A 57,671-nucleotide genomic window follows, 5' to 3' on the forward strand; every position below is an offset into this window, starting at 1 on the left:
GCCAGCTTCCTCAAGGCAGCGGCTGATGAGCGCAGGGTCAAGAACATCCGCGAGCGTATTCAGAGGATTACGAAGAGAATCGTAACGAGAGACGATATCAAGGGCCTGACTGAGCTGCATAAAAAAATCCGGAAACGAAGCGTTTCCGGATTCTTACACAGCCACTGGATCGTTCAACTGATCCTTAACTGACTGGCATTACGCCAATCGGCAGCCCTTTGTATCGCTTATCGACCTTATTGCTGGCCGATATCGCGCAGTTTTTTGCCTTGCATCAGGTTGCGCTCGATGTGTTCCAGCGAGACGTTTTTGGTCTCTGGAATCAGCGCCACGGTCAGCAGGATAAAGAACACATTCAGACCTGCGTATACCCAGAAGGTCGGCGCGTTGCCCAGCGTGTTCAGCATGGTCAGGAAGGTGGCACCGACGATCATGTTGGCAATCCAGTTGGTTGCGGTCGACACGGTGATACCAAAATCGCGGCCTTTCAGCGGCTGAATTTCTGAACACAGTACCCAGATCAACGGACCGGCAGACATCGCAAAACCAACGATGAACATCAGCAGCATGGCGACAGCAAAGTATTGTGCGGAAGCGGAGTTAATGCCGATGTGCAGCATGGTACCGAGGATACCCATACCGGCAGCCATCACGATGAAGCCCAGCACCAGCGTCGGTTTACGGCCCCAGCGATCCACCAGGCCAATCGCAATAAAGGTCGCCAGTACGTTGACCAGACCGACAATGACCGTGCCCCACATCTGCTGAGTGGTATTGGCGAAGCCCGCAATCTCAAAGATTTTTGGCGCGTAATACATGATGACGTTCATACCGGTGAACTGCTGCATCACCTGCAACAGCACACCCAGGAACACCGCACGGCGGAAGTTGCTGTTGCTCTGGAACAGCTGCCAGCCAGACTGTTTGATCTTCAGGCTTTCACGAATCTCATCCAGTTCACGTTTAGCTTGTTCGCTGGTATCACGCAGACGAGCCAGCACGCGTTCTGCACTGCGGAAATCGCCTTTCGCCGCCAGCCAGCGTGGACTGTTTGGCAGGAAGAATACGCCTACCAGCAGCAGCACGGCCGGAATGGTGATGATACCCAGCATCCAGCGCCATGCGCCTGCGTCACTAAACGCAGTGTCAGACAGATACGCGCCCAGGATACCGATGGTGATCATCAGCTGATACAGAGAAATCATGCTGCCACGAATCTTTTCCGGTGCGATTTCAGAAAGATACAGAGGAGCAGTGTAAGACGCGACACCTACTGCCAGGCCGAGTACTACACGTGCAGCAATCAGCATATCCGGGCTAACCGCCATGGCTGACCACAGTGAACCGATCACGAACAGAATTGCACCCGCCATCAGGCTCTTTTTACGGCCGAGATGTGAAGACATCCAGCCGCTACCAATCGCACCGACAGCCGCACCGAACATCATTGAGCTGACAATCCACTCTTGCTCATGTGCAGTCACGTTGAAATCTTTGGCGATGAAGGGCAGGGCACCAGCGATAACGCCGATATCCAGACCAAACAGCAGGCCGGCCAGAGCCGCTAAGAAGCAGACAAACAAGGTCATCATCTTGTTCGACGTTCTGCTCTTATGAGTATTACCAGGCATAATGCCTCCGAAGTTTATCTATCATTGTTTTTATCAATGTTATGAAACCTGCCGACGGAAAAAAGTGAGGATGATCACATCAGTGTAATCGGTTACACACGCTGAAACCCTGCAATCCAGCATTTTCCGCCTGAAATAGTTACGTAACCAGTAAGGTATAGCACCCTTTAAGTTTCTGACATCTCTCTAAATATCGGCTATCAGACGACGCTGAAAATAACGCATTTTCATATGAATAACTACGCTGAAAATTCTCTAAATGACAGATTGCAAAAGGTTTTCAAAATGTAATCGTTAACACTTTGTTGTAAACATCGAAAATGAAGTGTAGACGGCGGGGAAAAGTGTGCTGGCTGGTTAGCGGGCATAAAAAAGCCCGCAATAAGCGGGCTCGTTTTTGCAGGACGGTAAGATTACAGGCCCGCAGCCTCGCGCAGTTGAGCAGCTTTATCAGTCTGCTCCCACGGGAAGTGTTCGCGACCAAAGTGACCGTAAGCAGCGGTCTCTTTGTAGATAGGTTTCAGCAGATCCATCATCTGAATCAGGCCGTATGGACGCAGGTCGAAGAACTCGCGCACCAGCAGGGTCAACTGCTCGGTAGGGACTTTCTCAGTACCGAAAGTTTCCACCATGATGGAGGTTGGCTCAGCCACGCCAATCGCGTAAGAAACCTGGATTTCGCAACGGTCAGCCAGACCAGCCGCGACGATGTTTTTCGCGACATAGCGTGCAGCGTAAGCAGCAGAACGGTCAACTTTAGACGGGTCTTTACCAGAGAACGCACCGCCACCGTGACGCGCCATACCGCCGTAAGTATCAACGATGATTTTACGACCAGTCAGACCGCAGTCGCCCATTGGGCCGCCGATCACGAAGCGACCGGTTGGGTTGATATGGTATTTGGTGCTGGCATTCACCCACTCAGCAGGCAGAACCGGCTTGATGATCTCTTCCATCACCGCTTCACGCAGGTCGGCTGTCGAGATTTCTTCAGCGTGCTGAGTCGACAGGACAACCGCATCGATACCGACAATTTTGCCGCCATCGTACTGGAAGGTGATCTGGCTTTTCGCATCCGGACGCAACCACGGCAGTGAGCCGCTTTTACGCACTTCAGCCTGACGCTGCACCAGACGGTGGGCGTAGGTTACCGGAGCAGGCATCAGCACGTCGGTTTCGTTGGTGGCGTAGCCGAACATCAGGCCCTGGTCGCCCGCGCCCTGTTCCAGCGGATCGGTACGGTCAACACCCTGGTTGATGTCAGGAGACTGCTTGCCAATCGCGCTCAGTACAGCGCAAGAGTTCGCATCAAAGCCCATATCGGAATGGACATAGCCGATTTCACGTACGGTATTACGGGTGATCTCTTCGATATCAACCCATGCGCTGGTGGTGATTTCACCGCCAACCAGCACCATACCGGTCTTAACGTAAGTTTCGCAGGCCACGCGTGCTTTAGGATCCTGTTCAAGGATCGCATCTAACACGGCATCGGAAATTTGGTCAGCGATTTTATCAGGATGTCCTTCTGATACGGACTCAGATGTAAATAGGTGTTTAGCCATTCTGTTCTTTACCTTACAAATGGTTTGAATTCGACTGCATAGCGTAAGTGGACCAGGCCGACTCGACGCCCCTTCAGGCAAAGCCGCGAGCAGTAGGGAGTGTAGGTGCGTATCACCGACACCGCCTGGATGTTAACCAGTTTAGATGGAAAACCATCTGGACGGCTATTCTAGGTTACACAGTGAGCACTTTTCCAGTGCTTTTTCTGATTCCGCACGTTTACGCAAGTGAGCAGATGGAAGAAATTCCTGACACCTTCCACAGATCCCAGACAAAGATTTTGCTTTTTTACCCTGCAGACTGTATAAAACGCCGCTGCTGTCGACCACAGTACAAAAGGATGACGCCACCGTGCGTCGCGCCGTCAGAGCTATTCTCTGATTTTCACCCAGGCCGTTTCTCGTTTGCTGTTTGCAGGCGTTGGAGGTGATAAAAGTAATGAACCACACTTCTCTTCTTTTCGGTTCACTGCGCTCAACGGGCGCGCTGGCAATCCTTTCCCAATCCAGTCTTATTCTTTTCTCTCGTCGAAGTTTTGCGCGTTGCGGTAATTATCCCGACACGAGCGCCGGCTAAGCTATTCCCTCATTTCTGTCACTGTGTTTCACTCGTCTTTGGCGGTGAAAAGCGTTGGCTTCTGGCCCGTTTTTTACTGACTACGGCGTGGTGTTTTACACTTAGAGTCAGCAACGTGCACGGCAACCCGATAATCGGAGCTCAGCAGGATGGGGAAATGTTTACCCGGACTCACAACAGCAAGACCCGGCAACTGTTTCATATTTCAACGGAAAATTGAGGTTCGCGATGTCTGACGACATGAAGAATATCAAGGGTTCGTCAGCTGGCGAACAGGGTGTACTCCGCTCCATGCAGGAGGTGGCGATGAACGATCAGGAAGCGAGCAGAATGCTGCGTACCTACAATATTGCCTGGTGGGGTAATAACTATTATGACGTCAACGAGCTGGGGCACATCAGCGTGTGTCCGGATCCGGATCAGCCGGAAGTGCGCGTTGACCTGGCGAAACTGGTCAAAGAGCGTGAAGCCGATGGCCAGCGTCTGCCTGCGCTGTTCTGCTTCCCGCAGATTTTACAGCATCGCCTGCGTTCAATTAACGCCGCCTTTAAACGTGCGCGCGAATCCTACGGCTACAAGGGTGACTACTTTCTGGTTTACCCCATTAAGGTTAACCAGCACAAGCGCGTGATTGAATCACTGGTGAACTCCGGTGAGCCGCTGGGCCTGGAAGCCGGTTCGAAAGCCGAGCTGATGGCAGTGATCGCGCACGCGGGTAAAACCCGTTCGGTGATCGTCTGTAATGGCTATAAAGACCGCGAATACATTCGTCTGGCGCTGATTGGCGAGAAACTCGGTCACAAGGTTTACCTGGTGATCGAGAAAATGACCGAAGTGCGCCTGGTGCTGGAAGAGGCGGAGCGCCTGAACGTGATCCCACGTTTGGGGATTCGCGCGCGTCTGGCTTCGCAAGGCTCCGGTAAATGGCAGTCGAGCGGTGGTGAGAAATCTAAGTTCGGTCTGGCGGCGTCACAAGTGTTGCAGCTGGTGGATATCATGCGCAAAGCCGGCCGTCTCGACAGCCTGCAACTGCTGCATTTCCATCTTGGCTCGCAGATGTCCAACATTCGCGACATCGCCACCGGTGTGCGTGAGTCGGCGCGTTTCTACGTTGAGCTGGCGAAGCTCGGCGTGAACATCAAATGCTTTGATGTCGGCGGCGGTTTGGGCGTGGATTATGAAGGTACGCGTTCGCAATCTGACTGCTCGGTGAACTACGGCCTGAACGAATATGCCAACAACGTGATTTGGGCAATTGGTGATGCTTGTGAAGAGCACGGTCTGGAGCATCCAACCGTCATCACCGAATCCGGTCGTGCGGTTACCGCGCACCATACCGTGCTGGTCTCCAACATCATCGGTGTAGAGCGCAACGAATTCAGTACGCCAGTGGCGCCAGATGTCGATTCACCACGTCCGATTCAGAGCCTGTGGGATACCTGGCAGGAGATGCACGAGCCGAACGTCCGTCGTTCGCTGCGTGAATGGCTGCACGATAGCCAGATGGATCTGTTCGACATCCATACCGGCTACTCTTCCGGTACTTACGATCTTGGCCAGCGCGCTTGGGCAGAGCAGCTTTATTTAAGCATCTGTCACTATATCCAGCAGCATCTGGATCCAAGCAACCGTGCGCACCGTCCTATCATTGATGAACTGCAGGAACGTATGGCGGATAAGATTTACGTCAACTTCTCGCTGTTCCAGTCAATGCCGGATGCGTGGGGTATCGATCAGCTGTTCCCGGTGCTGCCGCTGGAAGGATTGAACAAGATCCCTCAGCGTCGTGCGGTATTGCTCGACATTACCTGTGACTCCGATGGCACCATCGATCACTACGTGGATGGCGACGGTATTGCCACCACCATGCCGATGCCGGAGTACGACATTGATAATCCGCCAATGCTGGGCTTCTTTATGGTTGGCGCGTATCAGGAAATCCTCGGCAATATGCACAACCTGTTTGGCGATACCGAAGCGGTTGACGTATTCGCTTTCCCGGATGGCAGCGTTGAAGTGCAATTGTCAGATGAAGGCGATACCGTGGCAGACATGCTGGAGTATGTGCAGCTGAACCCTAACGATTTGATGACGCTGTTCCGCGATCAGGTGACACAGCAGAAAGACATCGACGAAGGGCTGCGTGCACAGTTCCTTGAAGAGTTTGAAAGTGGCTTATATGGTTACACCTATCTTGAAGATGAGTAACTGTTAATACGCATAGCGGGCCCTGTACAGGGCCCGTTTTTATTTACCTGCCATTCTATTTTCTTATTCCTCTATTCTTTTATTCGAAGTGTGATGAAGATCACTCTCAATAAATGTTAATCATCCATTTATAACTCGCGCCTAAAATACGTGTTTTCTATCCCCTTCATTTTTATTCACAAAGCTAAAGAATCGCTTCGCTTCAATCCCGAATATCCCTGCATTAGTTACTGATTTTGTAAGGATTGGATAGGTAATCTGTTATGTTTTCTTATCGATGTATAATAAAAATTTAAACATTAAGGATTGAATAGTCCCATCAAGAAACTACATTTTTTGACGTCTTTTGGAACTATGTATTCCAGAACGAAAAAAATGAATTTTGCGATGTAATTATCTTTATCAGACAAATTAAGAATAATTTATACAGTAAATTCAATGTGTTCGTTGTTTCGATATCTGTCAAGGATGGTATTAACTTAAATTTTTCCAGGAATTATCCGATAATTTTGTGAAAGTAAATTAAGTTTACTACGTAAATTGATAGATTTAAACGATTGAAGTGTGGTTGAGTCTTTACTGAAATCTATTTTGCAAACTGTAAGTCCTACGTTAGGCTTCAGTTAACGTGTTAAGATTTATCGATGTTTCCCTTACATCTCACATGAGTAATCCTGACAGTTCTGGAGTATCAGTAAGTTGCGGAAGGGACTGTGAAATGAGCAATCAGCCTGAATACATTTTCTTGCTGGAACCCGTTCATGGTAAAGCCGGCGAGTTGATTGCATGGGAATTGTTAACCCGATTCTCAGATGATGCAGATATTAATAATAAACGTAACCCTTGCAGGGATGAGGGGTTCTTCAGTCGGCTTCCTGCTGACGAGAAATGGCAGTTATTCCTCCACCAGATCGGAAAACTTATTCAGCTATACCAGAAAGGGTTTGATCAGGTAGTCAGTGTAAATGTGGATAGAGATATCGTCGCCGGTATTTTTGAAGATGCTGAAATACAACAAAAACTGGCGAGTTTAACGTTGTTGCGTTTAGAGATATCCGCCTTCTTTACCGCGCGTTTTAACAGCGCAGACCTGCTGATATTAAAAGGTGTCGCGAAAGTGACACACGCCCCTTTATGGCTTGATGACTTTGGTCCGGGTTATTCCAACCTGACCATGCTCAATAGCGGAATATTTGAAATCGTCAAGATTGACAAAGATTTTTTTTGGCAATTTGGCGACGGTCACATTTTTGACACGCTGCTTAGCCACCTCAACCAATTATGCAAAGGCGTGATTGTTGAAGGCGTTGAAAACCCATCACACCTCGATTTGCTGGCGCATAAAGCGATCTACGGTATGCAGGGCTATCACTGGCAGAGTGTCTATCTAAATGATTTTCTTAAGAAATCCTGAGTTTGTGCGGGTTCGGCCACTACAATCGGGGTAGAAAAAATGTCTAAAAATGGGTTCATTGCATTCAATTTGATTTGTGCTCGCCCAATGGAAAATAAAGGTATTTCCCCCTTTGTTCCGCTGAAAAATAAACCCAGCCCATTCCCAGGATGGAGGCTTAACTCGGCTCAGCGCGATTTCATCATGAGTTTGTATGAAATCGACCAAGAGAAGAAGTGAATAGTCATCTGGATTATTCGCCATTGAAGCCGGTATCTGCGGATACCGGGCGTTTTTATGGAATTTAATAACTGCGCGGGATTTCGATAAAATGAATAATATCTCTATCACTCCTAAAGGTGGGACAGTAGCCTCTGAAGTTAGCGGCTCTCAAGTCAACTTAACTGCGCCAAGCGTAGTTAAACTTCACCTTAATCAATCAGATATTAAGTCTTTCACACGCAATGGTAATGATTTAGTCGTCACCACAAAATCTGGTGAAGTGGTTGTTATTCATAACTTTTATACAGCAGCAGGCGACAGTGACCTGGTGCTGCAGGACGACAAAGGTGCACTGTGGTGGGTTGAAGATCCGGGCACCGATGGGTTCCAGTACGTCAACATTGACAGCACCGAAGGGCTGTTAGCTGAGAACACCACCAATGATGGCACCATCGCGGCCTTCGGTATCGGTGGCGCAGCGCTGGCGGGCCTGGGTGCGATGTTTGCTGGCTCGGCAGGCGGTGGCGGCGGTAATGCTGCGGTGGGTGACGGTAATACCGGCGGTGGGGATAACGGCGGGGGCAACAACGGCGGGGGCAACAACGGTGGGGGCAACAATGGTGGGGGGGATACCACACCTCCTGCCGTCGTCACCAACCTGGTCGTCAGTGATAACGTCGGACCCTATCAGGGCGCGATCACCACGGGTGCAGTCACCGATGACAACACACCCACCTTAAGTGGCAACGGCGAAGTCGGGGCCATTATTCGTGTTTATGACGGCACAACGCTACTGGGCTCCACAGTGGTGGGTGCAAATGGTACATGGTCCTTCACCTCACCAGCGCTGGCAGATGGTTCACACAGCCTGACCGTCACCGCGACCGATGCGGCCGGTAATACCAGCGCCGCCAGCGATCCGATTACCTTTACCGTGGATACCACTGCGCCAGAAGCGGTGAGTGATCTCAATGTCGGGAACAACGCAGGCTCGGTGGTATTGCCGATCGCCAATGGTGGATCCACCAATGACACCACGCCTTTGCTGAGCGGCAGAGGCGAGGTAGGAAGCATCATCACCATTCGCGATGGCGATACTGTACTTGGTAGCGTAACCGTTGGCAGTAACGGCAGTTGGAGTTTCACTAGCCCAGAATTAGCTCAGGGTAGTCATACCCTCAGCATCACTTCGACAGATGCGGCGGGCAACACCAGCGTAGCGACCACCATTACCTTCACGGTCGATACCGAAGCACCGGCCAGCGCCACGGGTCTGGCATTAAGTGGGGATGCTGACGGAACTGCAACACCGGTGACCAGCGGCGGAACGACCGATGACAGCACACCAACCCTGAGCGGAAATGGTGAAGTGGGTGCGGTGATCAGCGTTTATGACAACAACACCCTGATTGGCACGGCGGTGGTCGGCAGCAACGGCACCTGGAGCTTCACTACGCCAGCGCTGAGCAACGGTGCGCACAGTCTGACCGTGACGCAGACCGATGCAGCCGGCAATGTCAGCTCGGTTTCTGATGCGTTTGATTTTAATGTGCAGGCTGGGCTGCCTCCAGCCACCACCTCACTGGAAATCACCGACGACTCCGGCAGCACTCTGGTGCAGCTGACTAACGGCTCCAGCACCCATGACACTACGCCAACCCTGAGTGGCCTTGCTTTTGCCGGTGCAGTCATCACCTTGTACAACGGCACGACAGAAATTGGCAGTGTGGTGGCGGGTGCGGATGGACAGTGGAGCTTCACGCCAACTGCGCTGGCGGATGGCACTTATAGCTTCCATGCTTCCGTCACGGATACTGATGGCACCGTGACACAAACGCCAACTATCGTCATCACCGTTGACACTGTCGTGCCAGATCCAGCATCCGGTCTGCAGCTAAGCGACAACGATAACGGCACGGTTCAACCCATTGCCTCTGGCGGTGCGACCAACACTACTCATCCGGTGCTCACCGGAACAGCGGAACCAGGCAGTACGGTGACCGTTCGTGATGGTGATAGCGTGCTGGGTACAGCGACGGTGGGCAGTAACGGCAGCTGGAGTTTCACCTCTCCAACGCTGTCCGAAGGAAGTCATAGCCTGACCACTACCGTTACTGATCCTGCCGGAAATACCAGTGCGGCTTCTGAACCTATCACCTTCACCGTGGACACACAGGCCCCTGCAGGTGCCAGCGATCTGGTGGTCAGCGATAACGTTGGCACCGTCACCGGCCCATTGACAGCCGGATCCACCACTGACGACAGTACGCCAACCCTGAGCGGCAAAGCTGAAGCTAATGGCATCGTTAAGGTTTATGACGGCACCACGCTGCTGGGCAGTGTGGCCGCTGACAGTGCAGGTAACTGGAGCTTTACCACGCCTGCGCTGAGTAATGGCGCACATACGCTGAGCGTGACGGTAACGGATGCCGCAGGCAATGTCAGTCCGGCAACTACCGGTTTTGGTTTGACGGTGAATGCGGGTGTGCCGCCAACCACCAGCACGTTGCAGGTCACTGACGATAGCGGCAGTACGCTGAAAGTGTTGCCTGATGGCTCAAGCACGCATGATAAAACACCTGTTCTGAGTGGCCTGGCGGCAGCCGGGGACATTATTACGCTGTACAACGGCACCACTTTGCTGGGCAGCACCACGGCAGGTTCCGACGGTCAGTGGAGCTTCACTCCCACTACGTTGGCGGATGGTTCTTACTCCTTCCATGCGGTTGCCACCGACAGTACCGGTAATCCTACCAACTCTGTCACCATCAACATCACGATTGATAGCGTTGCGCCAGCGGCGGCAGGCGATCTGCAGCTGAGCAACAACAACGGCAGTACCGTTACGCCAATCGCGGCAGGCGGCACCACCAGTGATAACACCCCGGTACTGAGCGGCACGGCTGAACCTGGCAGCACCGTTACTGTGCGTGATGGCGACAATGTGTTGGGCACGGCAACCGTTGGCAGCGATGGCAACTGGAGCTTTACCGCACCGGCACTCGGTGAAGGAAGTCATAGCCTGACGACTACCGTTACCGATGCTGCGGGCAATACCAGTCCAGCGTCCTCTCCGATTGCTGTCACTGTGGACACCTCGCCACCTGCCGCAGTCAGTGACCTCATGGTCACCGATAATGTGGGTGATTCACAAGGTGAACTGACTTCAGGCGCGGTGACTGACGATAACACGCCAACGCTGAGCGGCACGGGTGAACCTAATGCGCTGTTGAGCATCTATGACGGCACCACACTGCTGGGTAATACCACCGTGGGCGTTGATGGAACCTGGACCTTCACCACGCCGGCTCTGAGCAACGGTTCTCATAGTTTCACCATCACCGCCACAGATACCGCAGGCAATGTTGGCCCTGCCAGCCCACCATTTATTGTGGATATTGAAGCCGATCTGCCAACGGCCAGTGATTCTCTGGAAGTGATCGATGATAACGGCAACACGGTTGAGCAGTTGGTTGATGGAGCCAGCACCAACGATCCTACGCCAGTGCTGATTGGTTCGGCGAGTCCCGGCAATATCATCACCCTGTATGACGGTAGCCAGCTTCTTGGCAGCACCACCGCAGGCGCGAACGGACAATGGCTGTTCAGAATGGGCATCCTGAGTGATGGCCCGCATGCAATTCATGGCACTATCACCGATGCCGCGGGCAACATCACCGATACCCTCACCATCAATATCACCGTGGATACGGTGGCGCCTGATGCAGTGACCGGCTTGCAGATTAATAACGATGCAGGCAGCACGTCCGTGCCTATTACCAACGGCAGCCTCACCAATGATGCAACGCCAGTCCTTAGCGGCAGCGCCGAAGCGGGTAGCGTGGTCACCATTCGTGATGGCAACACTGTGCTGGGTAGTGTGACTGTAGGTAGCAATGGTAACTGGAGCTTCACCACTCCTGCACTGGGTGATGGTAGCCACAGCCTGACGACTACCGCAACAGATGCGGCAGGTAACAGCAGCCCAGCCACCACCCCGATTACCTTTACCGTTGATACCACTGCGCCAGCGGCGGTTAGTGGACTGGTCGTGACTGATGATGCAGGCACCAGCAACGGGGCGCTGACTTCCGGTGCGACCACCGATGACAGCACACCAACCCTGAGCGGCACGGCAGAAGCGGGCAGCATCGTTAAGGTTTACGATGGCACCACGCTGTTGGGCTCCGCATCAGTGGGCACGGATGGCAACTGGAGCTTCACGCCAGCTTCACCACTGACCAATGGCCAGCATAACCTCACCACTACAGTGACCGACGCCGCAGGTAACGTGAGTCCGGCATCACCGGCCTTTACCGTGAATATTGATGCAGGTGTACCAACCACCAATGAACTCATTGTGGTAGCGGACGACAGCGGCAGCACTATCGTGCAGTTGACGGATAACTCCAGTACTCATGACAGCACACCTGTGCTGAGTGGTCAGGCAGGTGCGGGTGATCTGATCACCATATACAACGGCACCACCGTACTCGGTAGTGTCACGGCGGGCAGTAACGGACAGTGGAACTTTACGCCAGCCGCACTAACGGATGGCACCTATGCTTTCCATGCCACCGCGACAAACCCAACCACTGGCGCGATCAGCGATACGCCGACGATCAATGTCACCATTGATACCGTGGCGCCTGCGGCACCAACGGGCGTTGGCCTGACCAATGGTGATGGCGATCCGATTCCATCGGGCAGCAGCACTAACACCACAACGCCGACTCTGGAGGGTAACGGTGAGCCTGGCGGTACTGTCACCATTACAGATGGCACCACCGTCATTGGTACAACAACAGTCGGCGGCGATGGCACCTGGACTTACACCACACCACCGCTGAGTGATGGCAACCACAGCCTGACGACCACCGTGACGGATCCGGCGGGTAACACCGGCCCGGCATCGACGCCTGTGACCGTGACGGTTGATACGCAACCTCCAGCAGCGGCGGGCAACGTCCAGCTTAGCAATGATGGCGGTACACCAATTACTTCTGGCGGCAGCACCAATGACAACACGCCAACCCTGAGCGGCACCGCAGAACCGGGCAGTACGGTAACCGTTTCTGATGGCGGCGCGGTATTGGGCACTGCCACTACCGGAAGCGATGGCACCTGGAGCTATACCCCCACCACGCCGCTGGGCGATGGCAGCCATAGCCTGACCACAACCGTGACCGATCCGGCGGGTAACACCGGACCGGCTAGTACGCCCGTTATTGTGACAGTCGACACCACCGCACCAGCAGCAGCAACAGGTGTGCAGCTGAGCAATGATTCCAGCGGCACAGCAGTACCGATCACTGGCGGCACCACCAATGACACCACGCCGGTGCTGAGTGGCCGAGCCGAACCTGGCAGCACCGTCAATGTTTCTGACAACGGTACGGTTATTGGCTCCACTACGGTGGGTAATGACGGCAACTGGAGCTTTACGCCAACTTCACCGTTGGGCGATGGCAGCCACAGCCTCACCACCACGGTAACTGACCCTGCGGGCAATACCGGTGCGGCAACCACGCCAATTACCGTCACCGTTGATACCACCATCCCTGCTGCACCGGGTAATGTGGCGTTGAGTAATGATGAGAGCGGCACTCCTGTTCCGATTACCTCCGGCACGGCAACGAATGATGCCACTCCAGTTCTGAGTGGATCCGCTGCGGCAGGTAGCACTATCACCGTCTCAGATGGCGGCACAGTGCTGGGCACAGTAGTTGTCGGCGCGGGCGGCACCTGGAGCTTCACCCCAACCGATCCGTTGGGTGAGGGCAACCACAGCATTACCGCAACCACCACCAGTCCTGCCGGTAATACCAGCGGTCCATCTACGCCTATCGTGATCACCGTAGACACCACCGCACCTGCAGAAGCGAGTGGTCTGCAGCTCAACAATGACACCAGCGGCACGCCGGTCCCTATTACCGCCGGTGGCACCACTAATGACACCACTCCAGTCCTGAGTGGTACCGCTGAACCGGGCAGCACGGTGAAAGTTTCTGACAACGGCACGGAGATTGGTTCGGTCACAGTTGGCAGCAATGGTAGCTGGAGTTTCACCCCAACTACGCCGCTGGAGTCGGGTTCGCATAGCCTGACGACCACCGTGACTGATCCGGCCGGCAACACCGGTCCGGAAACCACACCGATTACCTTTAACGTGGACACCACGCGACCGGATCCTGCAAGTGGGCTGGTGCTGAACAATGACACCAGCGGTACGGCGGTACCGATTACCAATGGTGCGACAAATGACACAACACCGGTGTTAACCGGTTCAGCCGCCGTTGGCAGCACCGTTACCGTGCTGGATGGCACAACGGTTCTGGGCACCGTGGTGGTAGGCGCCGGGGGGACCTGGAGCTTCACTACGCCAGCGCTGAGCCAGGGCGATCACAGTCTGACCACGACGGTGACCAGCCCGGCAGGTAACGTTAGCGAGGCTTCACCAGCCATCACCGTCACCGTGGATACACAAGCACCTGCAGCGGCAGGAGGGCTGCAGTTCTCTACAGACGATGGCACCCCAATCGCCACTGGCGGTTCAACCAGCGATACCACACCAACCCTGAGCGGAACGGCTGAGCCAGGCAGCACCGTCACAATTTCTGAAGGCAACACCGTGCTCGGCACGGTGGTGGTCGGCACAGGAGGGACCTGGAGCTTTACGCCAACCACCGCATTGGATGAGGGTAGCCATAGCATTACCACCGTGGTCACTGACCCTGCGGGTAATAGCAGCGCACCAACCTCCGAAGTTGTGGTGATTGTTGACAGCACCTCTCCGGGTGAAGTCGGCAACCTGCAGCTCAGTGATGACTCAACGGGTGTGGCGGTGCCTATTACCGCAGGCAGTGCTACTAACGACCCAACGCCAGTGCTCAGTGGCACCGCAGAAGCGGGCAGTATCGTCACAGTGAAAGATAACGGTACCACGATTGGTACCGCGATTGTTGGTAGCGATGGCAACTGGAGCTTTACGCCAGCGACCGCGTTGATTGATGGCCCACACAGCCTGACTACTATTGTCACTGATTCAACCGGTAACGCCGGCCCTGAATCACCAGCATTTGGCTTCAGCGTGGATACCGTTGCACCTGATTCGGCTAACGCTGTGGTGCTGAACAACGACAACGGCACCCCCACACCGATCACTTCCGGTGGTGCCACCAATGACACCACGCCGGTACTGAGCGGCACTGCCGAGGTGGGCACCATTGTCACGGTACGTGATGGTGATACCGTGCTCGGCAGTGTTCAGGTCACTAACGGTGGCGCCTGGAGTTTCACTTCCCCGGTGCTCAGCCAAGGATCGCACAGCCTCACCGCCACCGTGACGGATGCGGCAGGCAACAGCAGTGCACCTTCTACGGCGATCACCTTTACCGTCGATACTCAGGCACCAAATACCGCAGGTGCCGTGCAGTTGAGTAATGACAGCAGCGGCACGGCTGTACCGATCATCGCGGGCAGTGTCACCAATGACAATACGCCAGTACTGAGCGGAACCGCTGAAGTGGGCACGACGGTCACCATCCTGGATGGCAGTAATGTGCTGGGCACCGTGGTGGTGGGCACTGGCGGCACCTGGACCTTCACGCCTACCCTGGTATTGGGCGAGGGTCCGCACAGCATCACCACGACCGTTACCGATGCCGCTGGCAACGTCAGTGCGCCATCGGCGGCAATTGATTTCACCGTGGACAGCACACCACCAGCGACTCCGGTGGTGACCAGCCTCAGCAATAACAACGCCGGTACTGCCGTGGTGATCACTGCGGGCAGCACCACCAATGACTCCACACCTGTTATTCGCGGAACCGGCGAAGTGGGCGCTACCGTGACCATTCGTGATGGCAGCACGGTTCTGGGGACGGCGATTGTCGGTACTAACGGCATCTGGCGCTTCGAGCCGACTACAGCACTGGGCCAGGGCAGCCATACACTGACGGTTACCGCAACAGACACCGCAGGCAACAGCAGTGCACCTTCTGCAGGCATCACTTTCAACGTAGATACCATCGCACCTGACGCTATCAGTGATTTGGTGGCGAAAGATGACAGTGGCAATACACTAACCGGAGTGACCAACGACAATACACCATCCCTGAGCGGCACGGCGGAAGCGGGCAGTATCATCAAAGTTTACGATGGCACCACTCTGATCGGTTCGACTCAGGCTGGCACCGGCGGTACCTGGAACTTCACGACGCAGACCCTGACCGACGGCGCTCACACACTGACTGCCACCGCCACCGATACGGCAGGCAACGTCAGTGCTGCGGGTAATGCGGTGACGATAACGGTGGATACTTCTGTTCCGTCTACGCCAGACTTTGTGGTCACCAATAACGATGCCTTGCCAACGGAACCAGTGGCGAACAACGGCTATACCAACGACAACACGCCAGTGTTGAGTGGTACCGCTACGGCTAACAGCCTGGTGACCATTTATGATGGCAATACGGCGATTGGTAGCGTCACCACCAATGCGCAGGGCGTGTGGAGTTTCACCACTGCCACTCTGCCAGACGGTTCGCATCCACTGACCATTACGGTCACGGATACCGCGGGTAACGTCAGCCCGGCTTCTGCTGTAGTCACGATCAATATTGACACTGAAGCGCCGGATGTGGCGCAAGGCGTGACCGTCAACAACAACGAAGGCAGCACGTTGGTGCCGATTGCAGCAGACGGCTATACCAACGACACCACGCCACAACTAACCGGCAGTGCCGAAGCGGGCAGTATCGTCAGGATTTATGACGGTGCTGGCGAAATCGGCTCGGTGCTGGTAGGCAGCAGTGGTAACTGGAGTTTCACCACCGACACCCTGGATCAGGGCGTGCACAATCTGAGTGTTACGGTGACGGATGCGGCAGGTAATACCAGTGCCAATTCACCAACCCTGACCTTTACGGTGGACAGTGAAGCACCGGATGCAGCGCAAGGTCTGACGCTCGCCAATAACAACAGCGGCACAGAAGTGCCTGTTACGAGCGGCAGCACGACCAATGACAGTACACCGGTTCTGCGCGGTACAGCGGAAGCCAACAGCACCATTATTATCTCTGATGGCAATACCGTTCTCGGTACGGTTATCGCGAATGGTAGTGGTGACTGGAGTTACTCTCCAACATTGACCGATGGTACCCATAATCTGAGCGTGGTGGTGCAGGATGCGGCCGGCAATACCAGCCCGATCAGCGACATTGTGACCGTCACCATTGATACCGTAGCACCGCCATCGGTAACCAACCTGGTGCTGACCAACAACATTGATGGTGCGGTTAACATTCCAAACGGCGGACTAACCAACGACAGCACGCCAGTGCTGAGCGGTAACGGTGAGGTGGGTAGCATTATCACTATCTCTGATGCCAGTGGGGTGTTGGGATCTACAACCGTTATTGCCGGTGGCACATGGAGCTTTACGCCACCTACGGCGCTGGCGGACGGTTCTCATACCTTCAGTGTCAGTGCGTCCGATGCGGCAGGTAATGTGAGCGGTACGACCACCATTAGTGCGGTGATTGATGCCACACCACCTGCGGCACCGAGTGCGATTACGGCCAGCAATGACGACGGTACTACGCCAGTAGCGATTACGAGTGGAAGCATTACCAACGACAGCACGCCGTTCCTCAGTGGCAGCGGAGAGGCGGGTAGCATTATCCGGATCTATGATGGCACCACGGTGTTGGGCAGTACGGCGGTGGGTAGTAATGGTCAATGGAGCTTCAGCGTGCCAGCGCTGGATGACGGCGCCTATACGCTGCGTGTGACGGCAACGGATGCCGCAGGTAACACCAGCGAGGCCGCGAACACCGTTGACTTCACCGTAGACGCCACTCCGCCAGCTGTACCAACGCTGGTGGTGACCAACGACATCACTTCCGTTGTCGTCGCCAACAATGGGCTGACCAACGACAACACGCCAACACTGAGTGGTAGCGCCGAGGCGAACAGTCTGGTGACCATTTATGATGGCACCACGGTGATTGGATCAACCACCGCGACCGGTGGCGGTACCTGGACCTTTACTTCGCCAACCTTAACCGATGGGTCGCATACCCTGACAGTGACGGTGACAGATGAAGTGGGTAACGTCAGTACGTCTGCAGCGACAGTTGTGCGCATTGATGGCACACCACCGCAGCCAGCGGGCGACCTGCTGTTGCAGAACAACACTGGGGCGCCAGAAACCATTCCAAATGGCGGTACTACCAGCGACAACACCCCGGCAATCAGCGGCACGGCAGAGGCGAACGCTATCGTCCGTGTTTATGACGGCACAACGCTGGTTGGTTCCACTACGGCAGGTTCAGACGGCAGCTGGAGCATCACAACCAGTGCGCTGTCGAACGCGACTCACACGCTCAATGTGACGGTAACGGATGCAGCCGGTAACGTGAGTGCGGAATCGTCGGTATCGTTGACCGTGGATAACACCACGCCGGCGGAAGTCCTGACGTTCGCGATTTACAACAACGCCAATACCACGCCGGTACTGGTGGCGAATGATGGCTTCTCCAACGACAACACGCCGGTGTTGCGCGGAACCGGTGTGGCGGGAACCACTATCAATATCATCATCGATGGAGTGCAGGTTGCGACCACCACGGTGGCAAGTAACGGTGTCTGGCGTTATGAAACCGCCGTTGAGGCAGATGGCCCGCACACTTACTCGGTGTCAGTGACCAACGCAGCAGGCACCACCGGGCCAGCAACCACTCCTGTTGAAATCACCATTGATACCTCTACACCGGCAACGGTGAATACCAGTACGTTGGTGGTGACTGACGATGTGGGTGTTACCGGCACGCTAAATACCGGTGATACCACAGATGACAATACGCCAACCTTTAGCGGTACCGCTGAAGCTAACAGCACGGTATCAATCTACGATGGTACGACGCTGCTTGGCACTGCAACGGCAGCGGCATCAGGCGGAGCATGGACCTTCACGCCGCCTGAGGGACTGTCTAACGGTAACCATAGCTTCACCTTCACAGTGACGGATCAGGCGGGCAACGTCAGCGCAGCCAGCTCTCCGGCCTTCACGTTGAACATCGAAGCGGGCTTGCCAACGGCCAGCGGTACGCTGGTTATCACTGATGACAGCGGCAGTATGCCTGTGACGCTGGCAGATGGTGCGAATACCAAAGACAACACGCTGGTATTGACCGGTTCAGCGACAGCCAATGATGTGATTACCATTCATGACGGCAGCGGTACCGAGTTGGGTACCGCAATCGTGGATGCGAATGGACAGTGGAGCTTTATTACACCAGCGCTGACGGATGGTGTTCATGCTATTTACATCACCAATCTTGCGGGTACCGAATCCGACACGTTCAACATCAACGTCGATACACTAGCACCAGCTGCCGTAACCGACCTGGCGGCCGCCAATAACATTGGCAGCACTCCGGTTGCGATTGCTAATAACAGTATTACCAATGACAGCACACCGCTGCTCACCGGTAACGCGGAAGCTAACGGTATTGTCACCATCTATGACGGCAACACCGTAGTGGGTTCGACGACAGCCAGTGCAACGGGTGCATGGAGCTTTATTTCGCCTACCCTGAGCCAGGGCGCGCATACTTTAAGCGTCACAGTCACCGATGCGGCGGGTAACGTTGGACCGCGTTCTTCTACCGTGAGCTTCACCATTGATAGCATTGCGCCTAATGCGAGTACGCTGGTGGTCACTAATGACGTCAGCAACACCACGGTAGCCAATGGCGGTTATACCAATGACACCACACCAACGCTGAGTGGTGTGGCGGAAGCGGGAAGCCGCGTGTCCGTCTATGATGGTGCGAATCTGTTGGGCACTGTCATTGCGGGCAGTAATGGTGCATGGACCTACACCACGGCGGTATTGACGCAGGGTAGCCACTCGCTCAGTGTCACTGTCACGGATGCCGCGGGCAACGTCAGCGGCACCACATCCGCCACTGTGATTGTCGATAACGTCGCGCCAGCAGCCGTCACCAGCCTGGCTGCCGCCAACAACAACGGCAGCACGCCAGTGGCGATTGCCGCAGGCAGCAGTACCAACGACAACACCCCAGCGCTAAGTGGTACAGCAGAAGCAGGCAGCGTCGTCAAAATTTATGACGGCACAATTCTGCTGGGTTCAGTGACGGCGAATGCCACCACCGGTGCGTGGAGCTACACCTCAACGCAGCTGTCTGACGGTAGCCACACCATCAACGTGACGGCGACCGATGCGGCGGGCAACACCAGCTCGAATGCCTCGATTACCTTTACCGTGGTGACAGGCGCGCCGAATCCGGTTACAGGCCTGGTGGTGAACGACAACGTGGGCACTTCACAGGGGCCGTTGACGAGTGGTGCATCTACCGATGACAACACGCCGACCCTGAGCGGTTCCGCGACGGCGGGCAACATTGTGGTGATTTCTGAAGGCACCACCGTTCTCGGCTCGGTCGTCGTCGGAAGCGGTGGCACCTGGACCTTCACCACTGCAGCACTGAGTGAAGGATCGCATCCACTCAGTGTCACCGTTCGTGATGCGGCGGGCAACACCAGTACGGCCACTAACTTCACTGTAGTGGTGGATACCGTGGCGCCGGCAACGACATCACTGGTGGTCACCAACGATAACACCACGGCCGTCGTACCCAACGGTGGCTCGACCAACGACACCACGCCAACACTGAGCGGTGTGGCGGAAGCCAACGGTCGCGTCTCGATTTACGATGGTACGAACTTGCTGGGCACGGCAATTGCCAGCGGCACCGGCGCATGGACCTTCACCTCAACGGCACTGACGCAGGGCTCTCATACGCTGAACGTCACGGTGACCGATGCGGCAGGTAACGTCAGTGGTACCACCTCTTCTGTGGTGGTGATCGATACCACGCCTCCGGCGGCGGTAGCGAGCCTGGCAGCGGCGAACAACAACGGCAGTACGCCGGTGGCGATTGCCGCAGGCAGCAGCACCAACGACAACACGCCAGCCATCAGCGGTACGGCGGAAGCGGGCAGCGTGGTAAAAGTCTACGATGGCGGAGTCCTGCTTGGATCTGTTATCGCGGGCAGCAACGGTGCCTGGAGTCTGACATCCACTACGCTGGCTGACGGTAGCCACACCATCAACGTGACGGCGACCGATGCGGCGGGCAACATCAGTCCGAATGCGTCCATCACCTTCACGGTCGATACCGCCGTGCCCGCCACGGTCACTAACCTGGTGGTCACCAACGATGTCACCAGCACCACGGTGCCAAACGGCGGTTCAACCAATGACAATACGCCAACCCTTACCGGTACGGCTGAGGCGAACGCGATTGTCACGGTGTATGACGGCACTACGGTATTGGGTTCCACTACGGCCAGCGGTACCGGCGCATGGAGCTTCGTCAGCCCGGCATTGAGCAACGGGACACATCCGCTGAGTGTCACAGTGAAAGACGCAGCGGGTAACGTCAGTCCGGCATCGACTCCGGTTTCCGTGATTGTCGATACCGTGGCGCCGAATGCTTCGACGCTGGTCATCACTAACGATGTCACTAACACCACGGTCGCCAGCGGCGGTTCCACCAATGACACCACGCCAACGCTGAGTGGTACGGCGGAAGTGGGGAGTCTCGTTAAGATTTACGATGGTGGCACGCAAATCGGTTCGGTCACGGTTGGCACCAATGGCACCTGGACCTTTACCACCGCAGTACTGGCCCAGGGCTCGCACACCATTAGCGTGACCTCAACAGATGCGGCCGGTAACGTCAGTGGTAGCACCAATGCCACTGTCAACATCGACTCCGTGGCACCAACGCTGACCCTGGCGGCAGCCAATAACAACGGCAGTACGCCGGTGACGATTAACGCAGGCACCAGTACCAATGACAACACGCCTGCGCTGAGCGGCACCACGGAAGCGAACAGCGTCGTGAGAATTTTCGATGGCGGGGTGCAGATCGGTTCTGTGACGGCCAGCAGCACGGGCGCATGGACCTGGACTTCAACCACGTTAAGTGAAGGTTCGCATACCATCACGGCGACGGCGACAGATGCAGCGGGCAACGTCAGTAACACGCCATCTATTACCTTCACCGTGGATACTGTCGTCCCTAACACTGTCACTAACCTGGTGGTGACCAACGATGTCACCAGCACCACGGTACCAACCGGCGGTTCCACCAACGACAACACGCCAACCCTCACCGGTACGGCTGAGGCGAACGCGATTGTCACGGTGTATGACGGCACGACTGTGCTGGGGTCTACTACCGCCAGCGGCACCGGCGCGTGGAGCTTCGTCAGCCCGGTATTGACGAATGGTACTCACCCACTGAGTGTGACGGTGAAAGATGCGGCGGGTAACGTCAGCCCATCCTCAACACCGGTCACTATCACCGTGGATACCGTGGCGCCAAATACCGCAACGCTGGTGATCACCAACGATGTCACCAACACCACGGTCGCCAGCGGGGGTTCCACCAACGACACGACGCCAACGCTGAGTGGTACGGCGGAAGCCGGTGGTCGAGTGACTATCTATGACGGTACAACGACGCTGGGTACGGCTATCGCCAACAGTTCGGGAGTGTGGACCTTCACAACCTCGACCTTGACGCAAGGCTCGCACACCATCAGCGTGTCGGTCACGGATGCAGCCGGTAACGTCAGTGGCAGAACCAACGCCACAGTGGTTATCGACACCACGCCTCCGGCAGCGGTGACTCTGGTGGCTGCCAATAACAATGGCAGCACGGCGGTGACAATCCCGAACAATGGCGTCACTAACGACAGCACGCCACTGTTGAGTGGTACGGGTGAGGTCGGGGCTAAGGTCAGTATCTATGACGGTTCAATCTTACTAGGCACCACCACCGTCGCCAGCAACGGTACCTGGAGCTTCATCTCCACCACGTTGAGCAACGGTAGCCATACGTTGAATGTCACCCAGACAGATGCAGCGGGCAACGTTAGCCCGAATGCCTCAACTGTGATGACCATCGACACTGTGGCACCGAATGCGGTCACCAACCTGGTGATTACCGATGATGTTGGCGCGAGTCAGGGGCCGTTGGCCAATGGCGCAGTGACCGACGATGCGACGCCGACCCTGAGTGGTACCGCAGAAGCGAATGCCATTGTCACCATCTATGACGGCACAACGGTGCTGGGTTCTGTGACTGCCGGGACCAACGGTGCATGGACCTTCACCACGGCCACGTTGAGTAACGGTACCCATCCGTTGAGCGTCACGGTGACCGATGCAGCGGGTAACACCAGTGCGGCTTCCGCAACGGTCTCCATTACCGTGGATACCGTAGCGCCAGCGGCATCAACCCTGGTGATTACCAACGACATCACCAACACCACGGTGGCGAACGGCGGTTACACCAATGACACGACGCCAACCCTGAGTGGTACGGCGGAAGTGGGCAGCAAAGTGTCGATCTACGATGGCACGACGCTGCTGGGCACTGTGACAGTGGGCAGCAGTGGCGCATGGACCTATACCACGACGGTATTGACGCAGGGTAGTCACCCGATCAATGTCACCGTGACGGATCCAGCGGGCAACGTCAGCGGCACCACGTCAGCCACGGTGATTGTCGATAGCGTTGCTCCAGCGGCAGTGACCAGTCTGGTTGCGGCTAACAACAACGGCAGTACAGCGGTGACCATCCCGAACAATGGTTCCACCAACGACAATACGCCGCTGTTGAGTGGTAACGGCGAAGTTGGTGCGAAAGTCAGCATCTATGACGGCAGCACGCTGCTGGGCACAACAACGGTGGGCAGCAATGGTACGTGGAGCTTTATCTCCACGACCTTGAGCAATGGTACGCATACCATTAACGTGACGCAGACCGATGCGGCAGGAAACATCAGCCCAACGGCTTCTACCGTCATGACCATCGATACCGTGGCACCAACGGCGAGTACGCTGACCATTACCGACGATACCGGCACCACGCCGGTGACGCTGGCCAATGGTGCGTACACCAAAGACACCACGCCAACCTTGAGTGGTACGGCGGAAGTGGGTGCGATTGTCACCATCTATGATGGCGCGACCGTTCTCGGCTCCCTCACCGTAGGCAGTACCGGTGCCTGGACCTATACCACTGCGGTTCTGGCGAACGGTGCGCATCCGTTGACGACCACCGTTACGGATGCGGCGGGCAACGTCAGTACCGGCAACACCACGGCCACGGTGAACATCGATACCGTGGCTCCAGTGGCGGTAACGAACCTGGCGATTAACTCGGCGGGTACCACCGTAACCGGTAATGGTGAAGTGGGCGATACAGTGACGGTGCGTGATGCCAACGGTAACTCGCTGGGTACCGCGACAGTCGGCGCGGCGGGCACCTGGTCGGTGACCTTGAGCACTGCACAGACCACAGGTGCTTCACTGTCGGTCATCCAGACCGACCGTGCGGGCAACGTTTCACCATCCACAGCCTTGACCGGGGTGATTCGTATTGTGGCCACCAACGATACCAATGAGGTGGACTACAGCACGACCACGCAAACGGTGAATAACGGTACCACCAGCGTCTCGCATGCGGCTCTGGCCACGGTGAACCTTGGCACGCTGCTGGGCGTCGGCGTTCTGTCGAACGGTAATGCTTACACCTTCAGTGTGGGCACCGGTGATACCCGTACTGTGACCTTGCATGGTTCGGTCGGTGGTATATCTCTGATATCAACCTACTCGCTGTATCTCTATCAACAGAACTCGGATGGTTCCTGGACGCTGAAGAGCGTGACCTCGAACTATCTGTCGACTGGAATACTGTCGCTGGGTACACAGACCGGTGCGAACGTCACTTATAGCGGACTCGGCTCGGGTACCTATGCAGTAGTAATTGGTTCGAGTGGCGGTATTGCCGTGCTGCCAAGCACCACCATCACTACGGTGACGGATACCACGCTGGATGCTGTGACGGTTTCCTCAACGGTGACCGGTAACCTGCTGACCAACGACACCAGTTCAGTCGCGGGTACGGTTCCAACCGGTACGGCGGTGACGACGGTATCGGGCAGTGCCGTCGCGGCGAGTGGTAACACGGTGATCAATACCACTTACGGTACGCTGACCATCGATTCACACGGTAACTACACCTATGTGCTGAAGGCGGGACTGGATGTCAGTACCTTGCCAACCACCGACACCTTCACTTACTCGGTGAGGGATTCGAGTGGTGCGGTGACTTCTGCATCCCTGACGGTCACGTTGCATAACGGTGCAGCGACGTCGCTCACCGTGAACAGCCTGCTGGCGGAAACCACCTCAACCGGTGATCACGATGCCAGCGGCAGTATCTACGGTGACTCGACGACGCATACCGGAACCTTGAGTATCACTAATGAACATGGTGATGTCACAACGGTTCACAGCGTGGGTACCACGTCGATTGCCGGGGACTATGGTGTGCTGAGTATTGCAGCCAACGGTAGCTACACCTATACGCTTAATGCCGGGGTTGATGGACAAAGCCTGCTGCATAAAGAGGTGTTCAGCTACACGCTGGCAGCAACCGATGGCACCATCACCACGCACTCCTTCACTATCGACCTGCATCCAACTATCACAGGAACGGCAGGGGCTGACACCATTACCGGCGGTGCCTACAACGATACCATCACGACCGGTGCAGGTGCCGATACCTTGGTGTATCACCTGTTAGCGAGTGCAGACTCAACGGGAGGGAACGGTCACGATACCTGGACCGACTTCAATGTTGCGCAAGGCGACAAAATTGACATCAGTAACTTGCTAATCGGCTGGAATGATTCCACAAGTAATATTAATGATTTCGTGAAAGTGGATCATACTTCAGATGGCAATACCGTGCTCTCAATTGACCGTGACGGTACCGGTACGGGTTACAGCAGTACCCAGTTGATTACGCTGGAAGGTGTCAACGTTTCACTGGAGGAATTGCTGCAGCAACCGCACCAGACTCACACGGCATAAGGGGCCGCGCGTAGCAAGGATGCAGTAAGGGCTCATGGATGAGCCCCTTTCCTTTTACTGACTGGTGGATTATCGATGGATTTGATGCAATCAGGCGCTCCAACTCGCCGTTACTCTAAGCTCAGCGTCTTCTGTGCGGGCATCGCTTTATTTCATTGTTCACAACTTATGGCTGCCAGTGATGCGCTCACCTCGGCCAGCCGAATCACCTCCGCAGGCCTGGCGCAACAGCAGCAGGATCTGCCGTCATTAACCGGTGAAGTGGCCGAACCCGCATTGGCCCACGTCCCCGATTCACTCACGATTAACCAGGCTGTACAGCGAGCCATTCAGTGGCATCCGGACATCGCACAAGCGGTCGGTAAAATGCTGGAACAGGCCAATCAGGTTGATGTGGCGAAAGCCAAATATTATCCGCAGATCAGTGGCGGGATGAACAACGGCTATAGCAATGCCTATACCGAGAAGGGGTTCAGCCCATCGTTTGTATTATCGGTTTCACAGATGCTGTATGACTTTGGCAAAGTTAGCAGCTCGGTGCGATCCGCTGAAGCTGGCGTGGCGATGGAACAAGCCAACGTGCTGGTGAGTATTGATACGGTGGCACATGACACGGCTTCCGCGCTGGTGGAAGTGCAGGGCTATCAGCAACTGGTGAAAATTGCCCAGCAGCAGCTCGATGCACTGAGCAAAATTGGCGATCTGGCCCGTCAGCGAAATGATGAAGGCGCGGCTTCGCTCTCCGATGCCACGCAAACTGATGCGCGTATTGAAGGGGCGCGCACCACGCTGATTCAGTATCAGGCCAACCTCGATCGCTGGCGTGCCACGTTGGCGACCTATCTCGGTTGGCCGCTGGTGAAGAAAGTGAATGAGGATTTTCCGGTGAACCTGACGCGCTCCTGCGCGGTGGGTAAAGCGGATGACAAACTCAACCCGGCAGTGCTGTCGGCATGGGCACAGGCCAATCAGGCACAGGCAAAACTGGATAATGCTAACGCGCAGAACCTGCCAACGATTTCGCTGGAACCCCAGGTGACGCACTACCTCAACAATCATTACTCCGGCAGTGAAACGCTCGATCGCACTCAGTATCAGGCCTTCGTCAAAGTGGAGATGCCGATCTATCAGGGAGGCGGGATCACTGCCGCGCGTGACGCCGCTGCCAACGCCTTGCAAGCGGCCAACGCGGCCGTCAACTCCGCGCGCCTGAAAGCACGGCAGCAACTCAGTGAATCGCAAAGTGCAGCCCTTAGCTTGTCGCAGAGTCTGGCGATTATGGGGCGGCAACAGACGCTGGGTGAGAAAACCCAGCAGCTCTATCAGGATCAGTATCTGCAACTCGGCACCCGTCCGCTGCTGGACGTGCTGAACGCCGAGCAGGAAGTATTCCAGACCCGTTTCACCCTGCAGCAAACCATCAGTCAATTACGATCGTTGCAACTCGACTGCTTATACAGCACCGGGCATATCCGATCGGCGTTCGCTTTGAATAATCAGCGGATCCAGAATGTGGAGATCCAGCCATGACCCAATTACAAATTCCCGATGCCCCGAATGGTGATACCAGCAGTGGTGCCGACGGTCACGTTCCGTTAAATGGATGGGCGACGGCGATCATTCAGATCGCCACCCATTATCGGTTGCCCTGTTCACCGGGCATGATCATGGCCGCCGCCGAGTGGCAGGGTAAACAGACGCGTGACAAAGCGTTGCGCCATTTAGCACGACAGGCGGGATTATCGCTCCAGCTGTACGAGGAGAATAAGTGGGAAATCACCAGCTGGCGTTTGCCGCTGGCGGTCGAGTTGGCAGACGGGCAGGTGGGTGTCATCACCAGCTTCGATGGTGAAGATGAAGTGCGTGTGCATTTCTCGGGAGATGAGCAACCTTCACCCGTTGCGCTGGAAACGCTACTGCCTGAAATTCGTTTTGCCGCTGCACTCCGTCCGGTGACCGCCGCCAAAGACAGCCGCGTCGATCGCTATCTGGCCACGGTAAAACCTGACTGGCTGCGCCGTTTGGTGCTACACGACCTGCGGCCTTACAGCCATGTGATGCTGGCGTCGTTCCTGATCAACCTGATGGCGATGGTTGGCATCATCTTCTCGATGCAGGTTTATGACCGGGTAATCCCGTCACAATCCTATCCGACGTTGTATGTGCTCTACATTGGGGTGATTATCTCGGTGGTGTTCACCTACATCCTGCGTGTCGGGCGCGATCACGTTACCGATCTGCTGGGGAAACGTGCGGATATGCGCGTCTCGGATCGCGTGTTTGGCCATGCGCTGCGGCTGCGTAACAGTGCGGTGCCGCGTTCCACCGGCACCTTTATTTCGCAGCTGCGCGAGCTGGAATCGATCCGTGAGATGGTGACCTCCACGACAGTTTCCGCCATCGTCGATATGCCGTTCTTCCTGCTGTTTATGCTGGTGATGGCGATCATCGCGCCGCAGCTGGCGTGGATCGCACCCATTTCGGTGCTCCTGATGGTGCTGCCTGGCATTCTCAGCCAGAAGAAGCTGGCAAAGCTGGCACAGCAAAACCTGAAAGAATCGACGCTGCGCAATGCGGTGTTGGTTGAGAGCGTGCAAGGGCTGGAAGATATCAAGCTGATGCAGGCGGAAGACCGCTTCCTGCAGCAGTGGAATAGCTACATTCGCATTACCGCGCAATCTGGTGTGGAGATGCGCAAAGTGATGCATTCGCTTATCAGCTGGGGTGTGACCGTTCAGGGGCTGGTGTATGCCAGCGTGATCGTGGTCGGTGCGCCGATGGTGATCAACGGTGATATCACCACCGGTGCGATTGTTGCGGCTTCGCTGCTCTCTTCGCGCATGATTGCCCCCATGGCGACGCTGTGTGGTGTGCTGGCACGCTGGCAACAGGTGAAAGCCGCCAAAGGCAGTCTCGATGCGTTGATGAACCTGCCGGTGGAGAACAGCAAAGACGAGACGCGTATCCACTGTCCGGTACTGTTCGGTCATTATCAGTTCAATGATGCGATGTTCCGCTACTACACCGATTCACTCACCGTTGCACTGCGCATCAAAAGCCTGACCATCAAACCGGGTGAGCGTATTGCCGTGCTGGGTCGTAACGGATCCGGTAAATCGACGCTGCTGCAGGCGATGATCGGCGGCATGGATCTGGTGGGCGGCGAACTTCGTTTGGATAACCTCAGCCTGCCGCATATTGATGTGTCGGATGTGCGCCGCAACGTGGGTTTAATGACGCAAAACGCACGCCTGTTCCACGGCACGCTGCGTGAAAACCTCACCATGGGCGCGGCCCACGCGACTGACGATGCCATCTTCGGTGCATTAACGGTCAGCGGCGGGGCGGATTTCATTCGTCGTTTGCCACTCGGTCTCGATCATCCGGTAATGGAAGGCGGGGTAGGCTTATCAGGCGGCCAGCGCCAGTCAGTACTATTGGCTCGCATGCTGTTGCGCGATCCCAACATTATCCTGCTGGATGAACCCACGGCGGCGCTGGATGATCATACCGAGAAGGAGTTCATCGAACGTCTGGGCGCGTGGCTGAATGGCCGCACGCTGATCGTGGCGACGCACCGTGCGGCGATCCTTGCGCTGGTGGATCGCGTGCTGGTGCTGAAAGATGGGCAACTGGTGATGGACAGCCCGAAAGAGAATGCGTTGCCGCCACCACGTGCCGGCGGTAACCCACCGGAGGTGCGTCCATGATGAAGCAACTTCCCGGCAAACTGCGACTGGTCACCGCGGCAGAAGTCGATTCCTCTGACGATCTGTTGGGGGAGCTGAAATCTGAGACCCACTACACCGGTGCGGTCAGGCTGATCACCATCAGCGCCGCGTTGATCCTGATATCGCTGGTGTGGGCCTGGTTTGGCGTACTGGATGAAGTCTCAACCGGCACTGGCAAAGTGATCCCGAGCTCACGTGATCAGGTGCTGCAATCCTTAGAAGGCGGCATCCTTACCGAGCTTTATGTGCACGAAGGCGATCGGGTGAAAGCGGGGCAGGTGGTGGCGCGTCTGGATGCCACACGTTCTCAATCCAGCGTCGGCGAGAGTGCGGCGCGCTATCGGGCGGCACTGGCGGCGGCATCGCGCCTGAGAGCCGAGGTCAACGACGATCCCCTCACGTTCCCCAATGAACTCAAAGCTTATCCCGATTTGATTGCCTCCGAGACGCGGTTGTACAAAACCAAACGCGCTCAGCTTACTGACTCAACCAGGCAGTTCAACGAGTCGCTGGCGTTGGCCAACAAGGAATTGGCGATCACGCAAAAGCTGGCCAAAACCGGCGCCGCCAGTAGCGTTGAAGTGCTGCGTTTGCAGCGCGATAAATCGGATCTGGAGCTGAAACTCACTGACATGCGCTCGCAATACTATGTGCAGGCGCGTGAGGAGCTGGCGAAAGCCAGTGCTGAAGCGGACAGCCTGGCTGAAGTGATCAAAGGGCGTGAAGATACGGTGACGCGCCTGACCATCCGTGCGCCGATGAACGGCATTGTGAAAAACATCAAAGTCTCCACGGTCGGCGGGGTGATTCCTCCCAACGGCGAACTGATGAATATCGTGCCACTCAACGACCGTTTGCTGATTGAAGCGCGCCTGTCACCGCGTGATATCGCCTTTATCCACCCCGGTCAACGCGCGGTGGTGAAGATCTCAGCTTATGACTACGCGATTTATGGTGGGATGAACGGTGTGGTGGAAAGCATTTCACCGGATACCATTCAGGATGAGGTGAAGCCAGAGATTTACTACTACCGCGTGTTCATTCGCACTGACAACGACTACGTGCAGAACAAGGCCGGTAAACGCTACTCGATCAGTCCGGGGATGGTTTCCACGGTAGATATCAAGACCGGCGAGAAGACCATCATGGATTATCTGGTGAAACCGTTTAACAAAGCCAAAGAGGCGATGCGCGAGCGCTAATCGCAAAATCTCGATGTTTAAGAGCCGCCGTTGAGGAGTCAACGGCGGCTTTTTTGTGTCTGTGGGTTGGGTGACTTAAAGGAAATTGATGTTTTGAGCGGTGGCAGACAGGTGCCTTTTTGTGAGGAGGTGACATTTTTTATCCAGTATCAGCGCTAACCTGTTCGCCAAATTTAATACTGACAGGATACAGCTAACCAAGGCTATTCTCAGGGAGTTTTCTCGGTTTTCTTTGACCTGAAGGGTTGCAATGGTAATTACTGGAAGCTTTTTGACATTTTTAGAAAATTTTAGTGCGAATTAGTGAGGCGTGTTGGTAATTTGACTTAAACCTTCGTTAACCAGATGAATTAAAGCGTTTTATGCCAGTAATACCTTTTCAGTGGTTAAGGATTGACCGTTAAAATGATAAGGGTTCAATAAGAATATGCTTAAAATTCTTGTGCCGCCTGTTGCTGTATGTTACATAGAGTGTCGAATTTCTATCCCTTGCTCACCTCAGATTTTGCTGTGAGCGTCGCAGTGAAAAATAATAAAAAGAGCTTACCTCACTACCCGTTAAGCGGATGCTTATGCGCACGCCTTAACTTGTCACGCAGCGAGATAAACCGCCTGGGTTTCAGGTGGGATAGAACAGAAACGTTAACAAAATTAGCCGTTATGCATCCACGAGTTTGGGAGCGTGGCGAGAGCATTTGCTAAAACCACATGCAAAGGAACTGACATGAAGCAGGTTGTTTTTCAGGAGCAGCAAAGCGGATTCATTGAGCCGCTGTTAATCGACTCAGTGCGTAAAACTCTGGCCGAACAAGGTGCCGCGCTGAGCAACCTTTCGCAGCAACTTGATAGCCAGCAATATCAAAATGCGCTGCACCTGATCATGAACTGCAAAGGCCACGTGATTCTGTCCGGTATGGGTAAGTCAGGCCATGTGGGCCGCAAGATGTCCGCCACGTTAGCCTCTACCGGAACACCCAGCTTCTTTATTCATCCTGCCGAAGCCTTCCATGGCGACCTCGGGATGATAACTCCGTATGACCTGTTGATTTTGATCTCCGCCAGTGGCGAAACCGATGAAATCCTCAAGTTAGTGCCCTCGCTGAAAAACTTCGGCAACCGCATTGTGGCGATTACCAATAACGGTGACTCCACTCTGGCTAAGAACGCTGATGCGGTGCTGGAACTCAACATGGAAAGCGAAAGCTGCCCCAATAATCTCGCGCCGACGACCTCCACCACCCTGACTATGGCAATAGGCGATGCGTTGGCGGTGGCGATGATTCACCAACGTAAATTCATGCCTGATGACTTTGCCCGTTACCACCCAGGCGGTTCGCTGGGGCGTCGTTTACTGACGCGCGTAGTGGATGTGATGCAGCGTGATGTGCCGACAGTAAATATCGACGCACCTTTCAAAACGGTCATTCAGAAAATCACCAGTGGCTGTCAGGGCATGGTGGTGGTCGAGGACGCAGCGGGAAATCTGGCAGGCATTATCACTGACGGTGACCTGCGCCGCTTTATGGAAAAAGAGGATGCGCTGGCATCTGCCACGGCTGAACAGATGATGACGCGTCAGCCGCTGACTCTGCCAGAAGAAACCATGATTTTTGAAGCAGAGGAAAAGATGCAAAAGCATCGCGTTTCTGCGCTTTTAGTTACTAATAAACTCAATAAGATCACCGGATTGGTACGAATTTTCGACTAGCCGGACATGAATGGGTGTGTCGCGCGGTGAGCCGCAAGTCGTACCTCAACACGTGCCTGAGCACCCCAATAAAATTTGATGATAGTTCCATGTTGATGAAAGTGAAGTCCGCCGCATCCACGATGCGTTCGCGTTTTCCTGCCATTTCACTGGCGGAAATCCAGAAGCACCAGGCGAAAATTATCATTCTGCTGCCGATGGCGCTGCTACTGATCTATCTCGTGATCTTCAGCCAGCCGCGCTATATGAGCGAATCCAAAGTCGCGATAAAACGTTCGGACGATCTCAGCAGCAGTAGTCTTAATTTTGGCTTGTTGCTGGGTGCCTCTAATCCCAGTTCCGCCGAAGATGCGCTCTACCTCAAGGAGTACATCAATTCACCGGACATGCTCCGGGTGCTGGATAAGCAACTCGACTTCCATGAAGCCTTTAGCCATAGCGGGTTGGATTTCCTCAACCATCTGGCGAAGGAAGAGACCGCCGAGCGCTTCCTGCAGTATTACCGTGACCGCATCAGCATCGCTTACGACGACAAAACCGGCCTGCTGGATATCCAGACGCAAGGCTTCAGCCCAGAATTTGCGCTGAAGTTTAATCAGGCCGTGTTGAAAGAATCCGAGCGCTTTATCAACGAACTGTCGCACCGCATCGCGCGCGATCAGCTTTCGTTTGCTGAAGCGGAGATGGAGAAAGCACGCGTTCGACTGGATGCCAGCAAAAGTGAATTGCTCGCTTACCAGAACAGCAACAACGTGCTGGACCCGGAAGCGCAGGCTCTTGCCGCCAGCACCCTGGTCAATACCCTGATGGGTCAAAAGATCCAGATGGAAGCCGATCTGCGTAACCTGCTGACCTATCTGCGTGATGACGCGCCGCAGGTGGTGAGTGCGCAAAACGCGATCTCCTCCTTACAAGCGCAGATTGACGCTGAAAAAAGCAAAATCACCGCGCCTCAGGGCCACAAGCTGAACCGTATGGCGGTGGATTTTGAAGAGATTAAATCGAAGGTGGCGTTTGATACTGAGCTGTACAAGCTGGCACTGACTTCGATTGAGAAAACCCGCGTGGAAGCGGCGCGCAAGCTGAAAGTCTTGTCGGTGATTAGCTCACCGCAGCAGCCGCAGGAATCCACATTCCCCAATACCCCTTATTTGATCGCCTGCTGGTTGCTGGTGTGCTGCTTACTGTTCGGCACCCTGAAACTGCTGTTAGCCGTTATTGAAGATCACCGGGATTAATTGAGTTCGTCATGAAATTATTGAAGTCACTGTTACTGCTTGCCGTGTGGCAAGCCACCTCCGCCAGTGCGGCCGTCGATATTAATGCCGACCCGAATCTGACCGGTGCGGCACCGTTGCCTTCGTTCCTCACCGGTCAGCAGAGTCAGGTGCAGAGCAGCGATGGGTTTGATAACACCCCGCGCCCGCTAGCACCGGCGATGATGAGCCGCATGTTTGGCGCACAGCTGTTTAACGTCACCAGCGCCGATAGCGGCGCAACCGTCGGCTTCAACCCCGGCTATGTGCTTAATCCCGGCGACAGCATTCAGGTACGCTTGTGGGGCGCGTTCACTTTTGATGGCGCGTTACAGGTTGATCCGAAGGGCAATATCTTCCTTCCGAATGTGGGACCGGTTCAGGTCGCAGGTGTCAGCAACAGCCAGCTGAATGCGCTGATCACCACCAAGGTCAAACAGGTTTATCAGGCTAACGTCAGTGTGTACGCCTCGCTGCTGCAGGCGCAGCCGGTGAAGGTTTACGTGACCGGTTTTGTGCGCAGCCCTGGACTATATGGCGGTGTGACCTCTGATTCCCTGCTCAACTACCTGATTAAAGCGGGCGGCGTCGATCCCGATCGCGGCAGCTATGTCGATATCGTGGTGAAGCGTGGCAACCGCGTGCGTTCCAGCATCAACCTGTATGACTTCTTGCTCAACGGCAAGCTGGGTCTGTCACAGTTTGCCGATGGTGACACCATCGTGGTGGGGCCGCGTCAGCACACCTTTAGCGTGCAGGGCGATGTGTTCAACAGCTATGACTTTGAATTCCGCGACAGCAGCATTCCGGTGACGGAAGCGCTGAGCTGGGCGCGTGCTAAGCCAGGCGCCACTAACATCACTATTATCCGCCAGCAGGGCTTGCAGAAACGTAGCGAGTATTACCCGATCAGCTCTGCGCCGGGCCGCATGTTGCAAGATGGCGATACGCTGATTGTCAGCACCGATCGCTATGCCGGCACCATTCAGGTTCGCGTCGAAGGTGCGCACTCTGGCGAACACGCGATGGTGCTGCCATACGGTTCAAGCATGCGTGCGGTGTTAGCGAAGATTCGCACCAACAGCATGTCTGAAATGAGTGCTATCCAGCTTTACCGTCCTTCTGTGGCGCAGCGTCAGAAAGAGATGCTGGATCTGTCCCTGCAGAAACTGGAAGAAGCCTCGCTCTCTGCCCAATCCTCCACCAAAGAAGAAGCCAGCCTGCGCATGCAGGAAGCTCAGCTGATCAGCCGCTTCGTCAACAAAGCGCGCAACGTGGTGCCGAAGGGTGAAGTGATCCTCAACGAGAAGAACCTCGATTCGATTCTGCTGGAAGATGGCGACGTGATTAACATCCCGCAGAAAACCTCGCTGGTTATGGTGCATGGCGAAGTGCTGTTCCCGAACGCAGTGAGCTGGGAAAAAGGCATGAGCCCGAAAGATTACATCGAGAAATGTGGTGGTCTGACGCAGAAATCGGGTAACGCCAAGATTGTGGTGATTCGTCAGAACGGTGCAGCCGAGAACGGTGAAGATGTTGACACGCTGAACCCAGGCGACGAGCTGATGGTGCTGCCGAAGTACGAATCGAAGAACATCGAAGTCACACGCGGTATCTCCACCATCCTCTACCAGCTGGCGGTGGGTGCGAAAGTGATTCTGTCGATCTAAGGAATGGATATGAACAAAGCAGTGATTGTGATCCCCGCTCGTTTTGGCTCCTCGCGTCTGCCGGGCAAACCCTTGCTGGATATCGTCGGCAAGCCGATGATCCAGCACGTCTATGAGCGTGCGCTGCAAGTGGCGGGCGTGGACGAAGTGTGGGTAGCGACCGATGATGAACGTGTGATGCAGGCCGTCGCCGATTTTGGCGGTAAGGCGATCATGACGCGCGATGACCATGAATCGGGCACTGACCGTCTGGTAGAAGTGATGCAGAATGTTGACGCGGATATCTATATCAATCTGCAGGGCGATGAACCAATGATTCGTCCGCAGGATGTGGCGCATCTGGTACAGGGCATGCGTGATGACGCAGCCTTGCCAGTGGCAACCTTATGCCACCCGATCTCTGCAGAAGAAGCGCTGGAAGCCAGCACAGTAAAAGTGGTGGTGAATACGCGCCGCGATGCACTCTACTTTAGCCGTTCACCGATTCCCTATCCGCGTAATGCCGATAAAGCCCGTTATCTAAAACATGTCGGGATTTACGCCTATCGCCGTGATGTGCTGCAAAACTACAGCCAACTACCAGAAGCCATGCCGGAACAGGCGGAGTCACTGGAGCAGCTGCGTTTAATGAATGCGGGCATCGCGATTCGCGCTTTTGAAGTCGCGGCAACCGGGCCGGGCGTTGATACGCCAGCCTGCCTCGACAAAGTTCGTAAGCTGATGGCACAGGAGCTTGCGGAAACCGCATGATTGGCATCTTCTCTTCCGGTATCTGGCGCATTCCGCAGCTGGAAAATTTTTTGGCACAACCGTGTCAGAAACTTTCTGCACTGCGCCCGATCCCGCAGGAGATAGATACGGTAGCTGTATGGGGACATCGCCCCAGCGCCGCCAAACCGGTTGCGCTGGCTCAGGCTGCCGGTAAACCCGTTCTCCGTCTGGAAGACGGTTTTATCCGCTCACTGGATCTCGGCGTAAACGGTGCACCGCCTCTCTCCATCGTAATGGACGATTGCGGTATCTATTACGATGCCAACCAGCCAAGTGCGCTGGAAAAACTGATTCAGGATAAAGCCGGTAATGAGGTTTTAGCTGAACAGGCGCGTGAAGCGATGCAAACCATCGTGACCGAGGATCTGTCGAAATATAATCAGGCTCCGGCTTTTGTCGCAGGTGATGCCCTCAATCCTGAGCTGGTGTTGGTGGTCGATCAGACCTTCAACGATATGTCCGTCACCTATGGCAATGCAGGTGCCGATGATTTCACGGCGATGCTGGACGCCGCGATTAAAGAAAACCCGCAGGCTATCATCTGGGTCAAAGTGCATCCTGATGTGCTGCAAGGCAAGAAAGCAGGCTATTACGCCAATCTCCAGTCAACGCACCGCGTGCACCTGATGGCTGACAACGTGAGTCCGCAGTCTCTGTTACGCCACGTTTCACGTGTTTATGTGATGACCTCGCAGTACGGTTTTGAAGCTCTGATCGCGGGCAAACCGGTGACCTGTTTTGGTCAACCGTGGTACGCCGGTTGGGGATTGACTGACGATCGTCATCCGAAAGCTCAAGAGCTGGCAATGCGCCGTGGTAACGCATCATTGGTGGAACTGTTTGCCGCCGCATATCTGCGTTACTGCCGTTATATCGATCCGCATACTGGCGTGGCCAGCGACTTATTTACTGTGCTGCATTGGATGCAGTTACAACGTCGGCATCAGCAGCAGCGTAACGGGCATTTATGGGCGCCGGGCTTAACGCTGTGGAAATCCACCATCCTCAAACCTTTCTTACGCACCACTGCGAATAAATTGAGTTTCTCACGCCGCTGTTCAGCAGCGACGGCGTGCATTGTCTGGGGTGTGAAAGGGGAGCAACGCTGGCAGGAAGAAGCCAACAGGCGTTTGCTGCCGATGTGGCGGATGGAAGATGGCTTCTTGCGGTCATCTGGCCTGGGTTCCGATTTGTTGCCACCACTTTCACTGGTGCTGGATAAGCGCGGCATCTATTACGATGCAACTCGCCCAAGCGACCTGGAAGTCTTGCTGAACCACAGCCAACTCACGCTGGCTCAACAGCTACGTGCAGAAAAGCTTCAACAGCGCCTGGTGGAGAGCAAGCTGAGTAAGTACAACCTTGGCGCGGATTTTACGTTGCCCGCTGTCGCGCAGGGTAAAACAGTGATTCTGGTGCCGGGACAGGTTGAAGATGATGCTTCGATTCTTACAGGCACAGTTTCCATCAATACCAATCTCGGCCTGCTGCGCACTGTGCGTGAGCGCAATCCTGATGCCTTCGTGATCTACAAGCCACATCCTGATGTGCTGGTGGGTAATCGCAAAGGCGACATTCCTGCCGAACAGGTCGAACAGTTCGCTGACTACCAGGCGCTGGACGCCGACATCATTCAATGCATCCAGATTGCGGACGAATTGCATACGCTCACGTCGCTTTCGGGTTTTGAAGCGCTGCTGCACGGCAAGAAAGTATTTTGTTATGGCCTGCCATTTTATGCAGGTTGGGGACTCACCACGGATGAGCACAGCTGCCGTCGTCGTAGTCGCCGTTTGCTGCTATCAGACCTGATCTATCAGGCATTTATTGTTTATCCGAGTTACATCCATCCTCTGCGCCTTGAGCCGATTGCGGCGGAAGAAGCGGCTGAATACCTCATTCATACGCCACGCAGACAGATGTTTATTACAAAAAAGAAAGCGGGACGGATTATCCGTCATTACCGCAAGTTACTGATGTTTATTAAGGTCAGGTTCGGCTGAAGATAGCCGGTTACGGACAATAATGAATAACCATGAAGGTTGAATATGCACAGTAATGCATTGACCATTTTGCTGTCTGGGAAAAAATACCTGCTGCTTCAGGGACCGATGGGACCGTTTTTCAATGATGTGGCGGTTTGGCTGGAATCATTGGGACGTGAAGCGGTGAATGTCGTATTCAACGGTGGCGATCGGTTTTACTGTCGCCAGCGTGAATATCTGACGTTTGAACAGACGCCGAAGGAATTTCCAGGCTGGCTGCGCGACACTTATGCCAGCTACGACTTCGATACGATTCTGTGCTTTGGCGATTGCCGGCCATTGCATCAGGCTGCAGGGCGTTGGGCGAAATCCAAGGGTATTCGCTTCCTCGCTTTTGAAGAGGGGTATCTGCGTCCGCACTTCATTACGGTGGAAGAGGGCGGGGTGAATGCACACTCCTCACTGCCGCGCGACCCTGATTTCTATCGTCAACTGCCAGAGATTCCTGCTGCGCAGGTGGAGCACCTGAAACCTTCTGCGATGAAGCGCATTGGCCATGCGACCTGGTATTATCTGGTCGGCTGGCGCTACCGTCATGAGTTCCATAAATATCGCCATCACAAATCCTTCTCACCCTGGTATGAAGCGCAATGCTGGATTCGTGCTTACTGGCGCAAACAGCTCTACGGCGTAATGCAGCGTAAGGTATTACCGCGTTTGCAGTCAGAACTGGATCAGCGATATTACCTGGCAATCTTGCAGGTGTACAACGACAGCCAGATCCGCAACCACAGCCGCTATGACGATGTACGTGATTATATTAATGACGTGATGTATTCCTTCGCGCGCAAAGCACCGAAAGATAGCCATTTAGTGATCAAACACCATCCGATGGATCGCGGTCATCGTTTATATGGGCCGCTGATTAAGCGCTTAGGGAAAGAGTTTGGTGTGAGTGACCGTGTAATCTATGTGCACGATTTGCCGATGCCGGAATTACTGACACATGCTAAGGCGGTGGTCACGATTAACAGTACGGCAGGGATCTCAGCACTGATTCACAATAAGCCACTGAAGGTGATGGGCAATGCCCTCTACGACATTAAGGGGCTGACGTATCAAGGACATTTGCACCAGTTTTGGCAGGCTGGGTTTAAGCCGGATATGAAGTTGTTTAAGCAGTTTAGGGGGTATTTATTAGAAACCTCTCAAGTTAATGCCGTTTATTATCACAAAGGGAATGTGAAAGTTAATGCCTATATTAATTTCGATTCCATCGATATCAAAAAGAAATTAATTGCAGATGATGTATAAGAGCTTTTAATTATCTCTCCCATCTAATGTTTCTCTTTACTACTTTTGCTGGCGTTCCAGCAATAATGGTATTATCTTCTGTGAATGCTTTGTTTACAAATGAGGATGCTCCTATTACGCATCCATTAGGGATTGTAGCGCCTTTAGATATTATTACTCTTGCGGCAACCCATACATTATTCCCAATGATTATTTCCCGAGCAGGGTTAACCCTTTCATTGGTTGTTAGGTCATATATTTTATGCACATCTGTAGACCTTATTTCAATCTCGCGAGAGAACATGCAGTTTTCACCAATTGTCACATTTTCATCTCGACTAAGAATGTAAACACCTTGCGTCGTTGTATTGTTTCCAATTATAACTCTTCTATTTGAACCAACAACAAGAATATGACCAGTAAACTTGACGTTATCACCAATTATTAGACTGTTATTGTTTCCTTTGAAAACAATCTTAAGATTATTACAATAAAAGTTAGCGCCAATATTGATAGTGTTTCCCGAAGAGTTCCTCCAAAAGTTGAATTGATTTTCACCAACTGCGTTAACTTCTTGAGCCGAAATTGTGTTCTCACCTTCGTTACCGGTTATTTTAATGTTTTTCATAATGTCTCGTTGGTAATTTAATTGCATCGCGCCGGTTGTCAGGAAGATTAATTAATCGAATCTTTTTGAGAGTTGTGTATTACAGTATTTAATGTTCTTTTCAGTCCAATCTTCTAAAGTATATGGTGAAAAGGAGAGTTTTTCTGAAGACTCGAGATATTTTTCACGATTTAGTAAAGAGTTTTTAAGATGATTAACTAATTGACGATTGTTTTGGCCAGTTTTAACTGTAGTCCATCGCCCAGATGGGAACCACCTAGGAGTAGTGACCACTGACTTCCCACAGGCGCAAGCTTCATAAACGCTTAAAGGCACGCCGGGACTGATTGAGGCAGTAAATAGGACATCAATACGACTATAATCATCAGGACCGGCCGCCCTTTTTTCATATACACCCAAATCTTCTATGTGTTCTAATCCACGGCCAATCATCAAAACATCAAAATCGAAATCCTTTTTAGCGGCTAACACTACTTTTTTAAATGTTGATGAGCCTTTCCAACCTAATTTATTTTCCCCACAAAAAAATCCAACGGTTGGTCGGTCTGGAATTGTTTTGAAGGGCTTTATTTCAGCGCGTGTACCAATTGGTACTGTAATCGAACTTCCATTGAAACCGCTTCGTTTCCATAGCCATTCTTGCATTGGATGAGTAAAAATCACACCAAGTGCGGCATTAAATAAATGGATATCATGCGGTTCCATATTATGGACTTGAACAATAGTTCTAGTAATATCAGGAGATAATTTTAACTCTGATGATCTTATACATAACCAGATATCTGCTTTTTTAAAAGGTAGAGTTGATGGTGTGCAGCCAAACGTAGTGAGTTTTTCTTTAAGATCATTAAAAAGCCAACCTTTGTTTTGGCAATAAACATTAATTAGATGCATTTTTTACCTTCATCGCTTCTATTAATTGGTTGTCAATTTTTCTTGATAACGTAGAAATAGACTTTTCTAATGAGTGAATATGTTCTCTTAAGGATAAAAGTTCATTGGTTTTATCGCAAAGGGTATCTGCGATAGATTCTTCATCAGTTCGTATGTTGGCGGAGGTCATGTCGATTTTTGGGTTTGAATCTTTTATTTTCTTCATCTCGCTGAGGAATTTTAAAGCTTCCTCTGGTGATATGTATTTTCTATAAATAGGATCGAAGTATTTTGGATATACTATGTAAGAACCTGCAAAAAGTTCATCAATAGTTAATTTTCTGGTTCTTCTTGAATTTTCTTGTCGATCATCAGTTAGACCCCAACCGGAGTAAAATGGGCATCCAAGAGTAGTTACGTGAATGCCTCGAATCAGAGCTTCAAAGCCTGCCAATGAGGATATAGTATAAACATGATCAATGGTCTCTAGGGCTTGTGAAAGTGGAAAATCATTGGTAATGACGCTGCAAATATTTTTTACGTCTGATGGATTTGATTGGTATTTTCTAAACCCACTAAGAACATCGGGATGTGGTTTGTAAAGAATTTGAGCATCTGGGTTCTCAATTCTAGCCATCATCACAATATCGTTATTTGTGTATTTTATTTTAGAACCATACTCAATCGAAGCATCATCTTCGACTTGACCAATGACGAGAATTCTTTTTCTATTTTTAATTCCATATATTTTACTAATATCAACTTTTTCTGAATTGTTATATTTGCTTATTCCTGATTTTATTAAATTGTTTTTAAATTCTCTCGCTCTTTCAATTAGTTCTTTATCAAATGAATTGTTTTGTAGGATGTTTTCTAGATCTGATTCTTCACGAGCATTGAAGTATAAAGTTCTGGAGTCAAAGTTTAATGATAGCGGTGCTGTATGAGAAGCACCAAGCCCTAGAGAACGAATGAAGCCATCTTCAATGTATGTCTTTTTGATATTGATTTTTAAAAAGTCAGGATGAACCTTCATGCCCCATATCATAACCTCTGCATTTTTTGTATTTTTTATTTTCTTTATCCAGATATCGCGGGTAGCTTTATCTTGTAATTTAAATGGGATAAAAACGAATTTTTTATCTGGAAACCAACTTTTAAGAATTGGTCTTTTCCAGTCATTAATGTGGAAACCATAAACAGTAACATCATTATCAGAAAGATCAGGGAGGTTTTTCTTTTGAATGAAAGATTTCTTCTGACTAATTAAAATATCTAGTGATTCTTCAGGTGTAATGTATTTTTTGTATATTGGATCGAAGTATTTAGGATAGATTATATAGGCAGCTGCAAATACCTCATCAAGAGTTAATTTTCTCGTTCTCCTTTCATTGGGCTGCCTGTCATCCGTTAGCCCCCATCCAGAATAAAATGGGCAACCTAATGTAGTTACATGTATCCCACGCATTAATGCTTCAAAACCAGATAGGGACGAGATGGTGTAAACATGGTCAATTGTCTGTAAAGCTTGGTTTAAAGGGAAATCTTCCATAATAACCTGGCAGATATCCTTGACATCTTCAGGGTTAGAATTGAATTTCCTAAATCCATTAATGACATCTGGGTGTGGCTTGTAAATAATTTGAGCGCCAGGGTTTTCAAGATGAGCAATTGTTACAATATCATTATTAGTATATCTTTTTAAAGAGCCATATTTAATTGATGCATCATCCTCTACTTGCCCAATAATCAGAATTCTTTTCTTGTTTTTAGGTCCATAAATTTTATCAATGTCTATGTTTTGAGAGTTGTTATACTTGCTGATTCCAAGCTCAAGTAGTTTTTCTCTCATGCTTTTAGCTCGATTGACTAAAGCATCATCGAATTCGTAAGTATTAAGTAAGTTCTCTAGATCCGAAGGTTCTTTAGAATTAAAATATAGAGTTTTCGAGTCGAAGTTGAGGGATAAAGGAGGGGTATGGGAGGCCCCTAAACCAATTGAGCGAATAAAGCCATCCTCAACAAAGGTTTTTTTTATTTTTAATGCAGAGAAACGCTCGGGTAAATTCATTCCCCAAATTAATAATTCTGAATTTTTAGAGTTAGTTATTCTTTTTACCCAACTTTCTATCTGTTGTTTTGTTTTTAGATTAAAAGGGACATATACGAATTTTTTTTCTGGAAACCAAGATTCTATGATTGGTCTTTTCCATTCGTTTATGTGAAAGGCATATGAGACTTCTTCATTTTTCAGGGAGTTTTTCAGTTTTTTGTTTTGAATTGCATCGGCAAAAAACAGATTTGGATTTTTAAAAAGTTTTCTGGCTTTTTTATACATTATGTTTACTCATGTTGGATTTTTTAAGTTTATTTGAGATTTTAAGAAAGTTATTGGTCGTTATTTTTGGTTATTGAGTTGTTAATTCCATTGTCAATAATGGGAGTCTCAACTGAAATGAATTTATTATTGCTAACATTATTGTTGTCAGCATAGTCCGGGAAAAACTTACCTAAACCATCAATTGAACTATCCCCACAATCCATATGTTCCAGATTTTTATTCTTCCTTGATGCCAGCCAGATTCCGACTTTTTCACCTTTGAATAAGTTGTTTTGTATCCGATTAAAATCTGAATGCATTTTCCTAATTTCTTGGTTTCCAGAGTGAATTTTTTCGCTACAGTTTTTGTATAAAAAAACTCCTCCTAATCCATTTCTAACGAATGTATTAAAAGCTATAGTGTTTTTTTCAGACGAGTCGATGGCAATCGCTTCTCTCTTGGCCTTTCCATTTGAAAAGCCATTGCCTATAAATGTATTGTTCATTATTAGGTTTCGAATCGAATTATGTTCAATATATATTCCGGTTGCAGCAGAACCTAAAATTAACGAGTTTTTGACTGAAATGTTCGAAGTGAAATCATCTAAAAATATTCCATTTTTACCCGAGTTAGTGACAACTACATTTTCAATGGATATGTCATGAGGGGTTCTTAAATATCTGTCTGGCTGATTAGTTTTCTTAGTGTCAGGGCCCAGCCACGATACTCTTATAGCCGAATCTTGCGCTGAATCTATCTTGCAATTTTTGATTAAGATATTGTTTGTTTTTTTTCCGTTGGAGCTAACTGTAATTCCGTCTTTAAAATCACTAGCATTTATTGTTGCTCCATTGCAATCAAGAGTAGTATTGCTTTGGGTGATTAAAATACTGGTGTTATAAATGCATTGTTTGTTGAGTGTCACATTTCCGGATATTTCTTTATTTATGATGCATGCTTGTTCTGCATTCACGTTACTAATACATATAAAAAATAATACTGATAGTGATTTTTTAATTAAATTCATTTTTAGCTCAGTCTTATCTTAGTTAAGGATGATCTGCAGGACTATTGTCAATTTCATCCTCAAGATAATTATTTATTGCATCATTAATATCATTGTAATATATAACTTCATTTTTACGACCGATGTAAATTGAAGCGTCGCAAAATTCTTTCAATGATCTAAGGCTATGTGAGACCATGATAAAATTTGATTCTAAATGACGAGATTTGAATAGTGCTGAACATTTCTTTTTGAAGTTTGCATCACCTACTGCAGTTACTTCATCTACTAAATAATAGTCAAAGTTAAATGCCATGCTGAGACCAAAGCCTAATCTTGATTTCATTCCGGATGAATATGTTTTAATCGGCATGTCAAAATATTTACCAAGCTCTGCAAAATTTTCTACGAAATCTACTTTGTCTTTTAGTTCATTATTCTTTGAGTATAATCGTGCGACAAACTTTACATTCTCACGCCCAGTAAGGCTGCCCTGAAATCCGCCTGAAAGACCCACAGGCCAAGATATTGATTTCTGGGTTAATATTCTTCCCTTATCAGGAATGTCAATCCCTCCAATCATGCGCAATAAAGTTGATTTTCCTGCACCATTACGCCCTATCAATGCAATGCTTTTATCTGAAGGGATTTCTATATTTAAATCTTTAAATACAAAATGTCTTCCATTAGGCGTTTTGTAAGATTTCGTTAAATTTTCAATTTTTATCATGATCTCAACATCTCTTTTTCACGAATTTGATATATGGATAATGATAAAAACAAAGTTGCTAGCGTGCATATAAATAAATACTGCAAGCTTACGCCATCACTTACATATCCTGTTACCACAGCCTCCCGACTTAGTTCTACAGCATGCACTATTGGATTCCAAAGGAAGAATGACCAGTATTCTTTAGGTATCGAGTGTAATGGAAACATTATGCATGAAATAAAATATAGAGGTTTTAACATGATGGGAAGAAATCGCTGGGTCTCAGGTATTGTTTTTCCTGCAACCATGAATATTATACCTACGCTTCCAGAGAAAAATATTAAAAGTAACCATGAGCATATTAGTTGTAATAAATTCATTACTATAATTTTTTCTCCTGTTAATATTAAGGTGAACATGATTATCATATATACAGTTGCGTATATAATTGACTCTAGAATAACTCGTGCAATAATTGTGTCGATTGGTTTTATAGGTCGATAGTTAAATAGACCTAGGTTCGATTCTATGGCGCTAATTGAACGTTTGCTTATATTGCTAAATAAAAAGTAAGGTATGATTCCGTTAATTAAAAACACTGGAAAGGAGATGTCTGGCATAGTGCGGTGCATCACATACCCGAAGATAGTTAGCAATATCAAGAGATGTGCTGTTGGCTCCAGTATCGCCCAAAAATAACCCAATCGATACTTACCAAATCGTGTTCGTATTTCACGGAGGAACAGCGCCTTTACGGCAGCTTGCTGGACTTCAAATCCACTTCTGGCCATTTGTTTAACTCATGAGAATTGGGAGGGTTTTTTACACGCTACCGCCCCTGGCTTAACAGCTACCAATGCACTGGACGCAATACGGGCGGTGTAGGGGGGAGGTTTATAGTTTTTCAGACGAGGGCGCTGAAATAATCAGCATATTTTACGTAAATTCAAAAGATTAGAGCTGATGAATACGCGATAGACGTGATGCCATTTAGCACAATCAGATGGTTTAGAGTTGATATGAATCCATCCACTTGAACAGCTAGTCCCTGCTTGTCTGTAAGAATTTTCCCTAATTTTGACGGCTTAAGTTACAGATCATGTCGAAATAATCCTAAACGTTTTCGTCTATTAATATTTTGCAAATTATCTGTAAGGCCTATTGAACTAATCTATACATCCAATTTATGACAAGCGATTGAATATATTGAATTTAATTTATTTTATCGTTTCTGCTCTTAACCTCACTCTGTATCGTAAAATCAACACTGCTAATCAATTCATTCACGAGACAATCCACTGATTTTTACAAAAAGTAGTAGTTGTTACATTTCAAAGGTGATGATTGCAGGTCGTCTGATTCTTCGCGATAATCACGCATAACAAATCCCTTCCTCGTCGGGCCTAACGACGCGGAGGGGATTTTTTTCATCTATACCTTAGTGGCTAACCGACTCACGGATCTAAAGAGGACAAGTTATGTATAACACCCTGGGCAATCAGTACGATAACTCCCTGGTTTCTAACGCCTTCGGTTTCATGCGCTTCCCGGTGAACTTCCAGCCTTACGACAGCGATGCTGAGTGGGTGATCACTGGTGTACCTTTCGATGCCGCAACTTCAGGTCGTCCGGGCAGCCGTTTAGGGCCGGGCGCGATTCGCCAGATCTCCACTAACCTTGCATGGGAAGGTTGCCGCTGGCCGTGGGACTTCGATCTGCGTCAGCGCCTGAACGTGGTGGATTGTGGTGATCTGGTTTATGCATTCGGTGATTCACAGGATCTCTCTGACAAACTGCAGGCGCACGCTGAGAAGCTGTTGGCAAACGGTAAGCGTATGCTGACCTTCGGGGGCGATCACTATGTCACGCTGCCACTGCTGCGTGCCCACGCTAAGCACTTCGGTAAGATGGCATTGGTGCACTTTGATGCACACACTGACACCTACTCCAACGGTCCAACCTTCGACCACGGCACCATGTTCTTCACCGCGCCGAAAGAAGGCCTGATCGATCCGAATCACTCTGTGCAGATTGGTATCCGTACTGAGTTCGACAAGAGCCTTGGCTTTAACGTGTTGGATGCGGCACAGGTTAACGACCGCAGCGTCGATGATATTCTGGCGGAAGTGAAACGCACCGTGGGCGATCTGCCGGTGTATCTGACCTTTGATATCGACTGTCTGGATCCGGCACACGCACCGGGCACCGGCACGCCAGTGATCGGCGGACTGACCAGCGATAAAGCTACCAAGCTGATTCGTGGCTTGCAGGGTATGAACATCGTCGGGATGGATCTGGTGGAAGTAGCGCCGGGTTATGACCACGCTGATCTGACTTCACTGGCGGCGGCTACACTGGCGCTGGATATGCTGCACGTACAGGCAGCTAATAAAGGCTAATTACTCGGAGGGCAGGGCCCCATGCCTTGCCCTCCTGTTGGCAATTCCTAATAGTCATCATCTATATCGTTCATAGTTGAACGTAAAAAGTGACGCCCAGCACCTGCAACTAACGCGACAGCGGTAACGATTTGAATTGCCAGCATTCGACGCTCCTCGGCTCCTAAGGAGCCACGCACGCAAGATGTAATCTTTCTCTGACTTTCTCAATTTGCCATATTCAATACCGGTGAAGTCTCGCCATCATCACGTTTCTGCTTTCTCATTCTCCGCTTAATTCGTCTACTGATGTTTATCGTCTGATCTCGACGAGCATTGAAAGCAATGATGTCAATCTGTGAAGTGGGTTGGGATTTGTTGTGAGCGGCGCAGAGTGATTAAGAAAGGGTGATAGCTGATGGGGCGATCCATTGCCCTCGACGTCCCCGGTTCCTAGTAATCGTCATTCACATCTTTGGCTGCGGAACGTATCACCAGATACGCGCCGATTAGCACAATCGCGATAACGATGGCGAGAATAATCAGAATGGTCAACATAGTATGTGGTGCTCCGGTGACTCTCTCTGATATCGCCTGAAAACTAACGGTCAGTGTAGACCATGCTCACTATGACATGGCCTCGTCTGGCGAGTTCAGACCATTGTCACGCTTCTCGCATCAACGGCTCAACAACTTAACGGTGACAATTCGTTATCGGCTGCGCGTGGCTATACTTTGATGCGTACGTCATTAATCGCTTCGTTAATTACGGTTAGAGAAGCTTTGGAGGTCACCATGGGCTTTCTGGATGAATTAGTAGGTTCGCTGGGGAACGGCAACGGTCAGGGCAATCAGTTGGGTCAGTTGCAGGCGATCTGGAATTGGGTGCAGGAGCAGGGCGGAATCGAAGTGCTGCTGCAGAAGTTTCAACAAGGCGGGCTTGGCGAGGTGCTGGGTTCGTGGATCGGCACTGGTGGCAATCAGCAGGTCGGCGGCGGTGAGATTCAGAATGCTTTCGGTCAGGAGGAGTTGCAGTCGCTGGCCGATAAGCTGGGCACCGATGTGAATGGTGCATCTGGCACGCTGGCGGCGCTGTTACCGCAGCTGATCGATAAGATGTCGCCGCAAGGTCAGCTGGATGAGCAGAGTCTGCACAACAACCAAATGGATTTAGGTTCGATGGTGGATGACCTGTTTAAGCGCTAGCTGTTGAAGCTGAAGAGAGGAGCGCACATGGCGCTCCTTTTTATGGCCGATTATTTGCCATCTGCCGCAATACGATCGCGGATGTGCTGTGCACGTGCTGCGGAATCCGGGTGCGAATCGAACATCGAACTCGTTTGGCCTTGCTGCATTTTCGCCAGTTTCTCGAAACTGGTGGCTAAGCCAAGTGGATTAACACCGCGCTTTTTCAGCAGGTCATAAGAGTAATCATCCGCCTGCGATTCCTGTGTTTGCGAGAACTGCGCATTGACCAGCTTCTCGCTTAGATCGCCCAACTGGGATTGCGACAGTTGACCAATCACGCCGCCCACCGAGGCCGCAGCGGTGCGTGCTGCCGTGGTGGCGTAGGCAACCTGCATCGCTTTACGCGTATGGCCGAGCGCAACGTGGCCCATTTCATGGCCGAGCACACCTTCCACTTCGTTATCGGTCATCATATCCATCAAGCCGCTATAAACGCGGATGCAGCCGTTGGCCATCGCCCACGCATTCACATCTTTGGTCAGATAGACTTTGTAGTTGGCTGGCACACCATTGATGTTATCGCCCAGCGCAGCGGCGATTTTGTTCAGGCGCTGCTGATATTCACTATTGGCAGGCGCGAGCTGGTTGTCTTTGTCCATCTGGGCACAAGACTGATCGCTTAGCTGCTTCACTTGTGAATCATTCAACGTATAAGCCTGATAGGCCTGCGCGCCGGATTGCAGTAGCGCGTTATTGTCCATTCCTTCGCAGCCGCTCAGCAGCGAAGCGATTCCCACAGCAAGAATTGTGGCGCGGATTTTCATTGAGAGGTCCTTTGCGTAACAAGGTAGAGAAAACAAACACCTGAAATTGAGATCGGTGTTCAAACGCTTTGTTTATAGCTCGCATCCTGTTCACTGGCTAGCAGACAAGCCCCGAATTGCAACCGTTTACCCGCTATTTAGCACGTCGACACATGTACTTTTGCCCTGCGTTTCATGTACATTGATGTGCGACTTTTTTCTCGCTTCGCCTGATAACTGATTAATTACAATACGTTAAGCGCGGCGGAGCATTAATCCGACCTGGAGTAGAAGATGCCCTCTCGTAAAGAGCTTGCCAACGCCATTCGCGCGTTAAGTATGGATGCAGTACAAAAAGCCAAATCGGGACATCCTGGTGCCCCTATGGGCATGGCGGACATCGCCGAAGTGCTGTGGCGTGACTTCCTGAACCACAATCCGACTAACCCGCTGTGGGCAGATCGTGACCGCTTCGTGCTGTCTAACGGTCATGGCTCCATGCTGATTTATAGCCTGCTGCACCTCACCGGTTATGACCTGCCGATGAGCGAGCTGCAGAACTTCCGTCAGCTGCACTCTAAAACTCCAGGCCACCCAGAATACGGCTACACCGCTGGCGTTGAAACCACCACCGGTCCACTGGGCCAGGGTATCGCTAACGCAGTCGGCTTCGCCATCGCTGAGCGCACTTTAGCGGCACAGTTCAACCGTCCAGGCCATGACATCGTAGACCACAACACTTACGTGTTCATGGGCGACGGCTGCATGATGGAAGGCATCTCACACGAAGTGTGCTCAATCGCCGGTACCCTGAAACTGGGTAAACTGGTTGCCTTCTATGATGACAACGGCATCTCAATCGATGGTCACGTTGATGGCTGGTTCACTGACGATACCGCAGCTCGCTTCGAAGCTTACGGCTGGCACGTAGTGCGTGGCGTAGACGGTCACGATGCTGACGCCATCAAGAAAGCAGTAGAAGAAGCCAAAGCGGTTTCAGACAAACCTTCACTGCTGATGTGCAAAACCATCATCGGTTTCGGTTCTCCGAACAAAGCCGGTACCCACGATTCACACGGCGCACCGCTGGGCGACGACGAAATCGCACTGACCCGCAAACAGCTGGGCTGGAACCACGCGCCGTTTGAAATTCCTTCAGACATCTACGCGCAGTGGGATGCGAAAGAAGCTGGTCAGGCGAAAGAATCTGCATGGGATAAGAAGTTCGCTGCGTATGCTGCTGCTCATCCTGAACTGGCTGCAGAGTTCACGCGTCGTACCAACAACGAGCTGCCAGCTAACTGGGAAACTGAGTCGCAGAAGTTCATCGAACAGCTGCAGGCTAACCCAGCTAAAATCGCCAGCCGTAAAGCGTCTCAAAACGCGATTGAAGCGTTCGGTAAGATCCTGCCGGAATACATGGGCGGATCGGCTGACCTGGCGCCAAGCAACCTGACCATGTGGTCTGGTTCTAAGCCAATCAACGAAGATGCAGCCGGTAACTATATTCACTACGGCGTGCGCGAATTCGGTATGACCGCGATCGCTAACGGCCTGGCGCTGCACGGTGGTTTCCTGCCTTACACCGCAACCTTCCTGATGTTCGTAGAATACGCGCGTAACGCGGCACGTATGGCTGCGCTGATGAAGATTCGTCAGATCATGGTTTATACCCACGACTCAATCGGTCTGGGTGAAGACGGTCCAACGCACCAGCCGGTTGAGCAGATGGCCAGCCTGCGCGTAACACCAAACATGAGCCTGTGGCGTCCATGTGACCAGGTGGAGTCTGCGGTTGCCTGGAAATACGCTATCGAGCGCGTTGGCGGCCCATCAGCCCTGATCTTCTCTCGTCAGAACCTGGCGCAGCAGGATCGTACCGCTGAGCAGCTGGCAAACGTGGCACGCGGTGGTTATGTGCTGAAAGACAGCGAAGGTACGCCAGAGCTGATCTTGATCGCTACCGGTTCAGAAGTGGAACTGGCCGTTGCAGCTTATGACAAGCTGACCAGCGAAGGCCGCAAAGTGCGCGTTGTTTCAATGCCTTCAACCGATGCCTTCGACAAACAGGACGCGGCTTACCGTGAATCTGTACTGCCGAAAGCAGTTGCTGCACGTGTGGCTATCGAAGCGGGTATCGCAGACTACTGGTTCAAATACACCGGCCTGAACGGCGCTATCGTTGGCATGACCACCTTCGGTGAGTCTGCTCCAGCAGAGCTGCTGTTCAAAGAGTTCGGCTTCACCGTTGAGAACGTGGTGAACACCGCGAAATCTATTCTGTAATCAGCGGTCGCCGTGAGGGCGACCCAACAGGTTAGATGATCGCCAACGAAGGTGCGCTTTATGCGCACCTTTTTTCATTTCAGACCCCGCCTTCAACCTGAAACGCTTCAATTATTCCTGCAGTAATAATTTTTACGTGCGAAATATGTGACGTAGATCCAATAATCAGCAGCGCATTTGATCGCAATCATTCCTGTTATTCCGCGCATGCTTTATTCTAGCTGAACCGTTTCAGTTGCAATTGAGTGGCATCATTTTGCAACGTTAAGCGGGCAATAATTCCCTGTACAAAACGCAGCGAAACGCTCAAGGTATTTGGCACGTTTTTTTGGCTGTTGTTGCAGGAAGTGAGATGACCGTTCGCATAGCAATTAATGGTTTTGGTCGTATCGGACGCAATGTGCTGCGTGCGTTGTATGAAACCGGCCGCCGCGCTGAAATTACCGTGGTGGCGATCAACGAACTGGCTGAAGCCACCGGCATGGCGCATTTGCTGAAGTATGACACCAGCCATGGCCGCTTTGCCTGGGATGTGCGCCAGGAGCGCGATCAGCTGTTCGTGGGCGACGACACCATCCGCATTCTGCACCTGGCCGATATTGATGCACTGCCATGGCAGGAACTGAACGTCGATATCGTGCTGGATTGCACCGGCGTGTATGGCAGCCGCGCAGATGGCGAAGCACATCTGCAAGCGGGCGCGAAGAAGGTGTTGTTCTCGCACCCGGGCGGTAATGACCTGGATGCCACCGTAGTGTTCGGCGTTAACGAACAAGCTCTTAAACAAACTGACCGCATTGTCTCCAACGCATCTTGCACCACCAACTGTATTATTCCGGTGATCAAGTTGCTGGATGACGCCTTCGGCATTGAATCGGGCACCGTGACCACTATTCACTCGGCAATGCACGACCAACAGGTGATTGACGCCTATCACAGCGATCTGCGTCGTACCCGTGCCGCCAGCCAATCGATCATTCCGGTGGATACGCGTCTTGCTGCGGGCATTACCCGTATTTTTCCGAAATTTAACGATCGCTTTGAAGCCATCGCTGTGCGTGTGCCCACGATCAACGTGACAGCCATTGATTTGAGCGTTTCGGTACGCGAAGCCGTGAAGGCGTGTGAGGTCAATGCGTTGCTGCAAAACGCGTCAGAAGGGGCGTTTCGTGGTATAGTTGACTATACGGAATTACCGTTAGTCTCAGTAGATTTTAACCATGATCCGCACAGTGCCATAGTCGATGGCACGCAAACGCGGGTCAGTGGTCATCACCTGATCAAGACCTTGGTTTGGTGTGACAACGAATGGGGCTTTGCTAACCGCATGATCGACACCACGTTAGCAATGGCCGCAAGCGGTTTCAGGTAAGACGCGGACTGCGTCTGGCAAAACTTATGAGAATCAACGAGAGGGTTCACCATGTCTGTAATTAAGATGACCGATCTGGATCTTGCTGGTAAACGCGTTCTGATCCGTGCCGATCTCAACGTGCCAGTGAAAGAAGGGAAAGTGACGTCAGATGCACGTATCCGTGCTTCTCTGCCTACCATCGAAGCGGCGTTGAAACAGGGCGCGAAAGTGATGGTTACCTCTCACCTGGGTCGTCCGACCGAAGGTGAATACAACGAAGAGTTCTCGCTCCTGCCGGTTGTTAACTACCTGAAAGACAAACTGAACGGCACTAACGTGACCCTGGCGAAAGACTACCTCGACGGCGTTGAAGTCGGCGCGGGTGAGCTGGTGGTTCTGGAAAACGTGCGCTTTAACAAAGGCGAGAAGAAAGACGAAGAGTCGCTGTCAAAGAAATATGCCGCCCTGTGCGACGTGTTCGTGATGGATGCCTTCGGTACTGCGCACCGCGCGCAGGCTTCGACCCACGGTGTGGGCAAGTTCGCACCAATCGCTTGTGCTGGCCCGCTGCTGTCTGCTGAACTGGAAGCGCTGGGTAAAGTCATGAGCAACCCACAGCGTCCACTGGTGGCGGTTGTGGGTGGATCTAAAGTGTCGACCAAGTTCGACGTGCTGCAGTCTCTGGTGAAAATCGCGGATACCGTGATTGTCGGCGGCGGTATCGCTAACACCTTCGTGGCTATCGACAACAACGTCGGTAAATCACTGTACGAACCAGACTTCGTTGAAGCGGCGAAAAAGCTGCGTGACGAGCACGGCATTCCGGTTCCAACCGACTCTCGCGTGGGAACGGAATTCTCTGAAACTGCTCCGGCAACCGTGAAAAAGGTTTCCGAAGTGGCGGATAACGAAGAGATTATGGACTTCGGTGACGAAACCGCACAGGCGATGGCAAAACTGCTGAAAGAGGCAAAAACCATCCTGTGGAACGGTCCGGTTGGCGTGTTCGAATTCCCGAACTTCCGTAAAGGCACCGAAATCGTGGCGAACGCGATTGCAGACAGCGACGCGTTCTCTGTTGCGGGCGGCGGCGATACCCTGGCAGCGATTGATCTGTTCGGTATCGAAGACAAGATCTCCTACATCTCTACCGGCGGTGGCGCATTCCTCGAGTTCGTGGAAGGCAAAAAACTGCCCGCTGTAGCGATGCTGGAAGAGCGCGCTAAGCAGTAATTTTTGGGGGCGGCGCTTCGGCGCCGTCTGAAGGCTTGCCCATCCTGGGCAAAAAATCGACGTCCCTTTGTGGGATGAACGGTAACGAAACAGGACACAACCATGTCTAAAATTTTTGATTTCGTAAAACCCGGCGTTGTCACTGGTGATGACGTTCAGAAAGTTTTCCAAGTAGCGAAAGAAAACAAATTCGCTCTGCCTGCAGTTAACTGCGTCGGCACGGACTCCATCAACGCGGTACTGGAAGCTGCGGCCAAAGTTAAAGCGCCGGTCATCGTTCAGTTCTCCAATGGTGGTGCTGCCTTCATCGCCGGTAAAGGTTTCAAAACCGACAAGCCACAGGGTGCAGCAATCTTCGGCGCTATCGCCGGTGCGCACCATGTGCACCTGATGGCTGAACAGTATGGCGTGCCAGTGATTCTGCACACCGACCACTGTGCTAAGAAACTGCTGCCATGGATCGACGGTCTGCTGGATGCCGGTGAAGAGCACTTCAAGAAAACCGGTAAGCCACTGTTCTCTTCTCACATGATTGACCTGTCAGAAGAATCACTGGAAGAGAACATCGAGATTTCTTCTAAATATCTGGCGCGCATGGCGAAAATCGACATGACTCTGGAAATCGAACTGGGTTGCACCGGTGGCGAAGAAGACGGCGTGGACAACAGCCACATGGACGCTTCTGCCCTGTACACCCAGCCAGAAGACGTTGATTACGCTTACACCGAGCTGAGCAAAATCAGCCCGCGTTTCACTATCGCCGCTTCATTCGGTAACGTGCACGGCGTGTACAAGCCAGGCAACGTGAAACTGACCCCAACCATCCTGCGTGATTCTCAGGAATACGTGACCAAGAAACACAATCTGCCGCACAATGCGCTGGATTTCGTGTTCCACGGTGGTTCAGGTTCTTCTGCTGCAGAAATCGAAGAGTCAATTGGTTACGGCGTAATCAAAATGAACATCGATACCGATACCCAATGGGCGACCTGGGACGGCATCCTGCAGTACTACAAAAAGAATGAAGACTATCTGCAAGGCCAGTTGGGTAACCCAAATGGCGTGGATAGCCCGAACAAGAAATACTACGACCCACGCGTATGGCTGCGCTCTGCACAGGCTTCAATGGTTGTGCGTTTAGAGCAGGCTTTCAAAGAGCTGAACGCTGTCGACGTGCTGTAATTTTTCCTTACAGTACAAAAAAGGCCCGAAAGGGCCTTTTTTTATGCATTCGATTCGGAATAGTGAGTAAATTCAGCCCATCTTTGGCGCTTCATGCCATTTTTGTTTACCCTTGTACACGGGAGTGCCGGAGCTAATCTGGCCGTTTTTGCATTTTCCTGCGGGAAACTCAACAACAGGGCTAACAAATGGAAGACTTAAATGTCGTCGATGGCATTAACAGTGCCGGCGGCTGGCTGGTACGTAATCAGGCACTGATCCTGAGCTATGCGGTGAATATCGTTGCGGCGATCATCACCATCATTATTGGTATGTTCATTGCGCGTATCGTTTCAAATACGATCAATCGCGTGCTGCAGGCGCGTCATATCGACGCTACCGTTGCAGACTTCCTCTCTGCCCTGGTGCGCTACGGCATTATCGCTTTCACCTTAATTGCGGCGCTGGGTCGCGTGGGCGTGCAAACCGCCTCGGTGATTGCCGTACTGGGTGCCGCCGGTTTGGCCGTGGGTCTGGCACTGCAAGGCTCTCTGTCCAACCTTGCAGCGGGCGTGCTGCTGGTGACCTTCCGTCCGTTCAAAACCGGTGAGTTCGTTGATTTGGGCGTAATGGGTACCGTGCAAAACGTGCAGATTTTCTCTACCACGCTGAAAACCGTGGATGGCAAAATCGTGGTGATCCCGAACGGTAAAATCATCGCCGCCAACATCGTTAACTTCTCGCGTGAGCCGATTCGTCGTAACGAATTTATTATCGGTGTGGCCTATGATGCGGACGTTGATCAGGTGATCGAGCTGTTACGTGAAGTCGTCGAAGCCGATGAGCGTGTGCTGAAAGACATGGGGATTCAGATCGGTCTGAACGAACTGGCCGCCTCTTCACTGAACTTTGTGGTGCGCTGCTGGAGCAAAAGCGGTGACCTGCAGAACGTGTATTGGGATCTGCTGAAAAACTTCAAACGCGCACTGGATGCGAAGGGTATCGGCATTCCGTATCCGCAGATGGATGTGCATCTACACCAGGTGAAAAGTGAGCAGCAGGCTGCGCAAGCCGAGTAATCACTCAGTAGCCTTGTGTTTTGAACGGTAAACTGCACAACATCGTATAAAGGTCGTCATTTATGGCGACCTTATTATTTTCTCTAATACCCGATTAAATCTTTCAATTTCCACTAATATCCTCGCGTCACTATACTGCATCGCATTACCTCGTTATTCAGGACTATCAACGTGTTATCTGTTTATTTACAAGGGCTTGCTCTTGGGGCTGCACTCATTCTGCCATTAGGCCCGCAAAACGCATTCGTGATGAACCAGGGTATTAAACGCCACTACCATTTGATGACGGCGGGACTTTGTACGCTCAGTGACATTTTGCTGATTTGCGGCGGCATCTTCGGCGGCAGTGCGCTGCTAAATCAATCCCCCATTATGCTGATGCTAATTACCTGGGCCGGCGTGGCGTTTCTGCTGTGGTACGGCTGGGGCGCACTGCGCAGCGCATGGCAGGGTGATGTGACGCTGGCCGATGATGCGGTGATGAAGCAAGGCCGCTGGCGCATTATTGCTACCATCGTGGCTGTGACCTGGCTCAATCCGCATGTCTATCTCGACACCTTTGTAGTACTCGGCAGCCTGGGCAGCCAGCTGCCTTCTACCGCAGCGCGTCAGTGGTTCGCGTTGGGCACGGTGAGCGCATCGATTATCTGGTTCTTTGGTCTGGCGCTGTTAGCCGCATGGCTGTCACCGCGTCTGCGCACAGTGCGCGCCCAGCGCATCATCAATCTGCTGGTGGGCGGCGTGATGTGGTTTATCGCCATCCAGTTAGCGCGTCAGGGCATTGCCGCGTTCTGATGCAGATGTAAACCGTACAGTGCGGGTAGCGCGCCCGCACTGGCGATCAGCTCTAAGCGTATCTGCCGGAAACTGACATCCTGCGGCACGACGTGGTGGCATAGCGAGTGATGATTGTCCTTCACTTCCACCAGTAACATCTCATCCAGCCATAACCGGTAATGTGTGGTGCAGTGCGGCGTCACTGCTTGCGCATGACCCATCTGCACCGTCTCCATCGCATGGTCGAAGTCGTTATCAAACAGCAGGGTGATTTGGCGTGCGTGTTGCTGTAGTTCCCATCGCCAGGTGACCGTCGGCTGAGCATCATCCAGTGCTGGCACCCAACAGTTGGTGTGCTGTTCCGGACGCAATTTGCCGTTGAGTAAATAATCGCGATGCCAGAGTTTTAGCGGCGTCTCCAGTGCGAACGCCAGCAGAACCTGATGTGGCGCACGGCGCGGCAGCCAGAAATCAAACTCATCCACGCCGTAATCGCCGTCATTGATCTGCCTTGTGCGTTTGGCAACGCGAGGATTGAGGCTGTTGAACACCATCATCACGCCTGGCAAGCGCTGGCGGGTAAGTGCCACTTCAATCTCTGGCTGCTCTTCGAAGGCGATAAATAAGTAGCGATCAACCTCCGCACGGTAATCAAAGCTCAGGCGGTAGCTGCC

General features: G+C 52.2%; 31 protein-coding genes (1 of these 31 running past the window's edge). 20 read left to right on the forward strand and 11 right to left on the reverse strand.

Annotation, left to right across the window (positions count from 1 at the left end; translation table 11 throughout):
- The 3 genes from FD744_RS25575 to metK all read right to left on the reverse strand — a co-directional run.
- Positions 1 to 120 (reverse strand): hypothetical protein (locus tag FD744_RS25575; protein ID WP_237449367.1); only part of this gene is annotated, 120 nt, incomplete at its 3' end.
- A gap of 116 nt (positions 121 to 236) precedes the next feature.
- Positions 237 to 1,631 carry a sugar porter family MFS transporter gene (locus tag FD744_RS11545; protein WP_034823260.1) on the reverse strand — a complete coding sequence of 465 codons (1,395 nt, stop codon included), beginning with the start codon at positions 1,629 to 1,631 and terminating at the stop codon, positions 237 to 239.
- A 413-nt stretch (positions 1,632 to 2,044) separates the two neighbouring features.
- On the reverse strand, positions 2,045 to 3,196 hold the full coding sequence (gene metK, locus FD744_RS11550; RefSeq protein WP_058959339.1) for a methionine adenosyltransferase: 1,152 nt from the start codon (positions 3,194 to 3,196) through the stop codon (positions 2,045 to 2,047).
- An 805-nt stretch (positions 3,197 to 4,001) separates the two neighbouring features.
- Between metK and speA the strand changes: the two genes are divergently transcribed.
- The 12 genes from speA to FD744_RS11610 all read left to right on the forward strand — a co-directional run bounded on the left by speA (position 4,002) and on the right by FD744_RS11610 (position 39,219).
- Complete coding sequence (speA, locus tag FD744_RS11555; protein ID WP_160868269.1) at positions 4,002 to 5,981, forward strand: biosynthetic arginine decarboxylase; 1,980 nt, start codon at positions 4,002 to 4,004, stop codon at positions 5,979 to 5,981.
- Positions 5,982 to 6,699: 718 nt separating this feature from the next.
- Entirely contained in the window at positions 6,700 to 7,395 is a 696-nt protein-coding gene (locus FD744_RS11560) for an EAL domain-containing protein (protein ID WP_160868270.1), read from the forward strand.
- A 310-nt stretch (positions 7,396 to 7,705) separates the two neighbouring features.
- Entirely contained in the window at positions 7,706 to 25,582 is a 17,877-nt protein-coding gene (locus tag FD744_RS11565; protein ID WP_160868271.1) for an Ig-like domain-containing protein, read from the forward strand.
- A gap of 168 nt (positions 25,583 to 25,750) precedes the next feature.
- Complete coding sequence (locus FD744_RS11570) at positions 25,751 to 27,112, forward strand: TolC family outer membrane protein (protein WP_370529976.1); 1,362 nt, start codon at positions 25,751 to 25,753, stop codon at positions 27,110 to 27,112.
- On the forward strand, positions 27,109 to 29,292 hold the full coding sequence (locus FD744_RS11575; protein ID WP_160868272.1) for a type I secretion system permease/ATPase: 2,184 nt from the start codon (positions 27,109 to 27,111) through the stop codon (positions 29,290 to 29,292). Before FD744_RS11570 ends, FD744_RS11575 begins: the two co-directional genes overlap by 4 nt.
- On the forward strand, positions 29,292 to 30,515 hold the full coding sequence (locus tag FD744_RS11580; protein ID WP_373424391.1) for an HlyD family type I secretion periplasmic adaptor subunit: 1,224 nt from the start codon (positions 29,292 to 29,294) through the stop codon (positions 30,513 to 30,515). The genes FD744_RS11575 and FD744_RS11580 overlap by 1 nt, the downstream gene beginning before the upstream one ends.
- Before the next feature lie 724 nt (positions 30,516 to 31,239).
- Entirely contained in the window at positions 31,240 to 32,223 is a 984-nt protein-coding gene (locus FD744_RS11585) for an SIS domain-containing protein (RefSeq protein WP_160868274.1), read from the forward strand.
- Positions 32,224 to 32,312: 89 nt separating this feature from the next.
- Complete coding sequence (locus FD744_RS11590; RefSeq protein ID WP_160868275.1) at positions 32,313 to 33,461, forward strand: capsule biosynthesis protein; 1,149 nt, start codon at positions 32,313 to 32,315, stop codon at positions 33,459 to 33,461.
- Between the two features lie 11 nt (positions 33,462 to 33,472).
- Complete coding sequence (locus FD744_RS11595) at positions 33,473 to 35,149, forward strand: polysaccharide biosynthesis/export family protein (RefSeq protein WP_160868276.1); 1,677 nt, start codon at positions 33,473 to 33,475, stop codon at positions 35,147 to 35,149.
- Between the two features lie 9 nt (positions 35,150 to 35,158).
- Positions 35,159 to 35,899, forward strand: coding sequence for a 3-deoxy-manno-octulosonate cytidylyltransferase (kdsB, locus tag FD744_RS11600; protein WP_160868277.1), 741 nt, complete (start codon positions 35,159 to 35,161; stop codon positions 35,897 to 35,899).
- Positions 35,896 to 37,923, forward strand: a complete 2,028-nt coding sequence (locus tag FD744_RS11605; RefSeq protein ID WP_160868278.1) for a capsular polysaccharide biosynthesis protein — start codon at positions 35,896 to 35,898, stop codon at positions 37,921 to 37,923. The genes kdsB and FD744_RS11605 overlap by 4 nt, the downstream gene beginning before the upstream one ends.
- 45 nt (positions 37,924 to 37,968) lie before the next feature.
- Complete coding sequence (locus FD744_RS11610; protein WP_160868279.1) at positions 37,969 to 39,219, forward strand: capsule biosynthesis protein; 1,251 nt, start codon at positions 37,969 to 37,971, stop codon at positions 39,217 to 39,219.
- A 10-nt stretch (positions 39,220 to 39,229) separates the two neighbouring features.
- On the opposite strand, the gene FD744_RS11615 is transcribed toward FD744_RS11610, so the two are convergent.
- From FD744_RS11615 to FD744_RS11645, 6 genes are read right to left on the reverse strand one after another with little or no spacing between them, the layout of a single operon-like run.
- On the reverse strand, positions 39,230 to 39,826 hold the full coding sequence (locus tag FD744_RS11615; RefSeq protein ID WP_160868280.1) for an acyltransferase: 597 nt from the start codon (positions 39,824 to 39,826) through the stop codon (positions 39,230 to 39,232).
- 51 nt (positions 39,827 to 39,877) lie between these two features.
- Entirely contained in the window at positions 39,878 to 40,720 is an 843-nt protein-coding gene (locus tag FD744_RS11620) for a glycosyltransferase (RefSeq protein ID WP_160868281.1), read from the reverse strand.
- Positions 40,707 to 43,037, reverse strand: coding sequence for a capsular polysaccharide biosynthesis protein (locus tag FD744_RS25355; protein ID WP_202403492.1), 2,331 nt, complete (start codon positions 43,035 to 43,037; stop codon positions 40,707 to 40,709). Before FD744_RS25355 ends, FD744_RS11620 begins: the two co-directional genes overlap by 14 nt.
- A 50-nt stretch (positions 43,038 to 43,087) precedes the next feature.
- Positions 43,088 to 44,047: a NosD domain-containing protein gene (locus FD744_RS11635; RefSeq protein WP_160868282.1), complete on the reverse strand. Its 960-nt coding sequence runs from the start codon at positions 44,045 to 44,047 to the stop codon at positions 43,088 to 43,090.
- A gap of 22 nt (positions 44,048 to 44,069) precedes the next feature.
- Entirely contained in the window at positions 44,070 to 44,756 is a 687-nt protein-coding gene (locus tag FD744_RS11640; protein WP_160868283.1) for an ABC transporter ATP-binding protein, read from the reverse strand.
- The gene (locus tag FD744_RS11645) at positions 44,753 to 45,529 is read right to left on the reverse strand and encodes an ABC transporter permease (RefSeq protein WP_160868284.1); all 777 of its coding nucleotides are present in this window, start codon (positions 45,527 to 45,529) and stop codon (positions 44,753 to 44,755) included. Before FD744_RS11645 ends, FD744_RS11640 begins: the two co-directional genes overlap by 4 nt.
- Before the next feature lie 687 nt (positions 45,530 to 46,216).
- Here FD744_RS11645 and speB point away from each other — a divergent pair.
- Together speB and FD744_RS11655 are read left to right on the forward strand one after the other, a co-directional pair.
- Entirely contained in the window at positions 46,217 to 47,137 is a 921-nt protein-coding gene (speB, locus tag FD744_RS11650) for an agmatinase (RefSeq protein ID WP_034823229.1), read from the forward strand.
- Positions 47,138 to 47,911: 774 nt separating this feature from the next.
- Entirely contained in the window at positions 47,912 to 48,322 is a 411-nt protein-coding gene (locus FD744_RS11655; protein ID WP_160868285.1) for a YidB family protein, read from the forward strand.
- Between the two features lie 50 nt (positions 48,323 to 48,372).
- On the opposite strand, the gene FD744_RS11660 is transcribed toward FD744_RS11655, so the two are convergent.
- On the reverse strand, positions 48,373 to 49,128 hold the full coding sequence (locus tag FD744_RS11660) for a M48 family metallopeptidase (RefSeq protein WP_038644966.1): 756 nt from the start codon (positions 49,126 to 49,128) through the stop codon (positions 48,373 to 48,375).
- Positions 49,129 to 49,401: 273 nt separating this feature from the next.
- On the opposite strand from FD744_RS11660, the gene tkt reads away from it, so the two are divergent.
- The 6 genes from tkt (at position 49,402) to argO (ending at position 57,015) form a co-directional block, all read left to right on the forward strand.
- Entirely contained in the window at positions 49,402 to 51,393 is a 1,992-nt protein-coding gene (gene tkt, locus FD744_RS11665; protein ID WP_160868286.1) for a transketolase, read from the forward strand.
- 352 nt (positions 51,394 to 51,745) lie between these two features.
- Positions 51,746 to 52,765, forward strand: coding sequence for an erythrose-4-phosphate dehydrogenase (epd, locus tag FD744_RS11670; RefSeq protein WP_034823224.1), 1,020 nt, complete (start codon positions 51,746 to 51,748; stop codon positions 52,763 to 52,765).
- 51 nt (positions 52,766 to 52,816) lie between these two features.
- Positions 52,817 to 53,980 carry a phosphoglycerate kinase gene (pgk, locus tag FD744_RS11675; RefSeq protein WP_160868287.1) on the forward strand — a complete coding sequence of 388 codons (1,164 nt, stop codon included), beginning with the start codon at positions 52,817 to 52,819 and terminating at the stop codon, positions 53,978 to 53,980.
- A 102-nt stretch (positions 53,981 to 54,082) separates the two neighbouring features.
- Positions 54,083 to 55,162 (forward strand): class II fructose-bisphosphate aldolase, encoded by a 1,080-nt coding sequence (gene fbaA, locus FD744_RS11680; RefSeq protein WP_034823221.1) that lies wholly within the window; start codon positions 54,083 to 54,085, stop codon positions 55,160 to 55,162.
- A gap of 188 nt (positions 55,163 to 55,350) precedes the next feature.
- The gene (gene mscS / locus FD744_RS11685) at positions 55,351 to 56,220 is read left to right on the forward strand and encodes a small-conductance mechanosensitive channel MscS (protein WP_034823219.1); all 870 of its coding nucleotides are present in this window, start codon (positions 55,351 to 55,353) and stop codon (positions 56,218 to 56,220) included.
- Positions 56,221 to 56,391: 171 nt separating this feature from the next.
- The gene (gene argO, locus FD744_RS11690) at positions 56,392 to 57,015 is read left to right on the forward strand and encodes an arginine exporter ArgO (protein WP_160868288.1); all 624 of its coding nucleotides are present in this window, start codon (positions 56,392 to 56,394) and stop codon (positions 57,013 to 57,015) included.
- On the opposite strand, the gene FD744_RS11695 is transcribed toward argO, so the two are convergent.
- Positions 56,994 to 57,671: the final stretch of an FAD-dependent oxidoreductase gene (locus tag FD744_RS11695; protein WP_373424392.1), read on the reverse strand. 1,599 nt of this gene lie beyond the right edge of the window; the window shows 678 of its 2,277 coding nt (coding positions 1,600–2,277); its start codon lies off the right edge, out of view; it ends in the stop codon at positions 56,994 to 56,996. The two genes, argO and FD744_RS11695, sit on opposite strands and share 22 nt — an antisense overlap.

The sequence above is a fragment of the Pantoea sp. Taur genome, assembly GCF_009830025.1.
GTDB lineage: Bacteria > Pseudomonadota > Gammaproteobacteria > Enterobacterales > Enterobacteriaceae > Pantoea > Pantoea communis.

Bases quoted from the DNA above. Each gene is read 5' to 3' on its own strand.
- epd (WP_034823224.1), top strand. From the start codon at position 51,746: ATGACCGTTCGCATAGCAATTAATGGTTTTGGTCGTATCGGACGCAAT.
- FD744_RS11645 (WP_160868284.1), bottom strand. From the start codon at position 45,529: ATGGCCAGAAGTGGATTTGAAGTCCAGCAAGCTGCCGTAAAGGCGCTG.
- mscS (WP_034823219.1), top strand. From the start codon at position 55,351: ATGGAAGACTTAAATGTCGTCGATGGCATTAACAGTGCCGGCGGCTGG.
- FD744_RS11585 (WP_160868274.1), top strand. From the start codon at position 31,240: ATGAAGCAGGTTGTTTTTCAGGAGCAGCAAAGCGGATTCATTGAGCCG.
- FD744_RS11580 (WP_373424391.1), top strand. From the start codon at position 29,292: ATGAAGCAACTTCCCGGCAAACTGCGACTGGTCACCGCGGCAGAAGTC.
- speB (WP_034823229.1), top strand. From the start codon at position 46,217: ATGTATAACACCCTGGGCAATCAGTACGATAACTCCCTGGTTTCTAAC.
- FD744_RS11570 (WP_370529976.1), top strand. From the start codon at position 25,751: ATGGCTGCCAGTGATGCGCTCACCTCGGCCAGCCGAATCACCTCCGCA.
- FD744_RS11655 (WP_160868285.1), top strand. From the start codon at position 47,912: ATGGGCTTTCTGGATGAATTAGTAGGTTCGCTGGGGAACGGCAACGGT.
- FD744_RS11615 (WP_160868280.1), bottom strand. From the start codon at position 39,826: ATGAAAAACATTAAAATAACCGGTAACGAAGGTGAGAACACAATTTCG.
- FD744_RS11545 (WP_034823260.1), bottom strand. From the start codon at position 1,631: ATGCCTGGTAATACTCATAAGAGCAGAACGTCGAACAAGATGATGACC.
- FD744_RS11635 (WP_160868282.1), bottom strand. From the start codon at position 44,047: ATGAATTTAATTAAAAAATCACTATCAGTATTATTTTTTATATGTATT.
- tkt (WP_160868286.1), top strand. From the start codon at position 49,402: ATGCCCTCTCGTAAAGAGCTTGCCAACGCCATTCGCGCGTTAAGTATG.
- FD744_RS11620 (WP_160868281.1), bottom strand. From the start codon at position 40,720: ATGCATCTAATTAATGTTTATTGCCAAAACAAAGGTTGGCTTTTTAAT.
- FD744_RS11560 (WP_160868270.1), top strand. From the start codon at position 6,700: ATGAGCAATCAGCCTGAATACATTTTCTTGCTGGAACCCGTTCATGGT.
- FD744_RS11575 (WP_160868272.1), top strand. From the start codon at position 27,109: ATGACCCAATTACAAATTCCCGATGCCCCGAATGGTGATACCAGCAGT.
- metK (WP_058959339.1), bottom strand. From the start codon at position 3,196: ATGGCTAAACACCTATTTACATCTGAGTCCGTATCAGAAGGACATCCT.
- FD744_RS11640 (WP_160868283.1), bottom strand. From the start codon at position 44,756: ATGATAAAAATTGAAAATTTAACGAAATCTTACAAAACGCCTAATGGA.
- FD744_RS11590 (WP_160868275.1), top strand. From the start codon at position 32,313: ATGTTGATGAAAGTGAAGTCCGCCGCATCCACGATGCGTTCGCGTTTT.
- FD744_RS11660 (WP_038644966.1), bottom strand. From the start codon at position 49,128: ATGAAAATCCGCGCCACAATTCTTGCTGTGGGAATCGCTTCGCTGCTG.
- FD744_RS11565 (WP_160868271.1), top strand. From the start codon at position 7,706: ATGAATAATATCTCTATCACTCCTAAAGGTGGGACAGTAGCCTCTGAA.
- speA (WP_160868269.1), top strand. From the start codon at position 4,002: ATGTCTGACGACATGAAGAATATCAAGGGTTCGTCAGCTGGCGAACAG.
- FD744_RS11595 (WP_160868276.1), top strand. From the start codon at position 33,473: ATGAAATTATTGAAGTCACTGTTACTGCTTGCCGTGTGGCAAGCCACC.
- FD744_RS11610 (WP_160868279.1), top strand. From the start codon at position 37,969: ATGCACAGTAATGCATTGACCATTTTGCTGTCTGGGAAAAAATACCTG.
- FD744_RS25355 (WP_202403492.1), bottom strand. From the start codon at position 43,037: ATGTATAAAAAAGCCAGAAAACTTTTTAAAAATCCAAATCTGTTTTTT.
- pgk (WP_160868287.1), top strand. From the start codon at position 52,817: ATGTCTGTAATTAAGATGACCGATCTGGATCTTGCTGGTAAACGCGTT.
- kdsB (WP_160868277.1), top strand. From the start codon at position 35,159: ATGAACAAAGCAGTGATTGTGATCCCCGCTCGTTTTGGCTCCTCGCGT.
- fbaA (WP_034823221.1), top strand. From the start codon at position 54,083: ATGTCTAAAATTTTTGATTTCGTAAAACCCGGCGTTGTCACTGGTGAT.
- FD744_RS11605 (WP_160868278.1), top strand. From the start codon at position 35,896: ATGATTGGCATCTTCTCTTCCGGTATCTGGCGCATTCCGCAGCTGGAA.